General features: G+C 68.1%; 49 protein-coding genes (1 of these 49 running past the window's edge). 30 read left to right on the top strand and 19 right to left on the bottom strand.

The genetic code is table 11. The features are described 5' to 3' along the window. Positions 1-1,239 (top strand): dihydrolipoamide acetyltransferase family protein (locus tag AC1DZQ_RS10265; RefSeq protein WP_476963433.1); only part of this gene is annotated, 1,239 nt, incomplete at its 5' end. Between the two features lie 41 nt (positions 1,240-1,280). Here the strand turns inward: AC1DZQ_RS10265 and AC1DZQ_RS10270 are convergent. Continuing rightward, positions 1,281-1,910 carry a TMEM175 family protein gene (locus tag AC1DZQ_RS10270; protein ID WP_476963434.1) on the bottom strand — a complete coding sequence of 210 codons (630 nt, stop codon included), beginning with the start codon at positions 1,908-1,910 and terminating at the stop codon, positions 1,281-1,283. Positions 1,911-2,142: 232 nt separating this feature from the next. Here AC1DZQ_RS10270 and AC1DZQ_RS10275 point away from each other — a divergent pair, with 232 nt between their 5' ends. The 4 genes from AC1DZQ_RS10275 (at position 2,143) to AC1DZQ_RS10290 (ending at position 6,387) form a co-directional block, all read left to right on the top strand. Further along, the gene (locus tag AC1DZQ_RS10275) at positions 2,143-2,958 is read left to right on the top strand and encodes an MBL fold metallo-hydrolase (protein ID WP_476963435.1); all 816 of its coding nucleotides are present in this window, start codon (positions 2,143-2,145) and stop codon (positions 2,956-2,958) included. 246 nt (positions 2,959-3,204) lie between these two features. Continuing rightward, a complete protein-coding gene (locus tag AC1DZQ_RS10280) occupies positions 3,205-4,362 on the top strand; it encodes a MinD/ParA family ATP-binding protein (protein WP_476963436.1) in 1,158 nt (385 codons plus the stop codon). Between the two features lie 34 nt (positions 4,363-4,396). Then, positions 4,397-5,134 (top strand): GAF and ANTAR domain-containing protein, encoded by a 738-nt coding sequence (locus tag AC1DZQ_RS10285; RefSeq protein ID WP_476963437.1) that lies wholly within the window; start codon positions 4,397-4,399, stop codon positions 5,132-5,134. Between the two features lie 38 nt (positions 5,135-5,172). Then, positions 5,173-6,387: an MFS transporter gene (locus tag AC1DZQ_RS10290; RefSeq protein WP_476963438.1), complete on the top strand. Its 1,215-nt coding sequence runs from the start codon at positions 5,173-5,175 to the stop codon at positions 6,385-6,387. Positions 6,388-6,649: 262 nt separating this feature from the next. Here AC1DZQ_RS10290 and AC1DZQ_RS10295 read toward each other — a convergent pair whose 3' ends face one another. Beyond that, positions 6,650-7,720, bottom strand: coding sequence for a phosphatase PAP2 family protein (locus tag AC1DZQ_RS10295; protein WP_476963439.1), 1,071 nt, complete (start codon positions 7,718-7,720; stop codon positions 6,650-6,652). Positions 7,721-8,103: 383 nt separating this feature from the next. On the opposite strand from AC1DZQ_RS10295, the gene AC1DZQ_RS10300 reads away from it, so the two are divergent. The 5 genes from AC1DZQ_RS10300 to AC1DZQ_RS10320 all read left to right on the top strand — a co-directional run bounded on the left by AC1DZQ_RS10300 (position 8,104) and on the right by AC1DZQ_RS10320 (position 16,179). Further along, a complete protein-coding gene (locus AC1DZQ_RS10300) occupies positions 8,104-9,153 on the top strand; it encodes an o-succinylbenzoate synthase (RefSeq protein WP_476963440.1) in 1,050 nt (349 codons plus the stop codon). A gap of 93 nt (positions 9,154-9,246) precedes the next feature. Beyond that, the gene (locus AC1DZQ_RS10305) at positions 9,247-11,343 is read left to right on the top strand and encodes a PhoX family protein (RefSeq protein WP_476963441.1); all 2,097 of its coding nucleotides are present in this window, start codon (positions 9,247-9,249) and stop codon (positions 11,341-11,343) included. 136 nt (positions 11,344-11,479) lie between these two features. Next, entirely contained in the window at positions 11,480-13,297 is a 1,818-nt protein-coding gene (argS, locus tag AC1DZQ_RS10310; protein ID WP_476963442.1) for an arginine--tRNA ligase, read from the top strand. Next, complete coding sequence (gene menD / locus AC1DZQ_RS10315) at positions 13,294-15,027, top strand: 2-succinyl-5-enolpyruvyl-6-hydroxy-3-cyclohexene-1-carboxylic-acid synthase (RefSeq protein WP_476963443.1); 1,734 nt, start codon at positions 13,294-13,296, stop codon at positions 15,025-15,027. Before argS ends, menD begins: the two co-directional genes overlap by 4 nt. 543 nt (positions 15,028-15,570) lie before the next feature. Further along, entirely contained in the window at positions 15,571-16,179 is a 609-nt protein-coding gene (locus AC1DZQ_RS10320; RefSeq protein WP_476963444.1) for a hypothetical protein, read from the top strand. Positions 16,180-16,289: 110 nt separating this feature from the next. Here AC1DZQ_RS10320 and AC1DZQ_RS10325 read toward each other — a convergent pair whose 3' ends face one another. The 4 genes from AC1DZQ_RS10325 to AC1DZQ_RS10340 form a co-directional block, all read right to left on the bottom strand. Beyond that, positions 16,290-17,066 carry an amino acid ABC transporter ATP-binding protein gene (locus AC1DZQ_RS10325; RefSeq protein WP_476963445.1) on the bottom strand — a complete coding sequence of 259 codons (777 nt, stop codon included), beginning with the start codon at positions 17,064-17,066 and terminating at the stop codon, positions 16,290-16,292. Further along, positions 17,063-18,034 (bottom strand): amino acid ABC transporter permease, encoded by a 972-nt coding sequence (locus AC1DZQ_RS10330; protein ID WP_476963446.1) that lies wholly within the window; start codon positions 18,032-18,034, stop codon positions 17,063-17,065. The genes AC1DZQ_RS10325 and AC1DZQ_RS10330 overlap by 4 nt, the downstream gene beginning before the upstream one ends. A gap of 35 nt (positions 18,035-18,069) precedes the next feature. After that, entirely contained in the window at positions 18,070-19,023 is a 954-nt protein-coding gene (locus tag AC1DZQ_RS10335) for an ABC transporter substrate-binding protein (RefSeq protein ID WP_476963447.1), read from the bottom strand. 245 nt (positions 19,024-19,268) lie between these two features. Next, positions 19,269-20,735 carry an isochorismate synthase gene (locus AC1DZQ_RS10340; RefSeq protein ID WP_476963448.1) on the bottom strand — a complete coding sequence of 489 codons (1,467 nt, stop codon included), beginning with the start codon at positions 20,733-20,735 and terminating at the stop codon, positions 19,269-19,271. A 153-nt stretch (positions 20,736-20,888) separates the two neighbouring features. Here AC1DZQ_RS10340 and AC1DZQ_RS10345 point away from each other — a divergent pair, with 153 nt between their 5' ends. From AC1DZQ_RS10345 to AC1DZQ_RS10360, 4 genes are all read left to right on the top strand, one after another. Continuing rightward, entirely contained in the window at positions 20,889-21,683 is a 795-nt protein-coding gene (locus AC1DZQ_RS10345) for a demethylmenaquinone methyltransferase (RefSeq protein ID WP_476963449.1), read from the top strand. 12 nt (positions 21,684-21,695) lie between these two features. Then, complete coding sequence (locus tag AC1DZQ_RS10350; RefSeq protein ID WP_476963450.1) at positions 21,696-23,057, top strand: geranylgeranyl reductase family protein; 1,362 nt, start codon at positions 21,696-21,698, stop codon at positions 23,055-23,057. Beyond that, positions 23,054-24,154 carry a polyprenyl synthetase family protein gene (locus AC1DZQ_RS10355; RefSeq protein WP_476963451.1) on the top strand — a complete coding sequence of 367 codons (1,101 nt, stop codon included), beginning with the start codon at positions 23,054-23,056 and terminating at the stop codon, positions 24,152-24,154. Before AC1DZQ_RS10350 ends, AC1DZQ_RS10355 begins: the two co-directional genes overlap by 4 nt. A 423-nt stretch (positions 24,155-24,577) precedes the next feature. After that, the gene (locus AC1DZQ_RS10360) at positions 24,578-25,414 is read left to right on the top strand and encodes a type IV toxin-antitoxin system AbiEi family antitoxin domain-containing protein (RefSeq protein WP_476963452.1); all 837 of its coding nucleotides are present in this window, start codon (positions 24,578-24,580) and stop codon (positions 25,412-25,414) included. 145 nt (positions 25,415-25,559) lie between these two features. On the opposite strand, the gene AC1DZQ_RS10365 is transcribed toward AC1DZQ_RS10360, so the two are convergent. Further along, complete coding sequence (locus AC1DZQ_RS10365; protein ID WP_026537472.1) at positions 25,560-25,988, bottom strand: hypothetical protein; 429 nt, start codon at positions 25,986-25,988, stop codon at positions 25,560-25,562. Positions 25,989-26,008: 20 nt separating this feature from the next. After that, positions 26,009-26,674 carry a trimeric intracellular cation channel family protein gene (locus AC1DZQ_RS10370; protein ID WP_476963453.1) on the bottom strand — a complete coding sequence of 222 codons (666 nt, stop codon included), beginning with the start codon at positions 26,672-26,674 and terminating at the stop codon, positions 26,009-26,011. A gap of 61 nt (positions 26,675-26,735) precedes the next feature. On the opposite strand from AC1DZQ_RS10370, the gene AC1DZQ_RS10375 reads away from it, so the two are divergent. The 5 genes from AC1DZQ_RS10375 to AC1DZQ_RS10395 all read left to right on the top strand — a co-directional run bounded on the left by AC1DZQ_RS10375 (position 26,736) and on the right by AC1DZQ_RS10395 (position 32,554). Next, positions 26,736-27,482: a sirohydrochlorin chelatase gene (locus tag AC1DZQ_RS10375; RefSeq protein ID WP_476963454.1), complete on the top strand. Its 747-nt coding sequence runs from the start codon at positions 26,736-26,738 to the stop codon at positions 27,480-27,482. Positions 27,483-27,613: 131 nt separating this feature from the next. Next, a complete protein-coding gene (locus tag AC1DZQ_RS10380) occupies positions 27,614-29,359 on the top strand; it encodes a nitrite/sulfite reductase (protein WP_476963455.1) in 1,746 nt (581 codons plus the stop codon). Then, positions 29,356-30,066, top strand: coding sequence for a phosphoadenylyl-sulfate reductase (locus AC1DZQ_RS10385; protein ID WP_476963456.1), 711 nt, complete (start codon positions 29,356-29,358; stop codon positions 30,064-30,066). Before AC1DZQ_RS10380 ends, AC1DZQ_RS10385 begins: the two co-directional genes overlap by 4 nt. Further along, a complete protein-coding gene (cysD, locus tag AC1DZQ_RS10390; RefSeq protein ID WP_476963457.1) occupies positions 30,063-31,142 on the top strand; it encodes a sulfate adenylyltransferase subunit CysD in 1,080 nt (359 codons plus the stop codon). The genes AC1DZQ_RS10385 and cysD overlap by 4 nt, the downstream gene beginning before the upstream one ends. Then, complete coding sequence (locus tag AC1DZQ_RS10395) at positions 31,142-32,554, top strand: sulfate adenylyltransferase subunit 1 (RefSeq protein ID WP_476963458.1); 1,413 nt, start codon at positions 31,142-31,144, stop codon at positions 32,552-32,554. The genes cysD and AC1DZQ_RS10395 overlap by 1 nt, the downstream gene beginning before the upstream one ends. Before the next feature lie 130 nt (positions 32,555-32,684). Here the strand turns inward: AC1DZQ_RS10395 and AC1DZQ_RS10400 are convergent, their stop codons facing one another. After that, positions 32,685-33,011 (bottom strand): GYD domain-containing protein, encoded by a 327-nt coding sequence (locus tag AC1DZQ_RS10400; RefSeq protein ID WP_476963459.1) that lies wholly within the window; start codon positions 33,009-33,011, stop codon positions 32,685-32,687. A gap of 327 nt (positions 33,012-33,338) precedes the next feature. Here AC1DZQ_RS10400 and AC1DZQ_RS10405 point away from each other — a divergent pair, with 327 nt between their 5' ends. The 7 genes from AC1DZQ_RS10405 to AC1DZQ_RS10435 all read left to right on the top strand — a co-directional run bounded on the left by AC1DZQ_RS10405 (position 33,339) and on the right by AC1DZQ_RS10435 (position 40,889). Next, entirely contained in the window at positions 33,339-34,517 is a 1,179-nt protein-coding gene (locus AC1DZQ_RS10405; protein ID WP_476963460.1) for an ABC transporter substrate-binding protein, read from the top strand. A gap of 44 nt (positions 34,518-34,561) precedes the next feature. Next, positions 34,562-35,287, top strand: coding sequence for an ABC transporter ATP-binding protein (locus tag AC1DZQ_RS10410; RefSeq protein ID WP_476963461.1), 726 nt, complete (start codon positions 34,562-34,564; stop codon positions 35,285-35,287). Next, complete coding sequence (locus tag AC1DZQ_RS10415) at positions 35,277-36,215, top strand: ABC transporter permease (protein ID WP_476963462.1); 939 nt, start codon at positions 35,277-35,279, stop codon at positions 36,213-36,215. The genes AC1DZQ_RS10410 and AC1DZQ_RS10415 overlap by 11 nt, the downstream gene beginning before the upstream one ends. Positions 36,216-36,444: 229 nt before the next feature. Next, a complete protein-coding gene (locus tag AC1DZQ_RS10420) occupies positions 36,445-36,741 on the top strand; it encodes a putative quinol monooxygenase (RefSeq protein ID WP_476963463.1) in 297 nt (98 codons plus the stop codon). A gap of 236 nt (positions 36,742-36,977) precedes the next feature. Beyond that, positions 36,978-38,255 (top strand): uroporphyrinogen-III C-methyltransferase, encoded by a 1,278-nt coding sequence (gene cobA / locus AC1DZQ_RS10425; protein WP_476963464.1) that lies wholly within the window; start codon positions 36,978-36,980, stop codon positions 38,253-38,255. Positions 38,256-38,344: 89 nt separating this feature from the next. Beyond that, positions 38,345-39,808 (top strand): FAD-dependent oxidoreductase, encoded by a 1,464-nt coding sequence (locus tag AC1DZQ_RS10430; RefSeq protein ID WP_476963465.1) that lies wholly within the window; start codon positions 38,345-38,347, stop codon positions 39,806-39,808. 79 nt (positions 39,809-39,887) lie between these two features. Then, positions 39,888-40,889, top strand: a complete 1,002-nt coding sequence (locus tag AC1DZQ_RS10435; protein ID WP_476963466.1) for a DNA topoisomerase IB — start codon at positions 39,888-39,890, stop codon at positions 40,887-40,889. A 69-nt stretch (positions 40,890-40,958) separates the two neighbouring features. Here the strand turns inward: AC1DZQ_RS10435 and AC1DZQ_RS10440 are convergent, their stop codons facing one another. Next, a complete protein-coding gene (locus AC1DZQ_RS10440; RefSeq protein ID WP_476963467.1) occupies positions 40,959-41,798 on the bottom strand; it encodes a DUF1206 domain-containing protein in 840 nt (279 codons plus the stop codon). Positions 41,799-42,036: 238 nt separating this feature from the next. Between AC1DZQ_RS10440 and AC1DZQ_RS10445 the strand changes: the two genes are divergently transcribed. Beyond that, positions 42,037-42,573, top strand: coding sequence for a hypothetical protein (locus AC1DZQ_RS10445; RefSeq protein ID WP_476963468.1), 537 nt, complete (start codon positions 42,037-42,039; stop codon positions 42,571-42,573). A 72-nt stretch (positions 42,574-42,645) separates the two neighbouring features. Here the strand turns inward: AC1DZQ_RS10445 and AC1DZQ_RS10450 are convergent, their stop codons facing one another. From AC1DZQ_RS10450 to AC1DZQ_RS10470, 5 genes are all read right to left on the bottom strand, one after another. Beyond that, positions 42,646-45,411, bottom strand: coding sequence for a cation-translocating P-type ATPase (locus tag AC1DZQ_RS10450; RefSeq protein WP_476963469.1), 2,766 nt, complete (start codon positions 45,409-45,411; stop codon positions 42,646-42,648). Between the two features lie 28 nt (positions 45,412-45,439). Then, positions 45,440-46,309: a polyphosphate kinase 2 gene (ppk2, locus tag AC1DZQ_RS10455; protein ID WP_476963470.1), complete on the bottom strand. Its 870-nt coding sequence runs from the start codon at positions 46,307-46,309 to the stop codon at positions 45,440-45,442. A 373-nt stretch (positions 46,310-46,682) separates the two neighbouring features. Next, the gene (locus tag AC1DZQ_RS10460; protein ID WP_476963471.1) at positions 46,683-47,363 is read right to left on the bottom strand and encodes a FadR/GntR family transcriptional regulator; all 681 of its coding nucleotides are present in this window, start codon (positions 47,361-47,363) and stop codon (positions 46,683-46,685) included. Next, on the bottom strand, positions 47,360-48,673 hold the full coding sequence (locus tag AC1DZQ_RS10465) for an MFS transporter (RefSeq protein WP_476963472.1): 1,314 nt from the start codon (positions 48,671-48,673) through the stop codon (positions 47,360-47,362). Before AC1DZQ_RS10465 ends, AC1DZQ_RS10460 begins: the two co-directional genes overlap by 4 nt. Positions 48,674-48,776: 103 nt before the next feature. Continuing rightward, positions 48,777-50,219: a PucR family transcriptional regulator gene (locus AC1DZQ_RS10470; RefSeq protein WP_476963473.1), complete on the bottom strand. Its 1,443-nt coding sequence runs from the start codon at positions 50,217-50,219 to the stop codon at positions 48,777-48,779. Between the two features lie 146 nt (positions 50,220-50,365). Here AC1DZQ_RS10470 and AC1DZQ_RS10475 point away from each other — a divergent pair, with 146 nt between their 5' ends. Then, positions 50,366-51,796: a gamma-aminobutyraldehyde dehydrogenase gene (locus AC1DZQ_RS10475; RefSeq protein ID WP_476963474.1), complete on the top strand. Its 1,431-nt coding sequence runs from the start codon at positions 50,366-50,368 to the stop codon at positions 51,794-51,796. Positions 51,797-51,873: 77 nt separating this feature from the next. Then, positions 51,874-53,229 (top strand): 4-aminobutyrate--2-oxoglutarate transaminase, encoded by a 1,356-nt coding sequence (gene gabT / locus AC1DZQ_RS10480; protein ID WP_476963475.1) that lies wholly within the window; start codon positions 51,874-51,876, stop codon positions 53,227-53,229. Between the two features lie 151 nt (positions 53,230-53,380). Here gabT and AC1DZQ_RS10485 read toward each other — a convergent pair whose 3' ends face one another. Next, entirely contained in the window at positions 53,381-54,163 is a 783-nt protein-coding gene (locus AC1DZQ_RS10485; protein ID WP_476963476.1) for an AMIN-like domain-containing (lipo)protein, read from the bottom strand. A gap of 191 nt (positions 54,164-54,354) precedes the next feature. Between AC1DZQ_RS10485 and AC1DZQ_RS10490 the strand changes: the two genes are divergently transcribed. Further along, positions 54,355-55,227, top strand: a complete 873-nt coding sequence (locus tag AC1DZQ_RS10490; protein WP_476963477.1) for a universal stress protein — start codon at positions 54,355-54,357, stop codon at positions 55,225-55,227. Positions 55,228-55,238: 11 nt separating this feature from the next. Here AC1DZQ_RS10490 and AC1DZQ_RS10495 read toward each other — a convergent pair whose 3' ends face one another. The 3 genes in view from AC1DZQ_RS10495 to AC1DZQ_RS10505 are tightly spaced (at most 56 nt apart) and all read right to left on the bottom strand, a layout consistent with a single transcriptional unit that may run on beyond the window. Continuing rightward, entirely contained in the window at positions 55,239-56,054 is an 816-nt protein-coding gene (locus AC1DZQ_RS10495) for a methyltransferase domain-containing protein (RefSeq protein WP_476963478.1), read from the bottom strand. A 56-nt stretch (positions 56,055-56,110) separates the two neighbouring features. Further along, the gene (locus AC1DZQ_RS10500) at positions 56,111-57,643 is read right to left on the bottom strand and encodes a putative bifunctional diguanylate cyclase/phosphodiesterase (protein WP_476963479.1); all 1,533 of its coding nucleotides are present in this window, start codon (positions 57,641-57,643) and stop codon (positions 56,111-56,113) included. Further along, positions 57,630-57,671 carry the final stretch of a DUF7793 family protein gene (locus tag AC1DZQ_RS10505; protein WP_476963480.1) on the bottom strand. It continues 363 nt past the right edge of the window, so only the last 42 of its 405 coding nucleotides appear in the window; the start codon falls outside the window, past its right edge; the stop codon is at positions 57,630-57,632. Before AC1DZQ_RS10505 ends, AC1DZQ_RS10500 begins: the two co-directional genes overlap by 14 nt.

The following is a 57,671-nucleotide window of genomic DNA, read 5'->3' on the forward strand; positions in this document are numbered from 1 at the left end:
CCCCCCCCTTCGCCGGACAGCATTCGTCCTGCGGACGATGCTGCCGGCTCCGACAGGCCCGATGCCACTCCCGGGGCGGCATCATCCGCGCCGTCCGAGACCTCTTCCTCCTCGCCGGCTGCTGTTGCTGCTGAGGCTTACCGCGAGGAGGAGAAGGCTGGGTCTGGGAATGTCTTGATTGGTTATGGGACTCCGGGCGGGCATGGGGTTGCCCGGCGGACCCGGGCTCCTAAGCGGGCCGGGATGGCTGAGGCTTCCAGCGGGGTATCGGCTGCCGATGACCTGGTGCTGATGCGCACCCGGGTGCCCGGGAAGCTGGGGGCGGTTATTTCTCCGCTGGTTCGCCGGATGGCGCGCGATCATGGGGTTGATTTGGGGGAACTCCAAGGGTCGGGAGCCAGCGGGCTCATCATGCGGCGCGATGTCGAGGCCGTCATCAAGCCGTCGCCGGTGGCTGAGCGCCCGACGGCGGAGCCTGCAGCGCCGGTTGCGGCTTCCGACACCGACGCGCGCACCGGGCTGGGCATTTCCGGACGTACAGCGGTCCGGGGCGTGCGGAAGGCGGTCGCGGCGAACATGACGCGCAGCCGCTCCGAGATCCCGGAAGCCACGGTGTGGGTCGACGTGGACGCCACGGCGCTCGTGGAGATGCGTGCCGCGCTGAAGAAGGCGGACCCGCACAACACCCCGGGTCTGCTGGCTTTCATCGCCCGGTTCGTCACGGCGGGGCTGAAGAAGTTCCCGGAGCTGAACACCCGGATCGTGACCACCGAGGATGCTGCGGGCGGGGTGATGCAGGAGATTGTGGCCTTCGACGGCGTCAACCTCGGTTTCGCGGCGCAGACCGACCGCGGACTGATGGTGCCGTCGGTGCGGAACGCGGACAAGCTCAGCGCCCGCGAACTGGACGCCGAGATCCGCCGTCTCACCGCCGTCGTGCGCGAGGGCAAGGCGACCCCGGCGGAATTGGGCAGCGGCACGTTCACGCTGAACAACTACGGCGTGTTCGGGGTTGACGGTTCCGCCGCGATCATCAACCACCCCGAAGTGGGGATCCTCGGCGTCGGGCGGATCATCGACAAGCCCTGGGTGGTCAACGGCGAGCTCGCGGTCCGCAAGGTCACCGAGCTGACGCTCACGTTCGACCACCGGGTGTGCGACGGCGGCGCGGCCGGCGGCTTCCTGCGCTACGTCGCGGACGCGATGGAGAACCCGGGGTCGGCGCTCGCGGACATGTGAGCACTGCCCGGTGATTTCCGGGTGAGGGCGGGACCGCACAGTCAGTTTTGTGCGGTCCCCGCCCTCTTTTCCGGCCGTGCGGAGAGCCACCGCGCCAGCCACGACGCCGGCAGGAGCAGCAGCCACACGAAGGGCGTGTAGGCGTTGAGGACGAACGCCGCCGGAATCGAGAACAGGAACACCAGCGCCACGGCCATGCGTGCGTAAAAGATGCGGCGGTGGACGTGGGCGGCCATCTCGCGGTCCATGAGCCCGGCGTGCTTCGCGTAGCCCCAGATGGTCGCCAGCATCAGATAGACCGCGGCAATGTTGGCGGCGTACAAAACGCTCGGCCACGGCGTGGGGTCGTCCCCGTAGTCGCTGAGGATCGACGTCGGCGCGGGCAGCATGGCAATGAAGAACAAAAGGGCCAGATTCAGCCAGGCCAGCTTCGCATTGAAGCGGCGGATGAGGGCAAAGTCGGAGTGGTGGGACATCCACGTCTCGGCGATGATGACAAAGGACAGGGCGTACGCCAGCAATTGCGGCCAGGCCGCAACCAAGGCGCTGTCCAGCTGCTCCGCGGGGATGCCCTCGGGCAGTTTCAGGTCCAGGGCCAGGAGGGTCAGGGCGATTGCGAAGACGGCATCGCTGAAGAACACCATCCGCTCCACGGAAGTGCCGGCATTCAACGGGAGCCACCCCCAATCGTTCGGTAGAGCAACTGGCTCATCGACGGAAGTAGCCCACAGGCTACACCGCGGCGCGGCCCAAGACGAGGGGCGTCCCGGCACATCCGCACCGGCACGGACGGGCATGCCCTCCGGGATTTGCCGGCCGACGCGGGTAGAATCGAGGCCTGTACAGGGCGCCAGCAGCCCCGCACCAACAACGCCGGAAAAGCGTCGGAATTACGGAGATTCAATGTCACGATGGCTCGAGGTCGGTCCGGACAACTACGTACTGACAACTCAAGGTTCCCTGCTCAACACGGGCCTGGTGGTCGGCACCGAGCGCGCCATGGTGATTGACACCGGCGGCGGCCCCCGGCAGGGCCGCGAGGTCCTGGCTGCCGTGCGGGAAAAGACCGGGCTGCCGCTGGTTGTGGTCAACACGCACGCCCACTACGACCACTTCTTCGGCAATGCCGTCTTCGCCGACGACGGCGTCACGGAATTTTGGGCGCACGAGAACTGCGCCGCGGAAATTGAGGAGAACGGCGACGAGCAGCGCCGGCTTGTGGCCTCGGCGGAACCCGAGATGGCGGCCGGTCAGGGCTCCGACGCTGAGTTGGTGGTTCCGAACGCCATCGTGAAGGACCAGCCGGTCCTGGTGGATCTTGGAGGACAGACCGCCACCTTGTTCTATCTGGGCCGCGGCCATACCGACGGCGACCTCCTGGTCGGCACCGCGAGCACCCTCTTCGCCGGTGACCTCGTCGAACAGGGTTCCCACCCGTCCTTCGAGGACTCGTTCCCGGAAGACTGGGCCGACGCTCTCCGGCACCTTTCCGCACTGCGGCACCGGTACGAATTCCTGGTTCCCGGCCACGGTGAGCCGTGCTCGGACCAGTTCGTCAAGACCATGGCCAACACCATGACCACCGCGGTGCGGCAGGCAATCCAGGCCACCCGGGAAACCCCGGACGACGCAACCAAAGCCATCCCGATCTTGCCGTACGGCCCCGAACAGTCGCGCTGGTTCATCAAGCGTCTGCAGGACACGCGGGCCCACCGCTAGGACCGGGATATTGGCAGTAATGGTAAGTGTGCTCATTACTGCCCCTAGACTTGTTCCTTGAACGATGTCAATCGAGCACTGCAGCGGTCTGCGCTGTGATCCCTGGGGGGAACGAACATGCCAGAACCGGTCGAAAACAAGACCGCCAACGCCCTCGCTGAAGCTGAAGCAGCTGCAGAGCAGGCCCAACTCCCACGTCGGAGAGACCGCCGCCGCGGCGACGACTCCGACGCCTGGACAGGAACCATGCCTATCATTTCGAGCAACCAGGCCGAACAGCGCCCGAGCGCCCCCAGCAGTTCCTGGGCGGAGGCCGCCGCTGCTGCCGACGCGCCAGCGCGCCCGCAGCCTGCAAAACCGTCCAAGGATCCTGTGCTGAAGCCGCCTGCCCCCGAGGCCGCTCCTGCCGTGCCGGCCCAGCCCACCCGTTCCACGCGTTCGGCCAGCAAGGCGGCGGCCCTGGCCGACGCCCCGCTGCCTGACTTCATCAGTTCCCCGGGTCTTTTTGTCCGCGAGCAGAAGCCCCGGCCCGTCGGCGGTTTCCGCGGGGCGCTCTACAACCTGACCGGCGGCGGGCTGAACCTGGGCCCGAGCGCCAGGCAGCGTGAGGAAGACGAGCTGGCCCGGCGCATCTCCCGCCAGCTCCAGGGCAGCTACAACACGGCCGTCCTGAGCCTCAAGGGCGGCATCGGCAAGACCTCCACGACGGTCGGCGTCGGCCTGACCCTGGCCGAATTCCGGGGCGATCCCCCGTGCGCCATCGACGCCAACCCCGATTCCGGCGACCTCGTCGAACGTGCCCTCGGCGAAGGGATCTACCAGCAGCAGAGCCCGCGCACCATCACGGACCTGCTCAAGAACATCGAGTCGGTCGATTCCCTCACCGCACTGGCCCGCTATATGCACCATGCCGGCAGGCTGCACCTCATCGCCGGCGAACAGGACCCCGAGGTATCGGATTCGCTGACGGCCGAGGAATACCTGCGGATCCGAAAGCTCATCTCCGCGTACTACTCCGTGGCGCTGATCGACTGCGGCACCGGTGTGACGCACAATGCCATGAGCGGCATCCTGCAGTCCGCGGACAACCTGATCATCGCGGCCGGTTATGCCGTCAGCGGCGCCAAACGGGCCCGCAGCACGCTGCACTGGCTGGCCAGCCACGGCTACGAAGACCTGGCCCGCAACGCCGTCGTGGTCATCACCGACAAAGACGAGGTCTCCACCCGGGTGGACAAGGACGCCATCGAGGAACACCTGTCCGGCATCTGCCGCCAGCTGATCGCGGTGCCGCACGACCGCGGAGTGGCCGACGGCGACCTCGTCACCCTTGACGTGCTTCGCCCCGAAACGCGGCGCGCCTACCGGGAGATCGCCGCGGCAATCGTCGACGGGTACATCTAAGCGCGACCTGCGGGCCTCCGCGGTACATTTGAGCATGGCCAACAACTACGTCGGGGACGACGCCGCCCGGCACCTCCAGGACCTGCTCATGGGGACCGACAACGTCGAGGACTTCCTCGGCCGCCTCGCGGAGTTCTCGGCCGCGACGCTGAGCCGCACGACTGGCGCCGAGATTGAGTGCGGCGTGACGCTGCAGCGCCGGAAGCGGACCATGACAGTCGCGGGCAGCAGCCCGCGGGCGGTCACCCTGGACCGCATTGAGCAGAGCCTCCGTGAAGGCCCCTGCATCGAGGCGCTGCGGACCAAGTCCGTGATCCTGCTGGCGGATGTCGACGCCGATCCCCGCTGGCCCGACTACCAGCGGCAGCTTGCCGCCAACGGGTGCCGCAGTACGCTGGGCGTTCCGCTGGAAATCGGCGACGACGCCGCCGCGGCCCTGAACTTCTTCGGGGCCGACACCGGGCTGTTCACTGAGGACATCATTGCGGAGGCCGCCGGATTCGCCGATCTCGCCGGCCGTGCCCTCCGGCTGGCCCTCCGGCTTGGAACTTTCCAGTCCCGGGCCGAAGATCTGCAGGCGGCCATGGAACACCGCACGTCCATCGACCTCGCGTGCGGCGTGATCATGGCCCAGAACCGCTGCTCCCAGGACGCGGCCATGGCCATCCTCACCAGGGTCTCCAGCAACCGGAACCAAAAGCTTCGGGAAGTCGCTGCGGAAGTGCTCCGGAACCTCACCAGCGAGGAAGTCCGGACCCACTTCGACGCGTAGGGCAGGGACGGCCGCGGTGGATGCCTAGGATGTAGGGGATGACCACCACACGCCTCGCCCCCTTCAGCCTCCGCAGCATCGCCGTACCCGCGTTCGGGCCGGCCCTCATGTTCAGCCTGGGCGAGGGCGCGATCCTTCCCGTGGTTGCCCTGTCCGCCCGTGATCTTGGCGCTTCCGTGCCAGGGGCTGCGCTGATCGTCACGCTGATTGGCCTCGGATCCTGGTTCTTCAACTTGCCGGCGTCACTGATCACCCTGAAATTCGGGGAACGCTGGGCCATCGTGGGGGCCGCAGCCGCCAGCGCGGTCGCCCTCGCCGCGGCGGCGGTCGCCCCGCTGTTTTCCGGCGGCCTCTGGGTGCTGGCGGCGGCGATGGTGGTGGTCGGCATGGCCGCCAGCGTCTTCAGCCTGGCCCGGCAGAAATACCTGACCGAGGCAGTGCCGGTCGTGCTCCGGGCGCGGGCCCTGTCCACCCTCGGCGGTGTCAACAGGATCGGGATCTTCATTGGCCCGTTCATCGGTGCCGCCGTGATGCAGTTTGCCGGCATCAGCGGGGCCTACTGGGCCGGCGTCGTGGCGATGGCCGCCGCGGCGGCCGTGTCCGTCACCATCCCCGATCTCGAGGCAAAGCCGCTTCCGGCCGACGGCGTTCCGGTTCAGCAGCCCACCCTGCGGAGAATCGCGGTGTCCCACGCCGGTGTCTTCCTGAGCGTGGGGGCCGGGGTCCTGCTGCTGAGCGGGCTGCGCGCCTCGCGCCAGGTGGTCATCCCGCTGTGGGCCGATCACCTGGGCCTGGACCCCACCCAGGCCTCCCTGATTTACGGGATCTCCGGCGCGATCGACATGCTGGTGTTCTATCCGGCAGGAAAACTGATGGACCGCAAGGGCAGGCAATGGGTGGCCGTGCCGTCCACGCTCGTCATGGGGACGGCCATGGTGCTGATCCCGCTCAGCACGGGCTTCGTCTCGCTCATGCTGGCGGCGCTCCTGATCGGCTTCGGCAACGGGATCAGCTCCGGCCTGAACATGACGCTCGGGGCCGACTTCTCGCCGGACAACGGCCGCGGCCAGTTCCTGGGCATCTGGCGCTTCATGGCAGATGCCGGCGCCACCGGCGGGCCCGTGCTGCTCTCAGCCGTCACCGCGGTTGCGACCCTGGGCGCCGGCGTGGCCGCGACCGGTGTGATCGGCTTCGCCGCGGCAGCCGTGTTCGCCGTGACCATTCCGCGGCTCAAGCACCGCCGGAATTACTGACCCAACGGCTCAAGCTCCGGGCCCAGGCCCAAGTAGCTGGCAGCACGGCCGTTCTGGGGTCCGAAACGTTCCCCGCGGCGACCCACTTAGGACCCATTTAGGGACGGGCTCCGTGCGGGTCCGTGCGGGGGGACTTTGGGCCGCCTTCCGGCGGCGACACCGGGTTTCGCCGGCGTGTCCGCCTCAAAGTGCCCCCGTTCCGCGCCCAGGTCAGGTCCGAGACGGGGAGCGCCGGCGAGGAAGTGCCTCGCGGGTTGCGCCGCTACCTGTCCCGCCGTCGTGCGTCCGGCTGCCGGGCGGCCAGGCCGAACAACCACACACCGGCCACCGTGGCGAGGTAGCCGGCAATGACGATCAGGGACGTACCCGCCCAGAAGTAGCTGGTGGTGCTGATCTCCTGCCCGCCCGGGCCGATGCTCAGCAGGGCGAAGGCCGCCACCCCGGCTGCGATAAGGCCGGTGAGCGCGGGGAGCACCACCCACAGCCTGGCGGAGGCCCAGTGTTCGTTGTAGCCGTTCCAGACGTTCCAGCTCTGGCCCCGGCGGATGATCAGCCAGCCGGCCGGGATCATGAAAGCCCCGACCACCAGGAAGGCCGCCACCACATCGGCGGGCCGGTGCCACTGGTTGATCAGCGTGGACACTCCCGTGGCGACGGCGAAGCTGCCGCCCAGATAGCCGGCCAGCGGCCGCCAGCGTGGCGAGACCATGAGGAACACGGCGGCCGCGGCCGAGGCCGCCATGGTGGTGTGGCCCGAGGGCAGCGAGTTCAGCTCCAGCGTCTCGACGCCGCGGTACGGCCGGACCGGGAGCAGGTCCTTCAGGATCTGCGTGGCCAGATTGGCGCCCACACACGCCGCAATCGCGATCCCGGCCGCAGACCAGCGGCGCCGCAGGATGGTGACGAAGGCGACCACAATCGATGCGATCGCCACAGAGAGCGCCGGCAGCCAGTCCAACAGCTTGGTTGCGGCCTTGCCCGCGGTGCCGCTGAGCGCCACAGCTTCCACGAGGGCCGACTCGTCAATGAACTGGCCAGTGGTGGTGCGGACAAAGAAGATGTACGTGGCGGCCAGCGCAGCGACGCAGGCAACCGTGGCCAGCACGAACAGGGCGGCCGTGACCTTGCCGGAGGACCACTGCGCCTGCGGATCCGGTGTTGCGCGAGGCCGAGTCCTGCGCTCCGGAGTTTGGGGCGGACTGGTCGGGAGGACTTGTGTGTCCGCGGCCTGTGTTTCCTGGGCCGGTATCTCCTGGACCTGAGTTTTCTGGAACTCTGTTTCGTAGACCGGGGCAGACGGGTCCCAGGGGGTGCGTTCCTGCCGAAAAGTCATGCCATTAAGAGTCCCACAGAACCCTGCGCGCCAGCTGAAGGACCCGGTGCGGCGAGGAGGGTAGTGCCCGCCAATTAACGAGTACTCACTACTCGTGCGCCGCCGGACCGGGATTCGTAGAGTCGTCTGTGTGCCGGCGCGGCTTGTCCCCGGCACTGCGCTCCTTGAGCGGGGCCGGCGGAGACGAGTTTCCTGGACCAGGGACTCACCCCCAGTCGACGCCGGCCCAATCAAGGACCCACGCCCGGCTCCCGGCACCGCGTGCCAGTGCCGCACGGCCCTGCATGGCATGCCGGGAAAGTTTCGCCGTACATTCGTCCCAGCACAGTTCCAGTACATTCGCCGTACACTCCCAGCCCGTGAACTCCCAGTACAGTGGCACCATGCCCGCCCTCCCCATGGACCCACCGGCACGTCTTGCCGCGCCCCTGCCCGGCCTCGACGAACTCCTGGCCGGTGCCCACGTGGTGAGCCTGCCGATGCGCGTGAAGTTCCGGGGCATCCTGCAGCGTGAGGCCCTGCTGCTTCGCGGGCCGCTGGGCTGGGGCGAATTCTGTCCCTTCCCCGAGTATGGCGACGCCGAGGCCTCCCGCTGGCTGACGGCCGCGATCGAGGCCGGCTGGGCCGGGTTCCCGGCGCCGTTGCGGGACAGCATCCCGGTCAACGCCACCGTCCCTGCCGTGCCGGCGCACCTGGTGCCCGAGGTCCTGGCCCGTTTTGGCCGGGTGGACGCGGTCAAAGTCAAGGTCGCCGAACGCGGCCAGAGCCTCGACGACGACGCCGCCCGGGTGGCGGCAGTCCGGGAGGCGTTGCCGGACGCCGCGATCAGGGTCGACGCGAACGGCGGGTGGGACGTGCCGGAGGCCGTCGCGGCACTCACGCGGCTCGCGGCCGTCGGGCTCGAATATGCCGAACAGCCCGTGCCGGAGATCGCGGGCCTCGCCGAGGTCCGGCGGCAACTCCGGGCCGCCGGCGTCCCCGTGCTGATCGCCGCGGATGAGAGCGTGCGCAAGGAGGACGACCCCCTCAAAGTGGCCCGGGCCGGCGCCGCGGACCTGATCGTGGTCAAAGTGGCCCCGCTCGGGGGAGTGCGGCGCGCCCTGCAGATCGTGGCGCAGGCCGGGCTGCCCGCCGTCGTGAGTTCGGCGCTGGACACCTCGGTGGGAATCCGGGCAGGGCTGGCCCTCGCTGCCGCCCTGCCCGAGCTGCCATACGCCTGCGGCCTCGGGACGGTGTCCCTGCTCGCCGCCGATGTCACGGAGGATTCGCTGGTTCCCGACGACGGCGCGATCGCCCTCCGCGACGTCCGCCCGGCGCCCGAGCTGCTGGCCGCACACGCCGCCTCGCCGGAACGCCGGGACTGGTGGCTGGACAGGCTGCGGCGCGTGCACGCGGTGCTCGCAGAGGCCACTCCTGCAACACCAGCCCCGTGAGTTCATCTCGACTTCACCTGGGAGAAGTCTCTCGGTAGATCGCGGCTGGAAGGGTGGGCGCGACCGCATCTCACTCCCATGGAAGGTCTCTCCATGTCTGTCTCCTCCGGACGCAAATTTTCCCTGCTCCCCATGCTTGGCCACACCAAGGGCAAGCGCAGCCCCGTCACGTGCGCGCTGAAGTGCGACAACGCCTGCTCGGGCGAGGTCTGCAACACCAGCTCCAACAGCTACTTCCGGGACATCGCCTCCGCCACGATGTCCCGCCGCGCCGCCCTGGGCTTCGGTGCCGCCGGCGCGCTCGCCGTCGTCCTCGGCAACGCGGTGACGTCCGCCGGAACCGCTGTCGCCGACGGCGGCCCGGGCCTCGCCGCCGCGGCCAAGGACGGGTTTGGAAAATCCAAGCTGCAGTTCACCGCCATCGCACCCGTCGACGCCAGCGTGGACAAACTCACCGTCCCCGCCGGGTTCACCTGGCAGCCGGTCATCCGCTGGGGCGACCCGCTCTTCAAGGACTCGCCGGCCTTCGACATCGAGCACCAGAGCGCCGCGGCGCAGGCCCGCCAGTTCGGCTACAACAACGACTACACGGACATCCTGCCGATCGAAGGGTCCAAGGACCGCCGGGCCGTGCTGTTCACCAACCACGAATACACCAACGAGAACATCATGGTGCCGGCCGGGTTCGACCCCGCCGAGACGCGCGCGATCGGCCGCGCCGCGCACGGACTCACGGTCGTGGAGCTGGAGCGCACGAACACGAATAAGCCCTGGAACTACGTCCGGGGCGCCGGACTGAACCGCCGTTTCCTGACCGACACCACCTACGAACTCGACGGTCCGGCCGCCGGATCCGCGCTCCTGAAGACCGCCGCCGATCCCTCCGGCCGGGCCATCAAGGGCACGCTGGGCAACTGCTCCGGCGGCACCACCCCGTGGGGCACCATCCTGTCCGGCGAGGAAAACTTCAACGGCTACTTCGCCGCGCCCGGAACCTCCGATGCCGACAAGCGCTACGGCCTGACCAGCAAGCCCACCGCCCGCCAGTGGGAACTGGATGACCCGCGCTTCGACACCCGCAACCCCGGATACCAGAACGAGGCCAACCGGTTCGGCTGGATCGTGGAAGTGGACCCGTTCGATCCCTCCTCCACGCCCCGCAAGCACTCCGCGATGGGCCGCTTCAAGCATGAGGGCGCCAACGTGATCGTCGCCAAGTCCGGCCACGTGGTGGCCTACATGGGCGACGACGAGCGCTTCGACTACCTGTACAAGTTCGTTTCATCCGGCACGTACCGCCCCGGCAAAACGGCGGAGGACCGCAGGAACAACCTCACGCTGCTCTCGGAGGGTGACCTGTACGTCGCCAAGTTCACCGGCAATTCCCCGGCCGACGGGTTCGACGGCGCGGGCAAGCTTCCGGCCGACGGGGCCTTCGACGGCGCAGGTGTTTGGCTGCCCCTTGTGGTGGGCGGACAGTCCAAGGTGGCCGGGATGTCGGTGGAAGAGGTGCTCGTGTACACCCGTCTCGCCGCCGACAAGGTGGGCCCCACCAAGATGGACCGCTGCGAGGACGTCCAGCCCAGCCTGCACACCGGCAAGGTCTACGTGGTCTGCACCAACAACGCGGACCGCGGCAAGCCCGGCAAGGAAGGGGCCACCGAGGTCAACCCCCGGACCCTCAACCGCGACGGCCACATCGTCGAAATCACCGAGACCGGGGACCAAACTTCAACCACGTTTGGCTGGAACCTGCTGATGGTCTGCGGCGACCCGGCCAAGAACTCCGCCGCCTACTTCGCCGGGTTCCCCGCCAGCCAGGTCTCGCCGATCTCCTGCCCGGACAACGTGGCCTTCGATTCCGTAGGCAACCTGTGGATCTCCACCGACGGCGCGCCCTCCAGCATCGGCTACGCCGACGGGCTCTTCAAGGTGACCCTGGACGGTGCCGAACGCGGCAAGGTGGAGCAGTTCCTCGCCGTCCCGCGCGACGCCGAGACCTGCGGCCCGGTCATCCACGATGACGAACGCACCGTCTTCGTTGCCGTTCAGCACCCGGGCGAGGAAGGCACCTTCGCCGAACAGCACTCGTACTTCCCGGACTACGTAGCCGCCGGCGCGACGCCGAAGCCCGGCCAGGTGCGCGCCCCGCGGCCGTCCGTGGTCCAGGTGTTCCGCACCGACGCCTAGCTCCCTCCCGCCAAAGCAACGCGGGGTCACTTCGCGCCCATTTTTGGTGCCCCGCATGGGCGCGATCTGACTCCGCGTTGCTTCGGGCGGTGGAAGGGGAGAAACCCGGGTAGGCCCGAACTGATAATTTGGGACTGTGAATAATCCGGCCGAATTGGTTGTCCCCAGAGTCCAGGCTGCAATTGCCACCGCGTTCGGCGAAGAGTTCCGGCAGACGGACCCGGTGGTCAGGCCCTCCCAGTTCGCGGACATCCAGATCAACGCCGCCATGGCCCTGGCCAAGAAAGCCGGCCTGCCGCCGCGCGAGGCCGCCGCCAAGATCGTCCAGGCCCTGAACCTGGACGGCATCTGCACCAGCGTGGAAATCTCCGGGCCCGGCTTCATCAACCTGAGCTTTGACGGCACCTGGATCGAGGAACTGCTCAATGCAGAGTCGGTCCAGGCCGCGTCCCCGGCCACGGCCGTCACGCCGGCCGCGACACCGCAGCGCGTCGTCGTCGACTATTCCTCCCCGAACGTCGCCAAGGAAATGCACGTCGGCCACCTGCGCACCACCGTGGTGGGTGACAGCCTCGTCAAGGTACTCGAAGCCCTCGGCGACACCGTGATCCGGCAGAACCACATCGGTGACTGGGGCACCCCGTTCGGGATGCTGATCGAACACTGGCTGGAGATCGGCGAGGACTCCCCGGAGGCGGCGCTGCTGGTGGAGGACCCCAGCGCGTTCTACCAGGCCGCCCGGGCCAAGTTCGATGCCTCCGCCACCGACGAGGACGGCTTCGCCACCCGGGCCCGGCTCCGCGTCGTTGCCCTGCAGGGCGGCGACCAGGAGACCTTCGCCGTCTGGCAGCGGCTGGTCGCCCAGTCCAAGCGCTACTTCAACGCCATCTACTCCACCCTCGGCATCAGCCTCACCGATGACCACATCGCCGGCGAAAGCTCCTACGACGCGCATCTGGCACAGCTGTGCCAGGAACTTGAAGAGCGCGGCCTGGCCCGGATCAGCGACGGCGCCCTGTGCACCTTCCCCGCCGGCTTTAGCGGCCGCGACGGGCAGCCGCTGCCGCTGATCATCCGCAAGTCCGACGGCGGCTACGGCTACGGCACCACGGACCTCGCCACCATCCGCTACCGGGTCCGCGACCTGGCGGCCAACCGGATCCTCTACGTCGTGGGCGCCCCGCAGAACGTCCACCTGCGCATGGTCATGGCCACCGCCCGGGACGCCGGCTGGCTCCCGGAGACGGTCGAGGCCGTGCATGTGCAGATCGGCAACGTGCTCGGCGAGGACGGTAAGATCCTCAAGTCCCGCTCCGGTGCCCCGGTGAAGCTCATGGCCCTGCTCGACGAGGCTGTGGACCGCGCCCGCGCCGTCATTGACGCGAGCCGGCCCGAGCTCAGCGAGGCGGAGCGCGCCGTGACCGCCCGCCAGGTGGGCATCGGCGCCGTCAAGTACGCCGACCTCTCTACCGGCCACGACACCGAGTACGTCTTCGACTTCGACCGCATGCTCGCCCTCAGCGGCAACACCGGACCCTACGTGCAGTATGCTGCCGCCCGCATCCGCTCCATCCTGCGCAAAGCCGGGGTGCTGGAGCAGATCACCGGCGAGGGCGGCACGCCAGGCGGCCCCGACGGCGGCACGCTGGCAGCCGGGGTGGGCGGGCCCGCCACGGCGATCGCCGTCGTCGAACCCGCAGAACGCGCGCTGGCCCTGCACCTGCTGGAGTTCGACGCGACCCTGAACAAGGTGCGGGACGCGCTGGAGCCGCACCGGCTCTGCGGCTACCTCTTTGAGCTCGCGCAGCTGTTCACCACCTTCTACGACCAGTGCCCGGTGCTCAAGGCCGAGGAATCCGTCCGGGACTCGCGGCTGGCCCTGTGCGCGCTGGCGCTGCGCCGCCTCTCCGGCGGCCTGGAGCTGCTGGGCATCGAAACGCCGGAGAACATGTGAGTCCGGCGGATTCCGCAGCCGGCTCCTCCACCCCCGGCGGCCTTACCGCGGTGGAGGCCGCGCGCATCGCCGTCGACACGTTGCTCGCCGCCGGTGTGCGCCAGGTGGTGGTGTCCCCGGGTTCACGCTCGGCGCCCATGGCCTACGCCCTGGCCGAGGCCGAATCCGCCGGACGGGTGGAGCTGCTGGTCCGGATCGACGAGCGGTCCGCCGGCTTCACGGCCCTCGGCCTGGCCCTGTCCGCCGGAGCCCCCGCCGCCGTCCTGACCACATCCGGGACCGCCGTCGGCAACCTCCTCCCGGCCATCATGGAGGCCAACCACGCCGCGGTGCCACTCGTGGTCATCTCCGCCGACCGGCCCGAGGAACTGCGGGGGACCGGCGCCAACCAGACCACCGTGCAGCTGGACCTCTTTGGCGACCACGTCCGCTTCGCCGTCGACGTGCCGGCGGGCAGCGATCCGCGGCGCGCCGTGGAAACGGCCCTCAGCGCCGCCACCGGAGCCTTCGAGGACGCCCCGCCCGGGCCGGTGCAGCTGAACCTTGCCTTCCGGGACCCGCTGGTCCCGGCCGTGGGCGACGGACTGCCCCCGGCGGCCGGACGCGGCATCTACCGGGCCGCCCGTAACCCCCTGGCCCTGGACTTTCCGGCCGCATCAACGGCCCTGCCGGAGCGCCGCACCGTGGTCCTGGCCGGGCACGACGCCGGTCCGGTCGCCGAGGCCTTCGCCCGCGCGCACGGCCTGCCGCTGCTGGCCGAACCGTCCTCCAACGCCCGCTTCGGCCCCAACGCGGTGGGGCCCTACCGGCTGCTGATCGAGCACTTCGGCGCGGACGCGGCACAGCCGATCGAACGTGTGGTCCTCTTCGGCAGGCCCACGCTCTCCCGGCCGGTGAGCGCGCTGCTGGAGCGGGCCGATGTCCCTTCGGCCCTCTACCAGCCCGTTCCGGTGGCCTGGTACGAACCCGGCCGCCGCACCGAACTGCCGCTGGAAACCCTGGCGGACCTGGCGGAATTCGCCGGCCGCGGACCTGCCGCGTGGCTCGATGCCTGGCTGCTGGCAGGAGCCGCCGCGCAGCACGCCGTGGACCTGATCCTGGCCGCATCCCCGGCCGCGACCGGCCCGTCGGTGGGCGCCGAGGTCTGGAAGCATGCCCGCGGGCAGCTGGTACTGGGCTCCTCGAACGGGATCCGCGACGTCGACCTTGCCGGGGCGCCGCCCGCGGAACCCCAGGCCACCATGTTCGCCAACCGGGGTCTGGCCGGGATCGACGGCACCACGTCCACCGCCACCGGGATCGCGCTTGGCGGCGGCCAGGAAACCACCGTGCTCATGGGGGATGTGACGTTCTTGCACGACGCCGGGGGACTCCTGCTCGGCGCCGGGGAGGCCGAACCGCAGCTGCGGATCGTGGTGCTGAATGACGCCGGCGGTGCCATCTTCGGGCTCCTGGAGCACGGCGCCGTTGCCGCGGCGGGGCGCTACGGCGACGCCGTCGAACGCCTCTTCGCCACCCCGCAGCGGGTGGGCCTCGCCGCGCTGGCCGCGGCATACGGCGTCGCGCACCGCAGGGTCGGCACGACGGCGGAACTCGCCGAGGCGCTGTCCGGCCCGCTAGAGGGCCGCAGCATCATCGAGGTGCGCACGGACCGGCACCGGCTCGGGGAACTGCACCGCGCCATCAGGGCCGCGGTGGCCACGGCAGTGGAAGGCCTCCCGCAGACTTAACTGCGGTGCGCTGGGCGCGACGACCCGCTGTTGGTGCGGGGACGCGCATTCGGCACTAGGACGCCCGGATGTGCGCATCTGGCGGCCGGACGCGGGTCCGCGGTCTGGATCCGTGTCCGCGTGGTCCGGATACGGTTGTCCACATGGGCGCGGGTGCGGGGTGCGCGCAGTCCCGGTCCCTGAGAGGCTCGGTGCATGACGGACCTTCCCCGACTAGTGTTGGCCAAGGACCTGGCGTTAATCGGCGCCAGTTCCCGCCCGCTATCTGCCGCTGCCAAGTCCGGACGCCTCCTCAGGCTCCGCCACGGAGTCTACGTGGAACGGGACCTGTGGACGAACCTCAACTTCTGGCAGCAATACAGGCTGCAGGTTGAAGCCGCTGCCGAGTCTCTCCAGTCGCCCACGATCTTCTCGCACCACTCCGGGGCCTCCGTCTGGGGGATACCTACCATCCTGAAGGATCAGCCGGTCCATGCACTGACCACCTTCCGGGGCGGAGGCAGGTCCCGCGCCGGGGTTCGGAGGCACCTGGTGGAGCCTGCCATGGCAGAGGCCCAGGAAATTGACGGACTCCTCGTCACATCCCGGATGGCCACAGTGCTGGACCTTGCGGCCTTCGTTCCTTTCGCCGAGGCCGTCGTACGGCTGGATCATGTGCTCAAGCCAGACGCCGTTCGCGGTCTGGCGGCCTTCACCAAGGCCGAACTCCTGGACGCGTTGCCGGGACGCTATCCGTTGGCTGTAGAAAGGAGGGTGCGTGCGGTGGTGGCGTTTGCGGATTCCGCCTCCGGCTCGCCGGGGGAATCCTACAGCCGGGGAGTGATCCATGTGTCCGGCTTTGCTCCGCCCGAGTTGCAGTACGAGGTTCGCAATTCAACCGGACGCGTGGCCTATTCGGACTTCTATTGGGAAGGTAGCCGCACTGTGGGCGAATTCGACGGTGTCGCCAAGTATCAGCGTGACGAATTTCTCCGAGGGAGAACGCCCGGGCAAGTCGTGGTGGATGAAAAAATACGCGAGGACCGGATCCGGGCGACGGGCAGAAACGTCGTCCGCTGGACGTGGGCCGTCCTTTGGAAACCCTGTGCCCTGGAAGAGTTGCTGTCGCAGGCCGGCGTGCCGCGCCGTCGTCGGCCTGCGTCGGGACAGTGAAATGTTGCCGTGACACGGAAGCGGTCCGGGGTCATCCATATCTGAATGTCCCCGGACCGCAAGCGTGTCTTCAGGTATTCTGCGCGTCTTCAGACGACTTCAGGCTCGAACTACAGCACCCGGCTGAGGAACTCCTTGGTGCGGGGGTGCTGGGGATTGGCCAGGACCTCCCGCGGGTCGCCCGACTCCACCACGACGCCGCCGTCCATGAAGGTCAGGCGGTCGCCGACCTCCCGGGCAAAGCCGATCTCGTGGGTCACCACGATCATGGTCATGCCGGACTTGGCGAGGTCCTTCATCACGTTCAGGACATCGCCCACGAGCTCCGGGTCGAGCGCGGACGTGGGCTCATCGAACAGCATGAGCTCGGGATCCATGGCCAGGGCCCGGGCAATCGCAACGCGCTGCTGCTGGCCGCCGGAGAGCTGGTTCGGGTAGTGTCCGGCACGGTCGCCGAGGCCCACCCGGTCCAGTAGCTCCAGGGCCCGTTTCCGCGCCACGGTCTTTGACTGGCCCTTGACCTGGACCGGGGCCTCCATGATGTTCTGCATCGCGGTCTTGTGCGGGAACAGGTTGAAGCGCTGGAAGACCATGCCGATCTCGCGGCGCTGGGCGGCGATTTCCTTGGTCTTCAGGTCATGGAGCCTGCCCTTGACCTCGCGGTAACCGATCAGGTCGCCGCCCACCGAAATGCGCCCGGCACTGATGGTCTCCAGCAGGTTCACGCAGCGCAGCATGGTGGACTTGCCCGAACCGGACGGGCCGATCACAACCGACACCTCGCCCTGGTTGACGGTCAGGTCGATGCCGCGCAGCACGTGGTGCGTGCCGTAGTACTTGTGAAGGCCCTCGATCTTGACCAGTGGCTGCTCTGTGGTGATCGTCATTTCGCCTCCTCCTCGGGGAAGTCCATCTTGAGGTCCGGCTCGGCCTCGGCGCTGGGGGCCACCGCTCCGGACGCCTTGGCGGCGGCGGGGTTGATCGCTGCCGGAACCCGGTTGTCCACGCCCTTGCCGTAGTGCGCCTCAATGAAGTGCTGGCCCACCATCAGGATGCTGGTGATGACGAGGTACCAGAAAGCGGCGACAATCAGGAGCGGAATGGGAAGATAAATTCGGTTGGCCAGGGCGTTCGTCGCGAAGGTCAGGTCCAAGGTGAACGGCACGGCCAGGACCAGGGACGTGGTCTTCAGCATGCCGATGGTTTCGTTGCCGGTGGGCGGTACGATGACGCGCATGGCCTGCGGCAGGATGATCCGCCGCATGATCTTGCCCTTTGTCATGCCGAGGGCCTCGGCAGCCTCACTTTGGCCCTGGTCCACGGACTTCAGGCCGGCCCGGAAAATCTCTGCGAGATACGCGGACTCATTGAGGCCCAGGCCCAGGATGGCCGGGATCAGGCCATGGGTGGGGTCCGAGGTCACCCAGGTGAAGGTTGCCGGACCAAACGGGATTCCGAGGACGATCGTCGGATACAGAACAGTGGCCAGCCCCCAGAACAGCAGCTGGGTGTAGATCGGCGTGCCGCGGAAGAACCAGACCCACGTCCAGCTGGACCAGCGGAACACAGGGTTGTCGGACTGCCGCATGAAGGCAAGCAGGATGGCCAGGACAATAGCCAGGACCATGGAGGCAAACGTCAGGAACAGGGTCCAGACGACGCCCTGGACCACCTTGGTGTCCAGGATGTAGGTGCCGACGACGTCCCAGCGGAAGTTGGGGTTCGTGAAGAGGCTCTGCAGGAAGGCAAGCAGGAAGCCGACGATGATGATGGCGCTGATCCAGCGGCCGGGGTGCCGCACCGGTACTGCATTGTTCAGTACCGGTGCTGCGTGGCTGTCCTGATGGCTGTCCATCTCTGCACCTGCTGCGGATCCGGTTGTGGGGAGGCTCAAGACGCGACCGTCGGGTTGACCTCGGACTTGGTGATGGCGCCGTCGGTGACGCCCCAGCCCTCAAGGATCTTCTTGTAGGTACCGTCTTCCATCAGCTTGGTCATGGTCTTCTGGACGACGTCGGCCAGGGCCGTGTCCGACTTGGCGACGGCGATGCCCTGGGGAGCGGAATCGTAGACATCGCCGAGCTTCTCGAGCTGGCCGTTGGTCTGGGTCAGTGCGTAGCCGATGATGGGGGAGTCAGCGGCCATTGCATCGATGCTGCCATTGACCAGTCGGGTGGTGATGTCCGTCTGGGTCTTGAGCGTCACGATGTTGATGGGCTGCTTGCCCTCGGCAGTGCACTTCTTGTTGCGGTCCGAGAGGTCCGGATCTTCCTGGATGGTGCCGGTCTGCACGCCGATGGACTTGCCGCACAGGTCATCGAGGGAAATCTTCTTGGGGTTGCCCTTCTGAACGGCCCAGCCGGTACCTGCCTGGTAGTAGCTGACCATGTTCACCGCGGCAAGCCGCTCCGGGTTGATCGTGAAGGAGGAGACACCGAGGTCGTACTTCGGGCCGAGGGCCGGAAGGATGCCGGTGAATTCGGCCGTCTGGACCTGGACCTTCAGGCCCAGCGCGGCGCCGATCGCCTTGGCGATGTCGACGTCGTAGCCCACGGGGGTCTGGCCGTCGGTGCCGAGGAATTCCGCGGGGGCGTAGGAGGTATCCGAGCCCACGGTCAGGGTGCCCTTTGACTTGATCGCCTCGGGCAACGTGGCCGCCAGGGCATCGTCCTTCTGGACCGTGCTGGGGTCAAAGCTGGCCGCGGCACTGCCCGAAGCGGAAGCCGCGCCGGAGGGGCCGGTCTCGGAGGCGTTCGTGCAGGCCGTCAAGGCCAATGCGCCGACGGCGAGCACCGTGGCGACCTTCAGTGCGGGGTTGCTCAGGAGCGAACGGGAGATCTGCATTTTCTTACCTTTTTGTTGCAGGAGGGATGCGTATTCAAGTCGATTTAAAAAGTGTATCGCCGAACAAGAGATGTGCGTCACAGAAAACTAAGTTTCACTATTGGATAACTAAACCAGACCCGAATGCAATATCTTCAACGCCCAATCTGTCTGTGATCCCGGATTCCTGCCCGTTCGCCAGGTCCCGCGGTCAAAAGGTTCGGCGGCCGATTCACCGGCAGGGCCCGCGCCGCCCGCCGCGCGGGCTAGCTGCTGATGCCGAGCGACTCCAGCATGGGACGGAACTTGGCCCACGTCTCGGCGAGCTCGGTCTCGGGAACCGAGCCATCCACCACGCCGCAGCCCGCATAGAGCCGGACCGTGTGCGGGGATTCGATGACGGCGCCGCGCAGGGCGATGCCCCACTCGCCATTGCCGGCCGCGTCGAGCCAGCCGACCGGCCCGGCGTACGGGCCGCGGTCCAGGTGCTCGAGCTTGCGGATGAGTGCCCCGGCCACGGTGGTGGGGGTGCCGCAGACGGCGGCGGTGGGATGCAGTGCGTTGATCAGGGCCAGGCACGTGGGGACGTGGCCTTCCACCTCGGCCAGTTCAGCTTTGACGTCCGACGCCAAATGCCACACATTGGGCAGTTCGAGGATGAACGGCTCGCTGTGGGCGTTCATGGCCTCGGAAAACGGCGCCAGCTGCGTGGTCAGGGACTGGATCGCGATGTCGTGTTCGTGCCGCTGCTTCTCGGAGCCAGCCAGGACCCGTTCGGCGAATTCCAGCGGCGAGCCTGCCATGCCGTCGGCGTCGCGGCGGTCCAGTGTGCCGGCCAGGACGCGGGCCTGCGCGGTGCGGCCCTCCACCTGGATCAGCATTTCCGGTGTGGCCCCCACCAGCCCGTCCACCCCGTATGTCCAGCATTCGCGGTACCGGGCGGACAGTTCGCGCAGCACCTGGGCGGCATTGACGCCGGTGGGGACGGTGGCCACGACGTCCCGGGCCAGCACCAGCTTCTCCAGGGCGCCGGTCCGGATCTCTTCGACGCCCGCGGCCACAGCGGCCATCCAGTCTTCCTCGCTGAGCGAGCCGGTGTGCAACGTTGCCCCTGCGGCCAAAGGCAAGGGACGCACGACGGCGGCACCCGCCTGCGCGGCTGCCGGCGCCGGGTCGTCCACTACGGTCATTTGGGCGCCGGGACTGGCGCTGGCGCTGGCTTGGGCACCGGGATTGGCGCCGGGGCCCGGATTGGCACCGGCCCCTGGATTGACCCCGGGGTTGACCCCGGGATTGGCGCTGGCACTGTGAAGCCAGCGGTCCAGAGCGGCGCGGGCGCCCGCTTCGGTGAGTTCGCCGTCGTCGAACGTGAGCTGGGTCAGCCAGGCGCGGCCGTCACGGAGCCCCACAACGATTTCCGGGACCAGTAGCCGGGACTCATGGGCGGAAGCCTTGGAGAAGGCGAAGGAGCCGAAGGCGACCGGGCCGGTGCCGGGGCAGCCCACGGCGTCCTGGATGTCTGCCTCCAGGACCTGGTGGCGCCACCAGATGTCCGCCTCCAGGAACCGCTCGGGGCCGGTGGCGGTGAAACGGGCGATCTCGCCGAAGCCCACGAGCCCGGCCTCGCGGCGGGTCCAGCAGAGGACATCGTCCCGGACCAGAAACGACGGCAGGCCCCCGGGGAAAGTTTCGGCATCGAGGGGGACTGTCAAGGTGCGGAACGTGCTCGTCATGATGGCATAACACTAGCCCGTGATCGCCCGTTGGGTGGATATACACGTGTCGGCAGGGGCTGCGCGGGGCCCACGCGGCCGTTGCCGCAGGTGAAAGCCGCGTCAATTGGCGGTCCGTTCGTGGGAGAGCCGATCATTTGAGACAATGTCAGGGTGAACCGAGCATCCTTGGATAAGCGTCCGGACGAAGTAGCCACGATGTTTGACGACGTCGCCCCCAAATACGACGTCGTCAACGATGTCCTGTCCTTGGGGCAGACGCGGCGTTGGCGCAAGGTGGTGGTGGAGGCCATGGGCGTATCGGCCGGCCAGCGCGTCCTGGACCTCGCCGCCGGCACCGGCACGTCCAGCGAGCCGTACGCCGACGCGGGCATCAACGTCATCGCCTGCGATTTCTCCCTTGGCATGCTCAAGGTCGGCAAGCGCCGCCGGCCGGACATCGACTTCATCGCCGGGGACGCGACGCGCCTGCCGTTCGCGGACAACACCTTTGATGCCAGCACGATCTCCTTTGGCCTGCGCAACGTCAACGAGCCGAAGAAGGCCCTGGCCGAAATGCTGCGGGTCACCAAGCCCGGCGGCCGGCTGGTCATCGCGGAATTCTCCCAGCCTGTGGTGCCGCTGTGGCGCACCATGTACACCGAATACCTCATGCGGGCCCTGCCGGCCATCGCCGTCAAGGTCTCGTCCAACCCCGACGCCTACGTCTACCTTGCCGAATCCATCCGCGCGTGGCCGGACCAGGACCACCTCGCGGCGTGGCTGCAGGAGGCTGGCTGGGAATCCGTCACCTACCGCAACCTCAGCGGTGGCATCGTCGCCGTCCACCGGGCCCAGAAACCGCTGGCCGGCTCCGCAACTGGCCCTGCCGCGGGCGCGACAGCGCTGGCCGCCCACACCGGACCGGTGGCCAAGCTGCGCCGCAACATCACCCGGCCCGGCCGGTAGCCGATACCTGCTGTGAATGTACTGATCGTCGGGGCGGGCCCGGCCGGATCCACTGCCGCCTACTACCTTGCCAAAGCCGGCATTGACGTCACCGTGCTGGAGAAAACCAGCTTTCCCCGCGAGAAGGTCTGCGGCGACGGGCTCACCCCGCGCGCGGTCCGCGAGATCCAGAAGCTGGGACTCGCCCATCCCGAAACCGAGGGCTGGCGGCGGAACAAGGGCCTGCGCCTGATCGCCGGCGGCCGCACGATCGAACTGCCCTGGCCGGAGGTGGCCGACTTCCCGCAGTACGGGCTGATCCGGACCCGGCTCGGCTTCGACGAACAGCTCGCCCGCCACGCCCAGTCCGCGGGCGCCCTCGTGCTGGAACGCCACAGCGTCACCGAGGCGCTGCGCTCCGAGGACGGCCGGGTGACCGGCGTCCGCGCCGCGCTGCTGGATAACTCCGGGCGCAAGACCGGCGAAACGCGCGACTTCAGCGCCGACGTCGTCCTCGCGGCGGACGGCAACTCGACGCGCACCGCCGTCTCGCTGGGCATCCACAAGCGCGATGACCGGCCGCTCGGCGTGGCCGTGCGGACCTACTTCACCTCACCGCGGCACGATGACGACTGGATGGAAGGCTGGCTCGAGCTTCCTGGCCGCGACGGCAAACTCCTGCCCGGCTACGGCTGGGTGTTCGGCGTCGGCGACGGCACTTCCAACGTGGGCCTGGGCATCCTGAACTCCTCCAAGGAGTTCGGCAAGCTGGACTACAAGCAGGTGCTGCGTGAATGGACCGCCGGCATGCCCGCCGACTGGGGCTTCACCCCGGACAACCAGGTGGGCGAGATCCGCGGCGCCGCGCTGCCCATGGGCTTCAACCGCACCCCGCACTACTCTCCGGGCCTGCTGCTCCTCGGCGACGCCGGCGGCATGGTCTCCCCGTTCAACGGCGAGGGCATCTCCTACGCCATGGAGTCCGCCCGCTTCGCGGCCGAATTCATCGCCGACGCCGCTGCCCGGTCCGCTTCGGCCGGCTGGAGCTCGGCCCACACCGACGCGCACCTGGCCCGGTACGCCGACTACGTGCGGCAGCAGTGGGGCTCCCACTTCACACTGGGCCGGGCGTTCGCCGCCCTGATCGGCAAGCCCGCCGTCATGAAACTGGCCCTCCGGACCGGCATGCCCGTCCCCGTGCTCATGCGTTTCGTGGTGCGGATGCTGGCCAACCTCACCGATCCTGCCGCCAAGGGCTTCGAGGACCGGGTCATCCGGGTCCTGGAATCCCTGGTTCCCGCCACGTCCAACAAGGCCGCACCCACCACGGACGGCGCTCCGAACTCCGGCACCAACTCCGCGGTTTCCGCAACAAAAGTTAGGGTTAACCCGTGACCAACTCTGCAGACCAAAGCTGGACGCACGCCGGACACGGCTTGCCGAGCTCTGAACCCGACCTCAACACCACGGCGATCGCCACGGGCCTCCAGCTGCCGGCAGGCTTCTCGGCGATCGCGGGCGACCCCGAGCTGGGCCCCGCGCTTACCACCAATCTGGCCCGCGTGGAGAAGAGGCTGCGCGAAGCCATTGCCAACTCGGATCCCCTGGCTGACGCAACGTCGCGTCACCTCGTGGAAGCCGGCGGCAAGCGCATCCGCCCGCTGTTGACCCTGCTGTGCGCCCACCTGGGCGACGCCTCCCTGCCCGCAGTGGTGCAGGCCGCCGTCGTCGTCGAACTGACCCACCTCGCCACCCTCTACCACGACGACGTCATGGACTCCGCGCCGTTCCGCCGCGGGGCGCCGACGGCGCACGAAGTTTGGGGCAACTCGGTCGCGGTCCTGACCGGTGACCTCATCTTTGCGCGCGCCTCCATCCTGGTCTCGGAGCTCGGGTCCCGTGCGCTTGGCATCCAGGCACGCACCTTCGAACGGCTCTGCCTGGGCCAGCTGCACGAGACCGTGGGACCGCGCCCGGACGAGGACCCCTTGGCGCACTACCTGTCCGTCATCGCGGACAAGACGGGCTCGCTCGTGGCCGCCTCCGGGCAGCTTGGGGCCATCTTCTCCGGCGCCGACGAAGCCTACGAGCCCATCCTGGTCCAGTATGGCGAGAAGGTGGGCGTGGCCTTCCAGCTCGCCGACGACGTCATCGACGTCACCGGGATCAAGGTCAAGTCCGGCAAGTCGCCGGGGACCGACCTGCGCGAAGGCGTCCCCACCCTGCCCGTGCTGCTGCTGCGCAACGCGGCCCGCGACGGGGACCAGGGCGCCGTCGAACTGCTGACGCTGATCGACGGCGATCTCAGCTCGGATGAGGCCCTGGCCGCCGCCGTGGCCGGACTCCGGGAACATCCTGTCACCGCACAGTCCTGGGTGGTGGCACGCGCCTGGGCCGATGAGGCCATTGCCGCCCTTGCCCCGCTGCCCGAAGGCGTCGTGAAGGCCTCGCTGACCAGCTTCGCCCACGCGGTAGTGGACCGCAGCAGCTGAGCCTCCCGGCCTCCGGCGTAGTCCGGCCCGCCGCGTAGCCGCCCTCCGGCCTGGCCGGCCTCCGGCTTAAACGGAATGGCCCCGGTTCCTCACAACGTTCGAGTCTTCCGTTGTGCCGAACCGGGGCCATTTCTCCGTTCGCATCAGATCCACCGGAGGCATTTGGTGAACCCAAGAAAGAGCTTATGACAAGTTTGTAATGCTGTCCAGTAGTTTTGTAATTTCGTTTGTCACGGGTTTCGCCGGGGTCTTGGTGAACGCCCTCCGGGGGCCACTTTGCCGCGCTGCGGGCTGCTTCCCAGCTGTTTCCTCGGCGTGTTGGCGTCAAAGTGCCCCACCGCGGCACTGGGTGTCCGGCCGAGGTTTTCCACATGGCCCAACCTGAGTGGGCCCGAAGGATCCCGGGCCGGGCACATTGGCGGAATGAACGTTGCCACTTTTCTTGCCTCACGGGGCGGAACGGCCACCGCGGCTGACCTTGACCGAGCTGGATTCAGCCGCCACCGAATTGCCACGGCCGTGGCCCAGGGCACCATGGTGAGGATCCGCCGCGGGCAATATGGGCTGCCGCAGGATTCCGGCGTCTACCGGGCGGTGCGCGAACTGAAGGGTTTGCTGACGTGCCTGTCGGCCGCTCCGGGCTACGGCTTGTGGACCTTGGCGCCGGCCCAGTCCATGCATTTGTGTCTTGGGCATCGGGCGGCACCGCCCGGCGCCGTGGCCCATGGCCGCTGCAGGCATCCCCGGCACCCGTGGTTGCCCGTGACCGGACTCGCCGACGTCCTGATCCATGCACTCCATTGTCTGCCCGAGTTGGAGGCCCTTGTCATGGTCCAGTGTGCTGTGGGCCGGGGGGAGATCAGTCTGGCCTTCCTCCGCAGCAGGCTCGAGGGCAACCGCAACGGCCGCGCCAGATCGGTGCTGGACCTGGTCATTCCCCGAGCGGATTCCCTGCTGGAAGTTCTGGCCAACACCGCCTTCCACCGCGCCGGGCTGTATGTCCGACGGCATGTGGAGATTCCCGGAGTGGGCGAGGTGGACTTCCTCGTTGAGGACATTCTCGTGGTGGAGACGGACGGCGCATCGCATTTGGAGCCGCTGCAGGTGAAGAAGGACCGGGGCCGGAACAACGCAAGCCTCGTCGGAGGCTACCTGGTTCTCAGGTTCGGCTACGACATCATCGTCCACCACCCCGAGCGGATGCTTGCGCAGGTTCTCGCGGTGCTGGAGTTGTGGCGTCGGGGTGGGTACCACCCGTGACGGGCGGGTCACCTTCGCCGTCCGGGGCTACTTTGAGGCCTCAGTTGGGGATTTCTGGGCGGGTGGGCGGCGTGTCCGTGCCAAAGTGCCCCCGCACTGCAGGAACCAGAGGCCCTCAGGTTCCGACGCCGATGAGAAGGCCCGCCTAGTCCTCGTCCTCGTCGTTGAAGGCCCACTCAAACATGTCGAAGACGAATTCGGAGAAGGTCCCTTCCTCGCTCTTCCACTGGCCGCGGGCGTTGTTGCGGCGGTACACGATGGGATCCGGGATGCTGAGGTCCCCGACGCGGAAGCCCCAGGTGAACTGCTCTTCCTCGTCCTCGAGGAACATGAGGAAACCCTCGTCATCGACTTCGAGCTCTTCGGGGTCCCAGAAGTAGTGGTAGGCCTCCATGATGTCCTCGCAGCCGCCGACTGCCAGGTAAAACTCGCGCAGGACCAGCGGGACTTGGAATTGGTGTTCGGCCAGGGCGGCGTCGAGCTCGCCGGCCGGGAGGCCATCTTCTTCCTGCCATTCGTCTTCGAGATACTTCGGGACAAGCGCGCGGAATTTCTCGAGGAACATGTCAGTCATGGTCTTATCCTAGCTAATCCTCAGCGGTCGTTTTCCGCGGTGTCCAGGCCCAGTCGGTGCCAGCCGCGCACCGCCAACGGAACGTACCAGTGGCGCCGCCAGGCCGTGACCCGGAAGGCGAAGACAAGCCCGGCGACGGCGCAGGCGGTCACCGCGGTGAAGGTCCCCGTGAGGGACAGGATCACGGTCGACGCCGACCCGGCGAACGCCGGCAGCGCGTACAGATCTTTGGGGTCGAAGAGCTGCGGCACCTCGTTGGCGGTGATATCCCGCAGCAGGCCGCCGCCCACCGCCGTCGTGACACCCAGCAGGACGGCAGCCACGGGATTCATCCCGGCCTCCTGGGCCTTCAGGGTGCCGGTGATGCAGAACAGGGCCAGCCCGCCGGCGTCGAACAGGATCAGCAGCGAAGTGAAACGCTGGACGCTGGAGAACAGGAAATACACCAGTACCGTGGCGAGCAGGGGAGGCACCAGATACGCCGGGTTGGTGAACGCCGCGGGCGGGCCTGCGCTGATGATGATGTCGCGGATGACGCCGCCGCCCAGGCTCACCATGGAGGCCAGGAGCAGCGAGCCGATGATGTCGAACTGCTTCCGCGCCGCGAGCAGCGAGCCGGAGACCGCAAAGAAGAACACGCCGGCGAGGTCAAGCCAGACCAGGACAAGGCTGAAGGAGAAGGTCATGAAGCGTCCCGGTCGATTACAAGGGGGCGGATAGGGCGGCTCCAAGGCTACGCTAACGGCTATGAATAGCCCCATCCTGATCGCCTGCGCCCACGGCACGTCGAGCCCGCACGGGGCCGGGGAGGTCAACGCGCTCCGGGACGGCATCGCCGGGCTCCGTCCCGGGCTGGACGTCCGCGAGGCCTACGTCGACGTGCAGGACCCGGACCTGCCGGTCGTCGTGGCGGGCCTGCCAGCGGGAGAAGCCGCCGTCGTGGTTCCGCTGCTGCTGAGCGTCGGCTACCACGTCAAGGTGGATATCGCCCGGGCCGTGAAGAGCCGGCCGGGCACCCTGGCCGCGGCGCCGCTGGGGCCGGATCCGCGGCTCGCAGCGCTGCTGGACCAGCGGTTGCGCGAGGCCGGGGTCAAGGACATCGACGCCGTCGTCCTCGCCGCCGCCGGTTCCTCCGATCCCAGCGCGGCGCAGAATGTCGAGGAACTTGCGGACCAGCTCCGTGCCCTGCGTTCCAACCGGATCGTGGCCGGCTACGGCGCCTCCGCCACGCCCTCCGTTCCCGACGCCGTCGCCATGCTCCGCGAGGAGGCCGCCGGTGGTGCCGGCGCGGGGGAGTCGGCCGGAGCGGTGGACCTCGGCGGAAGGGTGGTCATCGCCTCGTATCTCCTGGCGCCCGGCTTCTTCCATGACCAGCTGGCCAAGGCCGGCGCGGACCTTGTGACGGCGCCGCTGCTGCCCTCTCCGGTCCTCGCCGAAATTGCCCTGGAACGCTACGACGCCGCGCTGGCCGCAGCCCCACAACCCCGGCCCTGACGGTCCCCGCAGATGCACAGCCGCAGGGCGACTTCAAGGGTTTCCGGCGGTTCGTGACGAAATGTTTCCCTAGGTGACTCCCCGTTTCTGACCCTTTGTGACGGGATTACGGCCGCCCCTACAGTCGATGCATGACTGATACAGCTCTAGCCGGAGCGTCCACGGACGAGGCTGCCGCCGGCCGCACCAAGCGCCCTTCCCGTCCGGCCGCAAAGCCGCACGGGCAGTGGAAAGTGGACGGCACCACGCCGCTGAACGCCAACGAGACCTGGAAACAGGAAGACAACGGCCTCAACGTCCGCGAGCGTATCGAGTCCGTCTACTCCAAGCACGGCTTCGACTCGATCGACGGCACCGACCTGCACGGCCGCTTCCGCTGGTGGGGGCTCTACACCCAGCGCAAACCCGGGATCGACGGCGGCAAGACCGCCACGCTTGAGCCGCACGAACTCGAAGACAAATACTTCATGCTCCGCGTCAGGATCGACGGCGGTGCGCTCACCACCGAGCAGCTGCGCGTCATCGGCCAGATCTCCGTGGACTTCGCCCGCGACTCGGCCGACCTCACGGACCGCCAGAACATCCAGCTGCACTGGATCCGGGTCGAAGACATGCCCGAGATCTGGCGCCGGCTCGAGGGCGTGGGGCTGTCCACCACGGAAGCCTGCGGCGACGTGCCCCGCGTGATCCTCGGCTCCCCGGTGGCGGGCATCGCCAAGGACGAGATCATCGACCCCACGCCGCTGATCCAGGAACTCGCCGAACGGTTCATCGGCGACCCGGAACTGGCCAACCTGCCGCGCAAATTCAAGACCGCCATCACCGGCCACCCCAGCCAGGACGTGGTGCACGAGATCAACGACGTCGCCCTGGTGGGCCTGGTCCACCCCGAACTCGGCATCGGCTACGACCTCTGGGTGGGCGGCGCGCTCTCCACCAACCCCATGCTGGGCAAGCGCCTCGGCGCCTTCGTCCGGCCGGACCAGGCCGCCGACGTGTGGCTGGGCGTCACCAGCATCTTCCGCGACTACGGCTACCGGCGCATGCGCACCAAGGCCCGCCTGAAGTTCCTGCTGGCCGACTGGGGACCGGTGAAGTTCCGGCAGGTCCTCGAGGACGAATACCTCGGCTACAAGCTCTCCGACGGCCCCGCGGCGCCCAAGCCTTCCACCCCCGGGGACCACATCGGCGTGCACGAACAAAAGGACGGCAAGTTCTTCATCGGCGCCACCCCGCTGGCCGGCCGCCTCTCCGGCAGCCAGCTGGTCAAGCTCGCGGACACCCTGGAGGCCCGGGGCTCACAGCGCCTGCGCACCACCCCGCACCAGAAGCTCGTGGTCCTCGACGTGCCCAAGGACGAGGTCCAACCGCTCGTGGCCGAGCTCGACGCCCTGGGCCTGTCCGCCCGGCCCTCCGTGTTCCGGCGCGGCACCATCGCCTGCACCGGCATCGAGTTCTGCAAGCTCGCCATCGTGGAAACAAAGGTTACGGCGGCGACGGCGGTGGCCGAGCTGGAGCGCCGCCTGGCCGACCTCGCCGAGAGCAAGCAGCTGCCGCAGGCGCTGTCCCTGCACATCAACGGCTGCCCCAACTCCTGCGCCCGGATCCAGACGGCGGACATCGGCCTCAAGGGCATGATGCTGCCGACGCCCGACGGCGACCCCACCCCGGGCTTCCAGGTCCACCTCGGCGGCGGGCTGGCGTCCGACAGCCGCGAAGAGGCAGGCCTCGGCCGCACCGTCCGCGGCCTGAAGGTCACCGCCGGGGAACTGCCCGACTACGTGGAACGCGTGGTCCGCAAGTTCGTCGCCGACCGCTCCGAGGGCCAAAGCTTCGCCGAGTGGGCGTTCGCCGCGGACGAGGGTGATCTCCAGTGACCGCTGCACTCCGCACCCACGACGAGCTCAAGGCCCTCGCCGAGGCCGGCGCTGCCGAACTCGGCTGGGACGCCCCGGCCCGCGATGTCATCGCCTGGGTGGCCCGGAATTTCGAGCTGCCGGCGGTCGCCGTCGCCTGCTCCATGGCCGACGCCGTCCTGCCGGCGCTTGTCGCGGACCAGCTCCCCGGCGTCGACGTCCTGTTCCTGGAGACCGGCTACCACTTCCCGGAGACGCACGCGACCCGCGACGAGGTCGCGGCCAACCTGCGCGTCAACGTCGTGGACGTCCTGCCGGAGAACACCGTGGAACAGCAGGACCGGCTCCTGGGCAAGGACCTCTTCGCCCGCGACCCCGCCCAGTGCTGCGCCCTGCGCAAAGTGGCGCCGCTGCGCCGCACCCTGGCCGGCTACGAGCTCTGGTTCACCGGAGTCCGCCGCGACGAGGCCCCCACCCGCACCAACACGCCGCTGATCACCTGGGACGAGGCCAATGGCCTGGTCAAGGTCAACCCGGTGGCGGCCTGGACGTTCGACCAGCTGGTGCAGTACTCCGACGACAACCTTCTTCCCGTCAACCCGCTGCTTTCACAGGGCTACCCGTCCATTGGCTGCCAGCCTTGCACCCGCAAGGTGGCGCCCGGCGACGACCCCCGCGCCGGACGCTGGGCAGGAACCGACAAGACAGAATGCGGACTACACGTATGAGCAACTTCCCGACTTCCGTGGCCGTCGACCCCGATGCCGCCACCTTCACCACCACCGCCTCCGCAGCAGATGCCGCCCCCGCCCCTGCGCCGCGCGGCATACGTCCTTCGGACGATGCGCGCGGCTCCGACAGGCCCGATGCCACTCCCGGGGCGGCATCTGCCGCTGCGGCTACGGGATCGGCTCGCCTGTCGTCTTTGGACACTTTGGAATCGGAAGCGATTCACATCATCCGCGAGGTCGTTGCCGAGTTCGAGAAGCCTGCGCTGCTGTTCTCCGGCGGCAAGGATTCCGTGGTGATGCTGCACCTGGCCACCAAGGCCTTCTGGCCTGGCAAGGTGCCTTTCCCGGTGCTGCACGTCGACACCGGCCACAACTTTCCCGAGGTTATCGAGTTCCGCGACCGGACCGTGGAACGGCTGGGACTGAAGCTCGTCGTCGGCAGCGTGCAGGAGTTCATCGACTCCGGTGAGCTGGCCGAGCGTGCCGACGGCACCCGGAACCCGCTGCAGACGGTGCCGCTGCTGGATGCGATCCAGCGCAACAAGTTCGACGCCGTCTTCGGCGGCGGCCGCCGAGACGAGGACAAGGCCCGGGCTAAGGAGCGGATCCTGAGCCTGCGCGACGAGTTCGGCCAGTGGGACCCCCGCAACCAGCGGCCTGAGCTGTGGAACCTCTACAACGGCCGGCACACAGTGGGCCAGCACGTCCGGGCCTTCCCGATCAGCAACTGGACCGAACTTGATGTGTGGCGCTACATCGAGCGCGAGAACATCGAACTGCCGGGCCTGTACTACGCCCACGACCGCGAAGTCTTTGCCCGCGACGGCATGTGGCGCGCCGTCGGCGAGGTCTCCCAGCCGCTTGATCACGAGGAAGTCATCACCAAGACCGTCCGCTACCGGACCGTCGGCGACATGTCCTGCACCGGCGCCGTGGAATCTGCCGCCGCCACCGTGCGCGACGTCGTCATTGAGGTTGCCGCCTCGACCATCACCGAACGTGGCGCCACCCGGGCCGATGACCGCATCTCCGAGGCCGCCATGGAAGACCGCAAGAAGGACGGCTATTTCTAATGAGCACGGAAACGTTTCTCCCGGGCCCGGACCTCGTTGCCGCGGCGCTGCCCACCACGCTGTTCCGCTTCGCCACTGCAGGCTCCGTCGATGACGGCAAGTCCACGCTGGTGGGTCGGCTCCTGCACGACTCGAAGGCGATCCTTGCCGACCAGCTCGACGCCGTCGCCCGCACCTCCGCGGACCGCGGGTTCGGCGGCGAAAAGGGCGGGATCGACCTCGCCCTGCTGACCGACGGCCTGCGCGCGGAGCGCGAGCAGGGCATCACCATTGACGTCGCCTACCGCTACTTCGCCACGGACCGCCGCAGCTTCATCCTCGCGGACTGCCCCGGGCACGTGCAGTACACCAAGAACACGGTGACCGGCGCGTCCACCGCGGACGCCGTCGTCGTGCTCATCGACGCCCGCAAGGGTGTCCTGGAGCAGACCCGCCGGCACCTGTCCGTGCTGCAGCTGCTGCGCGTGGCGCACGTGATCGTGGCTGTGAACAAGATCGACCTCGTGGATTTCAGCGAGGACGTGTTCCGCGAGATCGAGGCGGACGTCCAGCAGGTGGGGCGCGAGCTTGGGCTCGGTTCCGACGGGGTCGCGGACCTCCGGGTCATCCCCGTATCCGCCCTCGACGGCGACAACGTGGTCGACGCTTCGGAGCGCACCCCGTGGTACGACGGCCCGGCGCTGCTGGAAGTCCTGGAGACCCTGCCGGCCGCCGACGAACTCGAGAGCCACCTCGAAAGCTTCCGGTTCCCGGTCCAGCTGGTGGTCCGGCCACAGGGCGCGCTGGCCCCGGACGCGATCGCCGGCGGCCTCGATCCCGAGGCCTACCGCGACTACCGTGCCTACGCCGGCCAGATCACTGAAGGCTCCGTGAAGGTGGGGGACCAGGTCAGCATCCTGACCCCGGGGCAGGACCCGCGCACCACCACCGTCACCGGGATCGACTTCGCGGGCCGTGAGCTCGCGGAGGCGGCCGCCCCGCAGTCTGTGGCCCTGCGCCTCGCGGATGAATTCGACGTCGCCCGCGGGGACACGATCGCGGCCGCCGGGACCATCCGGGAGGCATCGGCCGATCTGTACGCGGCGCTTTGCTGGCTCTCGCCCAAACCGCTCCGGGAGGGCACGAAGGTCCTGGTCAAGCACGGCACCCGCACGGTTCAGGCTCTGGTCCGGAACGTGACGGGCAAACTGGACCTCGCCAGCTTCGGCCTGGAGCCGACCACCACCCTGGAGCTCAACGACATCGGGCACGCACAGCTTCGGCTCGCCGCCCCGCTGCCGCTGGAGAACTACCTGCACCACCGCCGCACCGGGGCGTTCCTGGTGATCGACCCGCTCGACGGCAACACCCTCGCCGCGGGCCTGGTCAACGACCACCCGGGCGACCACGAGGACGAGCGCTACTCGATCTAGTTTGTTGGTCTGATCCGCCGTTCCTTGATTGATGCACGAAGCCCCGGTCCGGAACTTTCCGGACCGGGGCTTCGTACATTTGGTTGCGGCTGATGGTGTCGGGGCAGTACCAGCTGTTGCGAAGCGACCCTTAGGCGCCGGGAGGCCGGTACTTGATCTGCTCGGCCTGCCGCAGGGCTTCCATCGTTTCGTCGACGGTCAGGAGCACTGTCGTTTCGAAGGAGCTCAGCGCGCCGCCTCCGCTGATCGCCAGTGCCACCGCGGCCATGGACACATTGTCCGGGGCCTCCCATAAGTTGAAACCGTCGTGGGAGCCGAAGGCGTACCAGAAACCGTGTAGCTTCCCGCCGACCGACTCTATGTACGTCTGCGCGGCCTTTCTGCGGTCCTCGGGATTGTTGATCAGTTTCGCCCAGGTCTCCGGTGTGTAGCTGAACTTCGACAGATAGAGCGGCATCGTCTCGTCCTTTCCTTGCTGCCGGTAGTGCCGGCGGTGCCGATCCAGCAAGAATGGCAGTCCCTTGCCCGGTCAGCAATGGCTGCCGGCACCCTGTACCGGCGGGAATGGCCTTGCCCTGTGTTTCAACGAATGTGACGCTGCGTGAACCCGCGTGACCCCCGGTTTCCGGACCGTTGAACCCCGAATATGACTATCCCTATGGTGAATGAATGAAGACAAAGGAACGGTTCCCCGGCCTCCCCCGCAGGGACTTCCAGGGGCGATGTCGCCGGCGCTGACCACCAAGCCCGGCCCTTCCGCACACCCCAGAACAGGACTTCACCCATGTCACGCACCCCCGAAAACCCCGTGCCCGGCACGCAGCCGGGCACCACCCGGATCGTCGCCGGCGAGACCGGAAAACCCAAACGCAAGCGCACCCTTGAGATCGCCCTCGTCGCGGGGCTCGTGCTCCTGATCGGCGCCGGCGCAGCCGTGGCGTCCTCGCTGTCCCGCAGCCCGGTGTCCGCCCCGGCAGCGGCCGCGGCGGACACCGGCCCGGCAAGCGAGCTCAAGCTCGGCTACTTTGGCAACATCACCCACGCCCCGGCCCTGGTGGGTGTCAACAAGGGGTTCATCGCCAAGGAACTCGGTCAGACCAAGCTCAGCACGCAGGTTTTCAACGCCGGCCCGGCCGCGATCGAGGCCCTCAACGCCGGCGCCATTGACGCCACCTACATCGGCCCCAACCCGGCCATCAACTCCTATGTCAAGAGCAACGGCCAATCCATCAGCATCATCGCCGGCGCCACGGCTGGCGGAGCGCAGCTGGTGGTCAAGCCCGGTATCAACTCGGCCGCCGACCTCAAGGGCAAGACGCTCGCGTCCCCGCAGCTCGGCGGCACGCAGGACGTGGCCCTGCGCGCGTGGCTTGGCAAACAGGGGTTCAAGACCTCCACGGACGGCAGCGGCGACGTCGCGATCAACCCGACCGAGAACGCCCAGACCCTCAAACTGTTCCAGGACGGCAAGCTCGACGGCGCGTGGCTGCCGGAGCCCTGGGCCTCCCGCCTGGTGCTCCAGGCCGGCGCGAAGGTCCTGGTCGATGAGAAGGACCTGTGGGAGAAGGGCGAGTTCGTCACCACCATCCTGATCGTCAACAAGAAGTTCGCGGCCGAGCACCCGGCCACCGTGCAGGCGCTCCTCAAGGGCCATGTGGAATCCGTCGATTGGCTCAACGCGGCGCCCGCCGCCGAGAAGGCCACCGTCCTCAATGCCGGGCTCAAGGCAGCCGCCGGCAAGGCGTTGCCGGCCGACGTGATCGACCGGTCCCTGAAGAACATCGTCTTCACCACCGACCCGCTCGCAGGGACGTACAAGAAACTGCTGCAGGACGGCGTCGACGCCGGCACCACCAAGCAGGCCGACATCAACGGCATCTTCGACCTCACCGCGCTCAACAGTGTCCTGGGCGAGAGCGCGGCCGGCCAGAAGATCTCCGCCGAAGGTCTCGGCAAGGACTAGCTCCCGGGCCCTCCGCCATCCGCCACAACAGTAAGGACCAGACCATGCCAGTCGTACTGGAACACCTGGGCAAGCGCTTCGGCGCCGGCGCCCCGGTGCTGGACGACGTCAACGCCACCATCGGGCAGGGCGAGTTCGTCGCCCTGCTCGGTGCCTCCGGCTGCGGCAAGTCCACCCTGCTCAACATCATGGCGGGACTGGAGGCCCCGACGTCGGGCGCCCTCGAAGTGCCCAGCGACGGCGCCGCCTTCATGTTCCAGGACGCGGCACTGTTTCCCTGGCTGACCGCGCGGGAGAACATCGAGCTGGCCCTGAAGCTGCGCGGCGTCGGGAATGCCGACCGCAGGGTCCGGGCGGGGGAGCTGCTGGACCTGGTGCACCTGGGCGGTGCGGGGGACAAGCGGCCCCACGAACTCTCCGGCGGGATGCGCCAGCGTGTGTCCCTGGCCCGGTCGCTGGCCCAGGACCGGCAGTTGCTCCTCATGGACGAGCCGTTCGCGGCCCTGGACGCGATTACGCGGGACCTGCTCCATGACGAGCTCGAACGCATCTGGAAGGAAACCGGCCGGACCATCGTCTTTGTCACCCACAACGTCCGCGAGGCCGTCCGGCTTGGCCAGCGCGTGCTGCTGCTTTCCTCCCGGCCCGGCCGCGTGGTGCGGGAATGGCACGTCAGCGAAGAACACCGCACCGACGCCGGCCTGGCCGGCCAGCTCACCGGCGAAATCACCGCCCGGCTACGCGAGGAGATCCGCCGCCATGCCAAGTAACCAACTTCCCGTGGCGGAAGCCCCGGCCGAGACCCGCAAGGTCCACGCCGCACTGACCCGTTCCTCCAGCGGCAAGGAAGACCTGCGCGAGCTCGAAGCGGGCCTCGATTCCCTGCAGTCCGACTCCATCCGCAAGGCCCGCATCGATTGGAGCCGGATCCTGCTTCCGGTGGCTGCGCTCGCGGTGCTGCTCATCCTCTGGCAGCTGTACGTGTCGCTCGGCTTCAAGCGGCGCGACATCGTGCCCGGCCCGCTGGATGTTATCGGCCAGATCGGAACCCTGTGGAGCGAGGGCAAGCTGCAGGAGGCCGTCTGGACCTCGCTGCAGCGCGGCGTCGTAGGCTTCCTGATCAGCGTGGTCGTCGCGACTCCGGTGGGGCTCCTGCTGGCCCAGGTGGCACCGCTGCGCCGTGCGTTCGGGCCGCTGATCTCCGGGCTGCAGGTCCTGCCGTCCGTGGCCTGGGTGCCGGCAGCCATCCTCTGGTTCGGCCTCACCGACGCCACGGTGTATTTCGTGGTCTTCATGGGTGCCATTCCCTCGATCATCAACGGCCTGATCTCAGGTGTGGACCAGATTCCGCCCCAGTACCGCAGCGTCGGAAAGGTCCTGGGTGCGTCCCGGCTCCAACTGGCCCTGCAGATCATCCTGCCGGCGGCCCTGCCCGGGTACCTCGGCGGCCTCAAACAGGGGTGGGCGTTCTCCTGGCGCTCGCTGATGGCAGCGGAAATCATCGCCGTGGGCGGCACCATCGGCTTTGGCCTGGGCTCCATGCTGGACCAGGGCCGCGTCCTGTCGGACATGACCATCGTGATGTCCGCCATCCTGCTGATCCTCGCCGTCGGCATCCTGATCGAACTGCTCGTCTTCGCCCCGATTGAAAAGCGGCTGCTCCGCCGCCGGGGCCTCCTCTCCGGCAGCACCCGCTAGGCCTAACTGCGCTTAGCGCCCCACCACCTCTGACACCGCACCACCCTGACACCGCAACGCGGGGTCACTTGCGGCCCATATTCCTCAGGTTTATGGGCCGTGAGTGACCCCGCGTTGCTTTTGCGATGACTCCTTGCCCGGGCTCGGGCACGGGCCTACACTCACGCCTAGAGGCCGGGTTGCGGCCCACTCCAAGACTGATTCCACGATTGATTCCTAGGAGGTCGCTGTGGCAGCAAAATTTGGCGTGCTGGCCCTGGTCGAAGCCAAGGCGGGGAAGGAACAGGACGTCTGGGACTTCCTGAACGGGGGCCGCGAGATCGTGCTCAACGAGCCCGGAACGCGTACCTGGTACGCCTTCCGGGTCAATGAGAACACCTTCGGCATCTTCGACACTTTCGATACCGAGGGGGACCGGCAGGCCCACCTCAATGGCGCCATCCCGGCCGCCCTCGGTGAACATGGTCCCGCCCTGCTCGCCAAGGATCCCGACATCAAACTGATCGAGCTCATCGCAGTGAAGTAGGCCGGGGCCCGCGCTCCGGGCACCCGAGCCGCCAAGACGACGGCGGCGCGGGGGCACATTGACACGGACACGCCGTCATTCTGGCCCGAGATGACTGCCCCGGCCGTCAAAGTGCCCCCGGACCGCTCCCAGCCCGCCCACTTGAGCCCGCCAACAATGTGACGTGGCGTTACCTTGCGTGAACTGGTGTTTCCGCACCGTTGTTCCGCTATGTGACGCCGCCCTATCGTCGATGCATGGCAATTCAGGACATTTACCCCACGGCGCTGCGCCTCCTCGGCCGTCCCGTGCTGGTGGTCGGCGGCGGACCGGTGGCCGCCCGGCGCACCAAGGGGCTGCTCGACGCCGGAGCCCGCGTCCGCGTCGTGGCACCGGTGGCCTGCCCGGCGCTGGCTGAACTCGCCGACGCCGGCCTCCTGACCTGGGAGCCCCGCCCGTACCGCCCCTCCGACGTCGACGGCGTCTGGTTCGTCCAGACCGCCACCGGCGACGCCGCCGTGGACGCTCAGGTCTCGGCCGACGCCGAGGCGCAGCGCATCTGGTGCGTCAACGCCTCCGACCACGAAGCTTCCGCCGCCTGGACACCCGCCGTCGCCGTGGTGGACGACATCAAGATCGCCGTCAACGCCGGCGGAGACCCGCGCCGCGCCATGGCCCTGCGCGACGCCGTCGCCACCGCCCTGGACGCCGGCGACCTGCCGCTGCGCCGGCGACGTGCCGCCACCGGCACCGGATCCGTGGCCCTCGTGGGCGGCGGTCCCGGCGACACCGGGCTCATCACCGTCCGCGGCCGCCGGCTCCTTGGCCAGGCCGACGTCGTGGTGGCGGACCGGCTCGGCCCGCGTGAACTCCTGGCCGAACTGGCCCCGGACGTCCGTGTGGTGGAGGTCGGCAAGACTCCCGGCCACCATCCGGTGCCGCAGTCCGAGATCAACCGGATCCTGGTCGAAGAAGCACTGCAGGGCCACCGCGTGGTCCGGCTCAAGGGCGGCGACCCCTACGTCCTGGGCCGCGGCGGCGAGGAAGCCGAATTTTGCCGGCAGCACGGCGTCGAGGTCGAAGTGGTTTCCGGCGTCACCTCGGCCATTTCCGTCCCCGCCGCCGCCGGCATCCCGGTCACGCACCGCGGGCTCGCCAAAGGCTTCAGCGTGGTCACCGGCCATGAGGAACTTTCGGAAGTCCCGGCCCGCGCCGACCACACTGTGATCCTGCTCATGGGCGTGGGCCAGCTGCGCGATTCCGCAGCCTCCCTGGCCCGCGCCGGTTTGCCTCCGGAGACGCCTGTTGGCATCGTAGAGAATGGATACCTGCCAAACCAGCGGGTGACCATCGGAACTCTCGGGACCATCGCGGACCAGGCGGAGGCTGCAGGCGTCGCGAACCCCGCCGTGATCGTGATCGGCGACGTGGTCCGCGTCAGCCCGTTCGCGCCGTCGCACTTCAAGACCGCGGACTACAGCACCACCTCCCCGAACGCTCCCCGCACCACCCAGACCCGCGTACTGACCCCCTAACACCCGTCGATTGCTCCATAACTGCCGTTATCAAGCCTCAAAAGGGCGTTTGTGGAGCAACGGATGCAGAAGAAAAAAGGAACACAGCCGTGTCAACTAGCACCCCCGTAGGAACCGCCGCCCGCCCGCTGCGCGTCGCCGTCGTCGGCTCCGGTCCCGCCGGCGTCTACGCCGCGGACATCCTGACCAAGAGCGAGGCCGTCAAGAGCGGCGAGCTCACCGTCAGCATCGACCTCTTCGACCGCTACCCGGCACCCTACGGCCTGATCCGCTACGGCGTGGCCCCCGACCATCCCCGCATCAAGGGCATCGTCAACGCCCTGCACAAGGTCCTGGACCGCGGCGACATCCGGTTCTTCGGCAACGTGGACTACGGCACGGACCTGTCCATCGATGACCTCCGCACCCACTACGACGCCGTCATCTTTGCTACCGGAGCCATCAAGGACGCGGACCTCAACATCCCCGGCATCGAGCTCGAGGGCTCCTACGGCGGCGCCGACTTCGTGTCCTGGTACGACGGCCACCCCGACGTGTCCCGCGAATGGCCGCTGGAGGCCAAGGAAATCGCCGTGATCGGCAACGGCAACGTGGCCCTGGACGTGGCCCGCATGCTCTCCAAGCACGCCGACGACCTCCTGGTCTCCGAAATCCCGGACAACGTCTACGCCGGGCTGAAGTCCTCGCCCGTCACGGACGTGCACGTGTTCGGCCGCCGCGGACCGGCCCAGGTCAAGTTCACGCCCCTGGAGCTGCGCGAACTCTCCCACTCCAAGGACGTGGACATCATCCTCTACGCCGAGGACTTCGAGTTCGACGCCGAGTCGGACCGGCAGATCCAGAGCAACAACCAGACCAAGACCATGGTGGGCACGCTCACCAACTGGATCGCCGGACAGCCCGAGGACCTCTCGGAGCTCACCGCGTCCCGCCGGCTGCACCTGCACTTCCTGCACAGCCCGGTGGAGGTGTACGACGGCGCCGAGGCTCCCGGCCGCGTCGCCGGGATCAAGTTCGAGCGCACCGAGCTGGACGGCACCGGCAACGCCCGCGGCACCGGCGAGTTTGTCGACTACCCGGTCCAGGCCGTGTACCGCGCCATCGGCTACTTCGGCTCCGCCCTCCCCGAGGTCGAGTTCGACCACAGCAAGGGCGTCGTCCCGAACGACGGCGGCCGCGTCCTGGATGCCGCCGGCACCCACGTGCCGGGGATCTACGCGACCGGCTGGATCAAGCGCGGGCCGGTGGGACTGATCGGCCACACCAAGGGTGACGCCCTCGAAACCGTGACCTACCTGCTCGAGGACCGCGAGAACCTGCCGCTGGCCGCGGCGCCCGCCCCCGAGGCGATCGTCGAACTCCTGGCGGGCCGCGGCGTCGAGTACACCAGCTGGGAGGGCTGGCTTGCCCTGGACGAGCACGAGCGCGCCCTGGGCGAGAAGGCCACTGCGGCCGGCGAGTCGCACGGCGTCGCCGTCCAGCGCGAGCGCATCAAGGTGGTGCCCCGCGAGGACATGGTGGAGATTTCCCGCGGCGCCGCCGTCGAGGTCTAAGCGCCGCGCTTGCCCATTCACTGGCGGTAGTCAGTAGGCTTACCGTCATGGATGGACACGATTCGCCCAGGGCCGGCCAATGAGGCTCCGTCACAGCAACGCGTCCGGCCGCGGCTACCGCAGGGTTCCCGCCGGTACTGGGTTCAGTTACAAGGACCTGGACGGGTCCACCCTGCCGCCCGGTCCTGTGCGGGAGCGGCTCGAGGGCATCGGGATCCCGCCGGCCTGGACGGACGTCTGGATTGCCCCGTACGACAATGGGCACATCCAGGCCACGGGCGTCGACGCGGTGGGCCGGCGGCAGTACATCTACCATCCGAGCTGGCGGGAACGGAAGGACCGGCTGAAGTTCGACCGGTCGCTCCAGCTGGCCGAGACCCTGCCGACCGCACGCCGCCTGGTGACCATGGACCTGCGTTCCGACGGGCTGACCCGGGAGCGGGTGCTGGCGGCCGCCTTTCGCATGCTCGACAGCGGATCGCTGCGGGTCGGCTCGGAGCGCTACACCAACGAAAACGGCAGCCACGGCCTCGCCACCCTGCTCTGCGCCCACGTCAAGGTACGCAAGGACGAACTCCGGCTCAGTTTCCCGGCCAAGAGCGGCAAGACCTGGGAGTCGCGGATCGACGACGCCGACCTCGCCGCCGTCGTGCGCCAGCTGAAGCGGCGCGGCGGCAAGACCCGGCTGCTGGCCTATAAGGACGGCCGCAGCTGGCATCCGGTGTCGAGTGCGGACATCAACGAGTACGTCAAGGAGCGCACGGGGGAGGACTTCACTGCCAAGGACTTCCGCACCCTGCGCGGGACGGCGGCGGCAGCCGTCAGCCTGGCGCAGAGCGGCCCGCAGGCGAAAGTCTCGGCCCGTAAGAGCGCGGTGAGCCTCGCCATGCAGGACGCGGCCGCGGTCCTGGGCAACACGCCGTCGATCGCCCGGAAAAGCTACGTGGATCCACGGCTGCTGGACCACTTCGCGGCGGGGGAGACGATCGACCCGAGGCGGCTGGATTCCGCCGAGTCCGAGATCCGCGCCCTGCTGTACCAGGAAGGCGACGTGGTGCCGCTGCGGAAGGCCGCGGGCTAGTATCCCGGCGGGGCCCTCGCAACGCACCCGGCCGCACGCTCGCCGGCGCGGCTACATCGGCTACTTCGGCTACATCCGGCCGAAGCGCGCCCGGACCATCGCGAACACGCCGTAGGCAATGAACCCCGCCCCGATCGCCAGGAGCAGGTACGGGCCGAAGGGGTGGTCCCGGAGTGCCTTGAGGCTGCCGTCCAGGCCGGTGGAAGAACTGGGGTTGTTGGTCGCCGCGGCGATGRCGAAGAGCAGCCCGGTCAGGATCAGCGCCAGCCCTTTCGCGACGTGGCCGGTGACCCCGAGCACGCTGATCAGCCTGCCGCGGTGCGTCCCTTCGAAGTGGTGCAGTTCCTCCTTGAACTTCTTCCCGAAGCCCTTGACGATGAAGTACACGCCGATCCCCATGATGATCAGCCCGAGGCCCACCAGGGCCGGAACCCCGAACGGGGACTGGACCAGGGCCGTGCTGAAGTCCCGCGTCGAGTCGCCCGAATCGCCGCGCTGGCCGAGCGCGAAGCCCGCGAAGCTCAGCCCGACGCTCCCGTACGCTATGGCGAGGAAGCCGGAGGAAATGAGTTTGCCCAGCTGTTCCCGGCGCGGCAGGTGGCGGCCCCGAAGGGTCGCCTCGCTCAGTTGCCAGAGCGCGAGGCCCCCGCAGGCGAAGCAGGCCGCCCACATCACGGCCGGACCCCAGGGGTTGGCGGCGAGTTGTTCGATGGCGCCGGTGGGTTCGGCCTGGCCGGGCGCGCCCAGGACCAGGGCGACGGCGATGGCCCCGATCACGATATGAAGCAGCGCCATCACGGCGAATCCCGAACGTGCGACGACGTCGAGCACGGTGCTGTTCGACGCCGCCTCCGCGGTGTCGGCGGCGTCGCCGATGGCGGCTTCGATCCCGGACTCTTTTTCTGCCATGTTGATGCGGCTATTCCTCATCTGGTCCGGTGGAGCGGTTGTGCCGGTGTTGTGCCTGCGGCGGGGTGCCTATGCGCCGATTCTACGCGCGGCGAAGCGGCAACCGTTTGGACTATCACGTTGTTGGTAAGTGTGCTTACCATAGCCGGGTCATGGCCCCGCTCGTGGACATGCCGCGGACCGGCAGCCCCGCTGCCCCTGCGATTCGGATTCGAAGACAGACGATAGGAAGCTCAACATGGCAGGTAATCTTGTTGCCCGATCCATTCACGACCTGACGGCAGCCGCCTGGTTCGGCGGTTCACTGATGGGTGCCATAGGGCTCAACGGCGCGACGGCCGAAGCCAAGGACCCGGCGGAACGCACCCGCCTCTCAAGCCTGGGCTGGAAGAAGTGGGCGCCGTACCAGGCGGCGGCGTTCGGGGCGCATTTTCTTTCGGGACTCGCCGTCATCCGGGAGAACAAGGGACGGATGGCCAAGCAGGACGGCGTCACGCGCCTGAGCGTCTACAAGTCCGTCGTCACCCTCGCCGGTGCCGCTGTGACCCTGTACGCCGGCCTGCAGGGAGCCAAGGTGGACAAGCTGGCCGCCGAGGGCGCCAAGGGTGCCACCGAGCCGAAGCCGGGGGCCTCCGAGGAACTCCGTTCCGCGCAGCAGCAGCTGAAGATCCTGCAGTGGGCCATCCCCGTGTTCGCCGGCTGGGTGATTGTTCTGGGCGCCAAGCACGGCGAGATGCAGCGCCCCAAGAACGTCCTGACGGGCCTCATGCGCTAGCACCAGTACAACCGGCATATGCCGCGGAGGGCCGGAACATCGCGTTCCGGCCCTCCACAGTGGCAGGCGCACTCACGCCGGGACGGGATCCGAGACTGCGGCCCGGCCCTTCGAGTGCCGGGCCCGCAGGAAGACCTTGAACAGTTCGCCGAGGAGCAGCAGCACAACGCCCGGCACCAGGCAGAGCAGCCACTGTTGTCCCGTGAGCGGCAGTGTGCCGAACAAGTCCTGCATCACCCTCATCTGCGTGATCAGCATCGAGCCGAGGACGGCCCACGCGAACGCCCAGAGCAGCTTCGGGTTGGACACCGTGGCGGGCCCGAAGGCGCTCTCGGTCGGGTAACGCAGATTGAGCGCCACGAAGATGTTCATCAGCCCCAGCCCCACCACAGCCATACTCTGGCCGACTTCCAGCGAACCGTAGGTGGTCTTGCCGATCTGCACGAGGATCAGCGTTGAGGCCGCCATGAAAAGCCCGACGACGAACAGCCGCACCATCATCGACCGGACGATGATCGGCTGATTGAAGGGCCGGGGCTTGCGGTCCATGATGCCCGGCGTCGCGAGGTCCAGGCCCATCACCGCCCCAATGGGGGCGACGATGGCCATGTGGATCCACAGCACCTGGGCCGGACTGAGCAGGGCCGTGCCCGCAATCGCGAACGCGGAGGATCCGATGAACGCCAGAATGAACATGAACAGGTTGGCGACCTGGATCCGGATGAACTTCTGCAGGTTGTCGTACACGAGCCGGCCCTCTTCGACGGCCGCCACGATGGTGGCAAAGTTGTCGTCAGCCAGGATCATTTTGGCCGCGCCCTTGGCGACGTCGGTGCCGGTGATGCCCATCGCGATCCCGATGTCGGCTGCCGCGATCGCCGGGGCATCGTTCACGCCGTCGCCGGTCATGGCGACGATGTTGCCCTTGCGCTTGAGCACCTCGACCAGCCTGACCTTGTGTTCGGGCGCGACACGGGCGATTACGCCGATCCCGTCCACCTGGCTGTCGGCCTCCGCGTCGCTCATCGCCGCGAACTCGGCCCCGGTCACCGCGCGGCCCCTGATGCCCAGTTCGTCGGCGATGGCCGCCGCGGTGACGGCGTGGTCGCCGGTGATCATCCGGACCCGGATGCCGGCGTGCTTTGCCTTGGCGATGGCGGCCACCGCCTCGGCGCGCGGCGGGTCCACCTCGCCGATCAGCGCCGAAATCTCCAGATCCTGCATCAGCGCCATCAGGTCGCCCGAAGGCTGGAACGTCGCCGGGTCGAACTCGCGCTGCGCCAGGGCGAGCACCCGCCGGCCCTGGCTGGCAATGCGTTCGTTCTCTGCCAGCACCTTGCCGCGCATTTCGTCGGTGAGTCGCTCGGCGTGGCCGCCCGGCATCCGGCCGAACGAGGACCTGCTCAGGAGCACATCGGGTGCCCCCTTCACGTAGGCCCGGATCACGGGTCTGCCATCGGCCCCCGGCATCCGGTGGAACGTGGCCATGAACTTGTAGTCGGAATCGAACGGTACCGACGCCACGCGCGGGTTGTTCTGGCGGAATTCCTTGACGTCCACGCCGCCCTTCTGCGCGAGCACGTAAAGTGCGGCCTCGGTGGGGTCTCCGACCACCTCGCCGTCGTTAATATCGGAGTCGTTGCACAGGGCGCAGGAGAACATCACGTAGTCCAGGTCCCGCTCGGCGTCGCCGGTGGTCCGTTGGATCTGGCCGTCGAAGCTGTAACCCTCGCCGCTGACGGTGTAGTGGTGCTGCACGGTGGTGATCTCGCGCACCGTCATCTGGTTCAGGGTCAGGGTGCCGGTCTTGTCCGAATTGATGGCCGAGGTGGAGCCCAGCGTCTCGACCGCAGGGAGGACCTTCATGATGGCGTTCTTCTTGGCCATATTGACCGACCCGACGGACAGGATGGTGGTGACGACGGCGGGGAGCGCATCCGGGATGGAACCGACGGCCAGCGCCACACCGATTCCGAAGAGCACCGCGAAGGACTCGCCCGACGCCAGGCCCATCACGACGATGGCGATAAACGCGAAGAGGGCCGCGACAATGATGAAGATGGTGAGCCTGTCCACCTGCTTGGTGAGCGGGGTCTTCTCCGCTTTCTGTCCGGAGAGCATGTGGGCGATGTGGCCGACCTCAGACCCCATGCCGGTGGTAGTGACGAGGATTTCGCCGTGGCCCCGCGTCACGTTCGTGTTCATGAACGCCATGTTCAGGCGGTCGCCGATGCCGACGTCGTGCCGGCTGATGGTCGTGGTGTCCTTCTCGACGGCGACGCTCTCTCCGGTCAGGGCGCCCTCCTCGATCTGGAGGGTTGCCGCCAGGATGATCCGGCCGTCGGCGGGGACGCGGTCACCGGCATCGACCACCACGATGTCCCCGGGCACGATCTGCTCGGCGGGCAGCTCCACAACGTCACCGTCGCGGCGCACCTTGGCCATAGCCTTCATCATTTGCCCCAGGGAGGCGGCGGCTTCTTCGGCCTTGCCCTCCTGGTGGTATCCCAGCCACGCGTTGAACAGCGTCAGCAGGGTAAGCCCAATGGCGGTTCCGTATTCCGCGATCAGCAAGCTGACCAGGGCGGCGACCACGAGCACGATCTGCATGTAGTCCTGATAGTGCTTGAAGAACCGTTTCCAGACCGGCTCTTGCTTCGCGGCGGCCAGGGCGTTCGGGCCGTACTCCTGCAGCCGCTGCTGCGCCTCTCCCGTGCTCAACCCGCCGGCCGGATCCACCTTCAGCTCGGCCGCCACCTCCGCCGGTGCCAGCGCGTACCAGTTCGCGTCTGCCTCCGCCGGGGCCAACCCAGCTGCTGCACCGGGATCGTCGCTCATGACTTCCTCCTCATCGCGGGGGCGCTGCTCAGAATGGGGTCGGGATGTGGCGCACGGCCAGCGCAGGCTCGCTGTAATCGCCAGCCTTCTGGCGCTTCGGGAGCTCGACGTCGAGTCCCGGGAACGGCTCGTAGGGCACCTGGCTGAGAATATGGCTGATGATGTTGAGCCGGCCACGCTTCTTGATGTCATTGTGCGCGATGTACCACGGTGCCCAGGCGGTGTCGGTCGCCTCGAACATGGCGTCCCTGGCTCGGGAGTAGTCGTACCATCGCTTGTAGGACTTAAGGTCCATCGGAGACAATTTCCAGGTCTTGCGGGGATCGTCCATGCGGCTCGTGAGCCGCCGGGTCTGCTCGTCCGCGCTGACCTCGAGCCAGTACTTGAGCAGGATGATGCCGGAGTCGACCATCGCCTTCTCCACCATCGGAGTCATGTCGAGGAACCTCTGGGTCTGCTCCGGGGTGCAGAATCCCATCACGCGCTCCACGCCCGCACGGTTGTACCAGCTGCGATCAAAGATGACTACCTCGCCCGCCGCCGGGAAGTGCGACATGTAGCGCTGGAGGTACATCTGCGACTTCTCCCGCTCCGTCGGGGTGGGGAGCGCCACGACGCGGAACACCCGGGGGCTCACCCGCTCGACGATCCGCTTGATCGTGCCGCCCTTGCCGGCCGTGTCGCGGCCTTCGAAGACGATGCAGACCTTGGCTCCGGTGGACTTCACCCACTCCTGCATGGCAACCAGCTCGCCTTGCAGGACAGCCATCTCCGCTTCGTACTCCTTGCGGCGCATCTTCTTCCCGGCGCGCTCGTCCTGTCCGTCGGCGCCCTTGGTCTTTTTCTTCTTCTTGCCCACCATCGACCTCCTCGCGACGTACTTGCTGAGGTAAATCACAACCCTGCGCCACCCGGCGGGACTGTCATCTGTCCGGACTGTCATCCCACGGGACCGGCACCTTCGTCCCGGGACCGGGGCGTAGGTGCTCCTATCGCGGGCACCTTCGTGCGGCGTCCTGCCACTCTTAGTGTTGACTGCGGCCGGAGTCCGGTCTACGGCACTAAGACCCTAATGGAGTGCCGGCGGAACCAGGGGCCACAGCCGAGCCGGCCCCTGCTGCTGGGCGCAGGGGCCGGCCGTCTGGACTCGGCGCTGACGCCGATGATGGCGGGAACCCGCGTGCCCGCGAGCCTGGCCGCGAGGCCGGTGCACGGGTGGCGGCCGCCACTGAGACAGAGCATCTTCCGTTCACCTTGGGAAAACCCTAAGGCTACTCCTGGAGCCATTCCGCGCAGGAATTCAGGTTCCGGGTGACGCTCTCGACGGCGGCTGCCTCGTCCCGGGCGGCAATCGCGGCCACGAGTTCGTCGTGGCCCTCGTGCGGCAGGCCGTTGAAGCCTCCCCGACGCTGCTGGCGGAGCAGATCATTGTGGAATACGCTGCCGAAGCTGACATACAGCTCATGCAGCAGCGGGTTGGCGGACGCCTGCGCCACGCGCGCATGGAAGTCCCAGTCGGCCCGGGCCCACGCGGCGTAGTCCTCGCCCAGCCAGGCGGCACGGCGGGCGGTGAGCAAACCGCGCAGGGCGGTGAGGTCGTCGGCCGTCGCGTGGCGGGCGGCAAGCCGGGCCGCCTGGGTGTCCAGCCCGACCCGGACCTCGAGGATGTGCTCCTGGGAGTGGTCCTCATACATCCGCTGCGTGGCGCCTGCGATTTCGCTCGTGGCGCGGACGTATGTGCCGTCCCCGCGGCGGACCTCGAGCATTCCGCTGTGGGCGAGCGCTTTGATGGCCTCGCGCAGAGTGCCGCGGGAGACCCCGAAAGCGGCCATCAACTCAGGTTCGGCCGGAATGCGCTGCTGCAGCGGCCACTCGCCCGAGTGGATCAGCGCCCGCAGCTTGGCAGTGATTTCCTCCGCCAGCGGCGGCCGGTGCGAAGCTGTGAGTGTCATCGCCGGGTTCCTTCTGAAGAGTGCGCAGTTCCTTCTGAGGAGTGCGGGGTGGCGGCCCGCAGTTCCTTGGCCCTCAGGTCCTTGGCGCGCAGCTCCTTCGGTCCCGCCGAGAGGAGGTGGCCTACCGCGATCTGGCCGAGGGCCACTGCCAGCAGCAGGGCCAAGGGCAGGGTCCAGGAATTGGTGGCGCTGTGCAGCAGGCCCATGCCGAACGGCCCGAGCGTCGCCAGCAGATACCCGGCGGACTGGGCCACGGTGGACAGGGCGGTGGTCTCGGCCGTGGTGCGGCCGCTGCGGCTGATCATCACCATGACCAGCGGGAAGATGCCGAGGCCGAAGCCCAGCAGCACCGCGGTCAATGGTGCCCAGGCAGCCGGCAGCACCAGCATGGCCAGGACGCCGAGGGCCATGGTCACCGTGGCCATGTAGAACGCCGTCCGCAGCATCCGGGGGCGTGAGCCGATGGCGACCAGCACCATGCCGGCGGGGACGGAGACGAGCTGCATGAGTCCGAACATGAGTCCGCTGTCGGAGGCGGTAAGGCCCATCGTGGCCAGCATGTAGGGGAACCAGCTGAGCACGGCATAGGCCAGGAGCGCCTGCACCGTAAAGCCGAGGGTGATCAGCGCGCCGGTGCGGGTCCGTAGCAGGGGCCATGGGGAAACCCGGGCTGCCTTGCCGGCGGATGCGTTGCGGTGGGCGTGCACAGCAATTGGGAGGAAGCCGAGGCAGGCGCCCAGGGCCAGGAAGCCGATCGAGCCGACGCCGGCCGAGGGCGAGCCAAGGGCCTGGGCCACCGGAACGATCAGTACGGCGGTGACGGTGGCGCCTGTGGTCATGGTCAATGTGTAGACGGCGGTCATGAGGGACGTGCGGTCCGCGAAGTGAACCCTGATGAAGGAGGGCATGGCCACGTTGCAGATGGCCAGCCCGGACATCCCCGCCACGGTGCCGGCCAGCAGCATGCCGGTGGACGGGACTCCGCGGAGCAGCAGCCCCGCCGCCAGCATCACTAGGGAGAGCAGGATGGCTTTTTCCAGTCCCAGCTGCCGGGTAAGCCAGGACGTGGCAGCTCCGGCCACCGCGAAACACAGTGTGGGGATCGAGGGGATCAGGGCGGCGATCAGCGGGCCGTAGCCCAGGACGGTCTGCAGGTCGTGGAAGAGCGCGGCGGCGCCGGTGATGCCGGCGCGCAGGTTGAGCCCGATGAGCACGAGCGCCACGACGCCGGCCACGATCACGCCGCGCGGGCGGACCGCGCCGGGTGGAGCTGTCTGGGAAAGTGCGGAAACCGCCGTGCTGCTAGCCATAAGTAAAGGTTAGACGTTTGATGTTTGGGACCCAGCTTTTAGTGGCGAATATCTCGGCACATGACACGTGCCGGAGGCGTTGCCGGTGCGGGCGCTGCGGCGGTCAGCGCGGGTGCCGGGCGCTGAGCCGCTGCACTGCCAGTGCAAGCCAGAGCTGCACCCGGTCCGCTGTCTGTGCCGGGTCGTATCCGGTGAGTTCGGTGATCTGCGCCAGCCGGTAGCGGACCGTGTTGCGGTGCAGGGTCAGTTCCTCGGCGACGGCCGCCACCGAGCCGTTGTTGCCGAGGTAGCTTTCCAGCGTGGCCATGAGTTCTGCGCTGTGCGCCGCGTCGAAGGCCCGCAGCGGGTTCAGCGATTCGTTGGCCATGTCCGCCAGCGGAACGTCCTCGCTGGCCAGCAGCAGCGAGGTCAGGCTCAGCCGCTCGGGCTCGTTGACCGGCAGGCCGTGGCTGGCCGCGTCGCGGGCCTCGAAATAGCTCCAGCGCAGGCCGTTGGGCTTGGTGTAGGCTCCGCCGATGCCGATCGTGGCGTGGATCCCGGCCTCGGCGAGGTGGTCGCTGAGGCTGCGGGCGAGGGCGCTGGCGCCGCTGCCGTCGTCGGGCATCACCACCACGAGGTCCTTCCCGACGACGGCGCCGACCGCCGCCGCGAGTGGCTGGGGCAGCGAAGAGCTCCCCAGCTGTTTCTGGTGGGCGGCCGATTCGGCGAGCAGGACCACGTTCTTGCGGGTGCTGTTGATGCCGACGCCGGCGAGGCGCCGGGTGGCTTCGGACGCCTCCAGTGTCCCGTGGATGACGTCGTCGAGGACCTGCCCSGCCAGAGCCCGCTGCGCCTGCCGCTGCTTGACCATGTTGTTGAGCTCAACGCTGATCAGGTTTTGGGCGTAGCCTACGATGCCCGAGTCCTCGAACGGCTGCTTCACCCACAGCGTGCAGGCGTCGCGGCGTCCCGTGGGGATGGGGTAGGACGCCCAGCCCTCGGCCTTGGGCGCCGGGTGGCCTGCAACGCTGTTGTACAGCTGGGCGGTGAACTGGGTCAGGACGATCTCGGTGCGCAGCATCGACCCCAGGTGTTTCAGGAGCTCGGCGAGGCCGCCGCCGGTCAGGAGGGCACGGGCCAGGATCTGGTGCCCGGCGATGAGCCGCTCGAGCTTGACCAGGTGGTCCGCGGACTGGGCGTCGGCCACGAGCTTTCCGATCGCGATGAACGGTGTCTCGTACGGCACTTCCACCACCGGCAGACCCCACCGGTTGGCCTCGGCGATCAGGGCCGGCGGCACGGCGTCGTGCGTCAGGCCGACCCCGAACCCGATGCCCACCGCACCTGCCCGCTGGACCTGACGCACGAACCGGCGCTGCTCCGCGGCGCTCTTGAGCCGCATCCCCGTCGTCAGGATCAGTTCGCCTCCATTGAGGAACCGCTGCGGATCCTCCTGTTCGGTGACGGCCACCCAAAGAATGTCCTGGTGCCAGGTGGTTTCGGCGAGTCCGGCCTTGGTCAGATGCAGGGACGGAACTCCCAGTAGGGCAGCGAGTGAAATGGCCATGGATTCAGGATAGCCGGGTGCTGGGCAAGCGCACTAAAGTCCTGCGGGGATGGTGTGCAGGTGCCTATTCCCTGCCTTGCCATGCTGGCATAGGCTCGTGACCAGTCACACATCCGTCATTGGCAGTAAGAAAGAGGTTGTACACCGTGGTTCAAACCTTGCAGAACTTCATCAACGGCGAGTTCGTCACCCCCGCCGGTACAGGGATGCTGCCCATCGTTAACCCCACCAACGGCGACGTAGTGGCGCAGTCGCCGATCTCGGTGCAGGCCGACGTCGACGCCGCCATGACGGCAGCCAAAGACGCCTTCAAGACCTGGAAGCACACCACACCCGGGCAGCGGCAGCTCATGCTGCTCAAGCTCGCGGATGCCGTCGAGGCCAACAGCGACGAGCTCGTGGAGGCCCAGCACCGCAACACCGGCCAGGTCCGCTCCCTGATCGCGTCCGAGGAAGTGGCCGCGGGCGCCGACCAGCTGCGCTTCTTCGCCGGCGCCGCCCGCATCATGGAAGGCAAGTCCGCCGGCGAGTACTTCGAAGGCCACACCTCCTACGTGCGCCGCGAGCCGATCGGCGTCGTGGCCCAGGTGGCCCCGTGGAACTACCCGTTCCTCATGGCCATCTGGAAGATCGGGCCCGCCCTGGCCGCCGGCAACACCGTGGTCCTCAAGCCGTCCGACACCACCCCGGAATCCACCCTGGTCCTGGCCCGGCTCGCCGGCGAGATCTTCCCGGCCGGCGTCCTGAACGTTGTCCTCGGTACCGGCGAGACCGGCGCCATGATGGTGGAGCACAAGGTCCCCGGCCTGGTCTCCATCACCGGTTCCGTCCGCGCCGGCATCGCCGTCGCGTCGGGTGCCGCCAAGGGTCTCAAGCGCGCCCACCTGGAACTCGGCGGCAAGGCCCCGGCCATTGTCTTCGCCGACGCCGACATCAAGAAGAGCGCCGCGGCGATTGCCGAGTTCGCCTTCTTCAACGCCGGCCAGGACTGCACAGCCATTACACGCGTCCTGGTCCAGGATTCGGTGCACGACGACGTCGTCGCCGCCATGGTGGAGCACACCAAGACCCTGCACACGGGCTCGCAGAACGACGAAGACAACTACTTCGGCCCGCTGAACAACGTCAACCACTTCAACGCGGTCACCTCCGTTGTCGAGCACCTGCCTGCCAACTGCAAGATCGAGACCGGCGGCCACCGCGCGGGCGAGAAGGGCTTCTTCTTCGAGCCCACCATCGTCACCGGCGCCAAGCAGACCGATGACATCGTCCAGAAGGAAACGTTCGGCCCGGTCATCACGGTGCAGAAGTTCAGCACCGAGGACGAGGCAGTGGAGCTGGCCAACGACGTCGAGTACGCCCTGGCTTCCAGCGTCTGGACGACGAACCACGGCACCGCAATGCGCCTGAGCCGGGACCTCGACTTCGGTGCCGTCTGGATCAACACCCACATCCTCCTCACGGCCGAAATGCCGCACGGTGGCTTCAAGCAGTCCGGCTACGGCAAGGACCTGTCCATGTACGGCGTCGAGGACTACACCCGCATCAAGCACGTCATGAGTGCGCTCGACGCATAACGCAGCCGCGTAACGCTGCCAACTCAACCTGACGCATAACTCGCGCGCCTCAACCGCACGCTTAGGAAGGCCTTCCCATGACCACCACCGCACATGACATCACCTACCGGCTCGAGCAGAAGCGCCGCGTCCAGGCCGACTTCCCGGGCCCCAAGTCCGTTGCCCTGACCGAGCGCCGCAAGGCGGTCGTCGCCGCCGGCGTCGCGTCCAGCGTCCCGGTCTTCGTGGCCGACGCCGACGGCGGCATCATCCACGACGTCGACGGCAACTCCTTCATCGACCTCGGCTCCGGCATCGCGGTGACGAGCGTCGGCGCCTCGGACCCCGCCGTCGTCGGCGCCGTGAAGGAAGCCGTGGAGCACTTCACCCACACCTGCTTCATGGTCACCCCGTACGAGGGCTACGTCGCCGTCGCCGAGCAGCTGAACCGCCTCACCCCGGGCGACCACGAAAAGCGCACGGTGCTGTTCAACTCCGGCGCCGAGGCCGTCGAAAACGCCGTCAAGGTGGCCCGCCTGGCCACCGGCCGGGACGCCGTCGTCGCGTTCGACCACGCCTACCACGGCCGCACCAACCTGACCATGGCGCTGACCGCCAAGGCCATGCCGTACAAGACCAACTTCGGCCCGTTCGCGCCCGAGGTCTACCGCATGCCGATGAGCTACCCGTTCCGCGAGGAAAACCCGGAGATCACCGGTGCCGAGGCCGCCAAGCGCGCCATCACCATGATCGAGAAGCAGATTGGCGGCGAGCAGGTCGCCGCGATCATCATCGAGCCCATCCAGGGCGAGGGCGGCTTCATTGTCCCCGCCGACGGGTTCCTGCCCGCACTGGCGGACTGGGCCAAGGACAAGGGCATCGTCTTCATCGCCGATGAGGTCCAGTCCGGTTTCTGCCGCACAGGCGAATGGTTCGCCGTGAACCACGAAGGTGTTGTCCCGGACATCATCACCATGGCCAAGGGCATCGCCGGCGGCATGCCGCTCTCCGCCATCACCGGCCGCGCCGACCTCCTCGACGCCGTCCACCCGGGCGGCCTCGGCGGCACCTACGGCGGCAACCCGGTGGCGTGCGCGGCGGCGCTGGCCTCGATCGGCTCGATGGAGCAGTACGACCTCAACGGCCGCGCCAAGCACATCGAGCAGATCGCCCTCGGCAAGCTGCGCGAACTCGCAACTGAGCAGCCTGTGATCGGTGACGTCCGCGGCCGTGGCGCCATGCTGGCCATTGAACTCGTCCAGGCCGGTTCCAAGGAGCCGAACCCGGAGCTGACCAAGGCCGTCGCCGCAGCCTGCCTCAAGGAGGGTGTCATCATCCTCACCTGCGGCACCTACGGCAACGTCATCCGCCTGCTGCCCCCGCTGGTGATCAGCGACGAGCTGCTGCTGGACGGCCTCGCGGTCCTGGCCGCGGCCATCAAGGCCAACGCCTAACCCAAGCCTTATGAGCTGCCGGGAAGGCGATCCCTTCCGGGCAGACCCGGTCTTGCCCGAACAACGGGGAAACAGCGGAGGAGCCGCGGACATCTTGTCCGCGGCTCCTCCGCTGTTTCCGTCCTGTTCTTTTCTTGGCCTTAAATCCGCCCTACTTCCAGGCGGTCGCATCCAGCTGGATCGCCACCACATACAGGTGCTGGCCCTGCTCGATCTTCTCCACCTCGGTGACGCGCACTTTCGTCTCCGGGACGGTGCCCATCGGATGGCCGACCCCGATGCCGTAGCTCACCACGCCCTCGAAGTCCCCGGCCGGTGCGTAGCTGGTGAGCGCCTGATACCCGATGGCCGGCGCGGGCGCGCTGGTCACGGTGCTGGCCGTGCCGTCCGCGGTGTGCGACTGGGCCCCGCGGAACGTCACCTCGAGGAGGGTTCCCGTGCCGGGCATCGGGATGGGCAGGCCGCTGCCGTCATCGACGAGTTCAGGGACCATTTCGACGTCGTAGCTGGGGAATCCGCCCGAGAACCGGAAGCTCAGCTGGTCATACGGCGGGGCGTCGGTGGGGTGCTGGCCCGCGCCGATGGCGTACAGCGTCGGCAGCGGCGCCGCCGGCGGAGGCGCGATCGGCACAGGGTTCTCATGGTCGGTGTGGAACGGGGTGGTGGGCCCCGGCACCGACCAGTCGTGCGTGACCTTGGAGGAAATCACTTTGTCCCCGGGCTGCGGCGGTGCCGTTTCGTCGGCGTCGCCGGTTGCCGACGGCGACGGGGTGGCCGTCAGGCTGGTGGAGGCGGTGGGAGGCTGCGACGGCGGCTGGCTGCCGGCGGAGGGCTGCGGGGCCGGCGGCGTGCAGGCTGTCAGGACCAGCAGGAGCGTCAGAGTTCCCAGTCCCGCAGTCCGCGACCGGGTCCTGCGGTTGCGAATGGCGTTCATGATGCGCTCCCCTCGACCATCCCAGCGTAGGCCGGGAAGATTGTGCTGTTCAGGGTCAATAGTCACCACCTTTGGGGGGTCCGCTGGACTAGAGTCGTTCCTATCCACTGCAGGAACGCAGACCGGCCGACGTCGCCCGGAACTCCCGGGGCGCAGCTGGCATCTGCCCCAGACCCATAAGGGGTTCATACATGCGATACGTAGTCGGCTATACACCCACCGAACGCGGTGCAGACGCCGTTGCCTTGGCCGCGGCCATGGCCCGGGCGCAGGGAGCGCATCTCGACCTGGTCTATGTGGTGGACCGGCACACGCCCTATGTGGCGATGAATTCGGAAGGAAACCAGGTCAGCGCCGCGGAGCAGCAGATCCGCTCGGCGGAACGGCAGGGGATGGAGCTGGTCCCTGAAGGACTGGAGGCGCACTTCCACGTCCGCCAGGCGGAATCGTTCGCAGCTGGTCTCATCGAGGCCGCACTCGAGTACAGGGCAGGCCTGATCGTAGTGGGTGCCGCTAGCAGCGGCCTGTTCAAGCGCCATACCGTGGGCAACGTGGCCAACGCCCTGCTGCACGCCGCCCCGGTTCCGGTGGCGCTGGCGCCGCGCGGCTACCGCCGGACCGAAGCCGTCACGCGCCTGACCCTCGCCGTGGGCCAGCGGGTCGGAGCGGAGGCGGCGATCGACGTTGCGATCGAATCCGCCGAACGCCGCGGGGTACCGCTTCGGCTGGTCTCCCTCGTGGAACTGGACGTCGAGGGGGACGGCGGGGAAAACGTCAACGCTGCCCACATCCACGCCAACACCGTCCTGACCGCCGCCGCGCAGCGCCTGCCGGAGGGCCACCACGTCAGTGTGGAAGTCGCCCACGGCCGGTCGATCGAGGAAGCGATCGACGACCTGGAATGGGACGACGGCGAGGTCATGATCGTGGGATCCTCCCGCCTGGCGGAGAAGTACAAGCTGTTCATCGGCAGCACGGCCTACAAGGTGCTGCGGGCTCTCCCCGTCCCGATGGTCGTGGTCCCGCGCGACTACCAGCAAGTGGATACGTTCCCGGCCGTCTAGTTCCCGGAGGTCTAGTTCCCGGAGGTCTGGGGCCGCGGGGCCACGACCGCCCAGTACGCGGGAATGCTGCCGGGCGGTCCGCCGGGCTCCATCGGTACTGTCTTCAGTACGGTGGAGCCTTCCGCGATGAGGGTCCAGCGGTCTGGAGGAAACACGCGCGAGCGTTGCCCGGCGCCGAAGTGGCCAGGTTTCGGCAGGGCGGAAATGGCCTGGCGGAGCGGCCCCGGGATCCGGCTGCCGGTGGCTCCCAGTCCCCGCAGGTAGCTCAGGGCGCCGCCCGGGACATTCGTCTCGACGAGATAGATCCGGCCCCGGGTGCCAAGGAGCGCTTCGATGGAGCCCGCGAGGCGCGCCTGGCGTCGCCGGCTAAGGACATGGAGAACGCCGCGGACAAAGACGTTGGCGTCGCCGCATTCGCGCGCCAGCGCAGTCGCCGCGGCCCGCTGCGTGGCATCCAGGCTCCGGAAACTGAGGCCCGGGACCTGCGGCTGCGCTGCACGCGCGGCTGCCACGGCCTCGGCTGAGACGTCGACGCCCAGGACCGAGGGGAAGACTTCGGTGAGCCGCCGTGTGATGGTGCCGTTCCCGCAGCCGAGATCGATCACCGGAAGGCTGGTGTCCATCGCGCCGGCCATTGTCTGCAGGTGGTGCCGGATCTCCCCGTTCACGGCGCCGGGGGCGGCATCCCAGATGATCGGTTCCCTGAGGGATCCCTGCGAGATTCCGCGCCAGAAGGCATCCCAGCGCCGGTCCGGGCGGCTGGGACGGTGCAGGGAGAGTACGGCGACCCTGGCCGCCAGCCGGAACGTGTCTGCCGCCGTGTGCACGCGGGTTCCTGTTGTGCGTGTGCCCGGTCTGCGCGAGTGCGCCGGAACGGGTCCGCTCACGCGACGGCGCCGTCTCTGTGCGCGAGCAGATCCGTCATGTCCGCCACCGGGAGCGGACGGCTGAAGAAGTACCCCTGGCCGAATTCGCAGTTCAGCTGCCGCAGCCTGTTCGCTTGTTCCCTGTCCTCGATGCCCTCGGCGACGGCGCCCAGTCCGGCCGAATGAATCAGCTGGAGGATTGCCGCGACGAAGGCCTCCTGCTGGCGGTCCGTGGTCAGTCCGTCGAGCAGGGACTTGTCGATCTTCGCCTGCGAGGCAGGGAGGGTGCGCAGGTAGCTGATGGAGGAATAGCCCGTGCCGAAGTCGTCGATCTCGATCCGGATGCCGAGGTCATTGAGCGACTGCATAGTGGCTGCCACTTCCGGGCCGCCGCGCATGATCGCGGTCTCGGTGATTTCGATGGAGATATGGCAGGGATCGACGCCGTGTTGGGCCAGCAGGCCTTCGACATAGGGCGCCAGATCGACGTGGTGCAGGTCCGCGGGGGAGAGATTGATGTGCGTGCTGAAGCCCGTCGGAAGCCCCGGATCGGACTTCCAGCGGCCGGTTTGTGCGATGGCGTTCCGGAGCACCCAGTGGCCGATTTCCACGGTGAGCCCGGCCTCGTCGGCGGCGTCGAGGAAGGTGTCCGGCGCCAGCAGGCCCAAGGCGGGGTGGCGCCAGCGGATCAGGGCCTCGGTGCCGGCAATCGCGCCGGTGCGCAGGTCCATGATGGGCTGGTACTCCAGCTCGAGCTGGTCCATCGCCAGTGCCGTCCGCAGCTCCGCCACCTGGTGGACCCGCTGCTTGGCGGCCTCGTGCATGGCCGCGGAAAACACCAGGAGGGTGTCCCGGCCGCGTTTCTTGGCCTCGTGCATGGCGATGTCGGCATCGCGGATGAGTTCCTCACCTCTCAGGCCAGGTTCCCCCAGCCGGACACCGGTGCCGGCCGTGAGAGTGACCGCCACACCGCCGGCGACGATTCTGTCCTTCAACGATTCGCCGAGCCGGGCCGCGGTCTCCAGCACGGACTCCGTGTCCTGGTCCGCGACGAGCACGGCGAATTCATCGGCGCTGAGGCGTGCGATCAAGTGGCCGGGTCCGGCCGCCGCGCTCAGCCGCAGGGCCGCCTCGCGCAGCACCGAGTCCCCCGCGGCATGGCCGAGGCTGTCGTTGATCAGCCGGAAGGAGTCGAGGTCCAGCAGGATGAGGGCCGGCTGGCGGCCCGGCCCAGCCCCGGCAACGGCTTCTGCCACTTTTTCCTGCAGCAGCGAGCGGCTGGCCAGGCCGGTCAGCTCATCGGTATTGATGACGCGCCGAAGTTCGGCTTTGGCCGCCTCCAGGAGCGCGGTCCGCTCGGCGACCCGGACTTCCAAGTCCTCGTACATGCTCTGGAGCTCTTCGGCCAGCAGGTTGATGCCTGTGGTGACGGCGTCTATCCCGTCCCGTGCCGGTGAGACAGGCAGACGGTTCGACAGATCACCCGAGGACAGGACGACGATGCCGTCCACGAGTTCCTCGAGGCGGCGGTCATCATCACGCCCCGTCATAGCTCTGCGAGGTCAGCCAGCGGACCGC

Source organism: Arthrobacter sp. P1_C12_2, from assembly GCF_056406415.1.

Coding starts and splice junctions, on each gene's coding strand:
- AC1DZQ_RS10275 (WP_476963435.1), top strand. CDS start 2,143: ATGTCACGATGGCTCGAGGTCGGTCCGGACAACTACGTACTGACAACT.
- AC1DZQ_RS10280 (WP_476963436.1), top strand. CDS start 3,205: ATGCCTATCATTTCGAGCAACCAGGCCGAACAGCGCCCGAGCGCCCCC.
- AC1DZQ_RS10285 (WP_476963437.1), top strand. CDS start 4,397: ATGGCCAACAACTACGTCGGGGACGACGCCGCCCGGCACCTCCAGGAC.
- AC1DZQ_RS10290 (WP_476963438.1), top strand. CDS start 5,173: ATGACCACCACACGCCTCGCCCCCTTCAGCCTCCGCAGCATCGCCGTA.
- AC1DZQ_RS10295 (WP_476963439.1), bottom strand. CDS start 7,720: ATGACTTTTCGGCAGGAACGCACCCCCTGGGACCCGTCTGCCCCGGTC.
- AC1DZQ_RS10300 (WP_476963440.1), top strand. CDS start 8,104: ATGCCCGCCCTCCCCATGGACCCACCGGCACGTCTTGCCGCGCCCCTG.
- AC1DZQ_RS10305 (WP_476963441.1), top strand. CDS start 9,247: ATGTCTGTCTCCTCCGGACGCAAATTTTCCCTGCTCCCCATGCTTGGC.
- AC1DZQ_RS10320 (WP_476963444.1), top strand. CDS start 15,571: ATGGCAGAGGCCCAGGAAATTGACGGACTCCTCGTCACATCCCGGATG.
- AC1DZQ_RS10325 (WP_476963445.1), bottom strand. CDS start 17,066: ATGACGATCACCACAGAGCAGCCACTGGTCAAGATCGAGGGCCTTCAC.
- AC1DZQ_RS10330 (WP_476963446.1), bottom strand. CDS start 18,034: ATGGACAGCCATCAGGACAGCCACGCAGCACCGGTACTGAACAATGCA.
- AC1DZQ_RS10335 (WP_476963447.1), bottom strand. CDS start 19,023: ATGCAGATCTCCCGTTCGCTCCTGAGCAACCCCGCACTGAAGGTCGCC.
- AC1DZQ_RS10340 (WP_476963448.1), bottom strand. CDS start 20,735: ATGACGAGCACGTTCCGCACCTTGACAGTCCCCCTCGATGCCGAAACT.
- AC1DZQ_RS10360 (WP_476963452.1), top strand. CDS start 24,578: ATGAACGTTGCCACTTTTCTTGCCTCACGGGGCGGAACGGCCACCGCG.
- AC1DZQ_RS10365 (WP_026537472.1), bottom strand. CDS start 25,988: ATGACTGACATGTTCCTCGAGAAATTCCGCGCGCTTGTCCCGAAGTAT.
- AC1DZQ_RS10370 (WP_476963453.1), bottom strand. CDS start 26,674: ATGACCTTCTCCTTCAGCCTTGTCCTGGTCTGGCTTGACCTCGCCGGC.
- AC1DZQ_RS10375 (WP_476963454.1), top strand. CDS start 26,736: ATGAATAGCCCCATCCTGATCGCCTGCGCCCACGGCACGTCGAGCCCG.
- AC1DZQ_RS10380 (WP_476963455.1), top strand. CDS start 27,614: ATGACTGATACAGCTCTAGCCGGAGCGTCCACGGACGAGGCTGCCGCC.
- cysD (WP_476963457.1), top strand. CDS start 30,063: ATGAGCAACTTCCCGACTTCCGTGGCCGTCGACCCCGATGCCGCCACC.
- AC1DZQ_RS10395 (WP_476963458.1), top strand. CDS start 31,142: ATGAGCACGGAAACGTTTCTCCCGGGCCCGGACCTCGTTGCCGCGGCG.
- AC1DZQ_RS10400 (WP_476963459.1), bottom strand. CDS start 33,011: ATGCCGCTCTATCTGTCGAAGTTCAGCTACACACCGGAGACCTGGGCG.
- AC1DZQ_RS10405 (WP_476963460.1), top strand. CDS start 33,339: ATGTCACGCACCCCCGAAAACCCCGTGCCCGGCACGCAGCCGGGCACC.
- AC1DZQ_RS10410 (WP_476963461.1), top strand. CDS start 34,562: ATGCCAGTCGTACTGGAACACCTGGGCAAGCGCTTCGGCGCCGGCGCC.
- AC1DZQ_RS10415 (WP_476963462.1), top strand. CDS start 35,277: ATGCCAAGTAACCAACTTCCCGTGGCGGAAGCCCCGGCCGAGACCCGC.
- cobA (WP_476963464.1), top strand. CDS start 36,978: ATGGCAATTCAGGACATTTACCCCACGGCGCTGCGCCTCCTCGGCCGT.
- AC1DZQ_RS10435 (WP_476963466.1), top strand. CDS start 39,888: ATGAGGCTCCGTCACAGCAACGCGTCCGGCCGCGGCTACCGCAGGGTT.
- AC1DZQ_RS10445 (WP_476963468.1), top strand. CDS start 42,037: ATGGCAGGTAATCTTGTTGCCCGATCCATTCACGACCTGACGGCAGCC.
- AC1DZQ_RS10450 (WP_476963469.1), bottom strand. CDS start 45,411: ATGAGCGACGATCCCGGTGCAGCAGCTGGGTTGGCCCCGGCGGAGGCA.
- AC1DZQ_RS10460 (WP_476963471.1), bottom strand. CDS start 47,363: ATGACACTCACAGCTTCGCACCGGCCGCCGCTGGCGGAGGAAATCACT.
- AC1DZQ_RS10465 (WP_476963472.1), bottom strand. CDS start 48,673: ATGGCTAGCAGCACGGCGGTTTCCGCACTTTCCCAGACAGCTCCACCC.
- gabT (WP_476963475.1), top strand. CDS start 51,874: ATGACCACCACCGCACATGACATCACCTACCGGCTCGAGCAGAAGCGC.
- AC1DZQ_RS10485 (WP_476963476.1), bottom strand. CDS start 54,163: ATGAACGCCATTCGCAACCGCAGGACCCGGTCGCGGACTGCGGGACTG.
- AC1DZQ_RS10490 (WP_476963477.1), top strand. CDS start 54,355: ATGCGATACGTAGTCGGCTATACACCCACCGAACGCGGTGCAGACGCC.
- AC1DZQ_RS10500 (WP_476963479.1), bottom strand. CDS start 57,643: ATGACGGGGCGTGATGATGACCGCCGCCTCGAGGAACTCGTGGACGGC.